Source organism: Brevibacterium sp. CT2-23B (genome assembly GCF_013168765.1).
In the GTDB taxonomy this organism is placed as follows: domain Bacteria; phylum Actinomycetota; class Actinomycetes; order Actinomycetales; family Brevibacteriaceae; genus Brevibacterium; species Brevibacterium sediminis.
In genome coordinates, this window is sequence record NZ_JABBYK010000003.1 from 172,766 (window position 1) to 230,436 (window position 57,671).

A 57,671-nucleotide genomic window follows, 5' to 3' on the forward strand; every position below is an offset into this window, starting at 1 on the left:
CCTCGGCGCGGACATCAGCGATGAGTTCGGCTGCCCGGCGGGGAACGGTGGCCAATCCGGTGAGATCGATATGGGAGCGGTCTGTGGGTCGTCCGACCCGGCCGTCGAACCATTGGCTGAGCGCATCGGCGTCGAGGTTGTCGATCGTCAGAGCGTCGACCGCTCCGGCTGCGGCGAGGGCGAATGCCCTCCTGGGCTGTTCGGCCCGGTGTCCCTTGCGGGGGACGACGAGAGCGGGGGTATCGGTGGCCATGAGTTCGGCCAGAGTGTTGTACCCGCCCATGCACACGACAGCGTCGGCGGCGGCGACGAGTCCTGGGATGTCGTCGCAGTGACGGATGACTGTGGTGGCCGCACCGGCACGGGCACGCAGTCGTTCGAACTCCTCGGTGTCCATCTGCGGACCGGTGACGACGAGGTGACGGTGGCCATCGGGCGGTTCGGCGTCCACTGCGATCGAGGCGAGGCTGCCGCCGTCGGATCCCCCGCCGAGGCAGGTGAGGACGAAGGGCCGGGTTCTGCCCCCTGCCGTCTCGACGTCTGCCGTCACGACACCCGCAGCCACGGTGCCTGCCGGCAGAACACCGCCGTCATCGGGGCGGTCCTGTGACAGGTAGCCGGTGGTCACGGCCTTGGCCGCAAGCGGAGCTGGCACTTCCCCGGTGGACCGGGGATCGTAGACGTCCGGGTCACCGTAGATCCAGACTTCGTCGAAGGATTCGGCCACACGTGCGGGCCCTCCGACCTTCTCCCATTCGGCAGCGATGACGGACGGGGTGTCGAGGACTTCGCGCAGCCCGAGGACCGTACGGCAGCCGTAATCGCGGACCTGGTCGATGGCGTCGGCGAGCTCGCCGCCGATGCCGAAGGGGTGCCGGTCGACGATGAAGAGCTCAGGTCGCTGCTGGTCGAGGATCGCCGAGATCGCCGCCGCTCGCAGTGCCCGCAGGCCCTGCATCGAGGAGGCGAGTGCCCGTGGGACGTAACCGCCGGGGGCGGGGGTGACTCCGGGCAGGATCACCCAGTCCCACCCATCCGGCAGGCCGAATCGCGTGGCCTCAGGACTGCTGGCGATGAGCAGACCGGAGACCTCCCGGCCGGTCAGTGCCGGCAGGTCTCGGGCCAGAGCGAAGGCCAGCGCCCTGTTGCGGCGGATGTGGCCCAGTCCCAGCGAGTCGTGGGAGAACAGTGCGATTCTCAATCGTCGTCTCATACATCTCAGCTTGTCGGCTGTGATTAAGATGAGATTAAGACGCGGATGAGAAAGATCTTAGGTTCAGTCCACGCGGTATCCGAAGCCGCGCACCGTGGTGACGAAATCAGAGCCGAGCTTCTTGCGCAGGTACCCTATGTAGACGTCGACGACGTTCGAGCCGGGGTCGAAGTCGAATCCCCACACGTGGGAGAGCAGCTGTTCGCGGGAGAGGACGTTGCCTCTGTTGCGCAGCAGGATCTCGGCCAGGGACAGTTCCCGAGCCGAGAGGTCGACGAGACGGTCTCTGACCCACACCTGCCTCTTGAGCAGGTCGATGCGCACCTCATCGCGGATGAGCTCCGTGGCTTCCTGCTCCTGCGGGCTCTCCTTGAGCCGCAGACGAACGCGAGCCAGCAGCTCCGCGAACCGGAAGGGCTTGATCATATAGTCGACCGCCCCGGACTCGAGAGCGTAGATCGTGTCGTCCGGGTTGTCCCGGGCGGTGAGCACGAGCACCGGCAGTTCGGGTCGCCGTTCACGCAGCTGCCCGAGCACGGTGAAACCGTCGAGGACTGGCAGACCGATGTCGAGGATGACGAGCGCGAAGTCGCCCGTCAATGCCAGATCTCGCCCGGTGAGTCCGTCTGCGGCGGTCTGCGGACTGAACCCGGCGGCGGTCAGGCCCTTCGAGATGAAGGCGGAGATCCGCGCCTCGTCCTCGATCACGAGAATGCTCTTCACTTCTGTCCTTTCGGCAGGATCATGCGGAACTGTGCACCGACGGTGGTCCGGTCGAGCACGACCGTGCCTCCGTGCGCCTCGGCGATGGCGGAGATGATCGACAGTCCCAACCCGAACCCGGCCCCTTCGGTCGACCCGCGGCAGAATCGGTCGAAGATGTCCTCGGCGATCTCGTCGGGCACCCCCTTGCCTTCGTCGCGGACCCAAATGTGCACGGATTCGGCGTCGTCCCGGGCACCGAAGACGATCTTCTGACCGTCCTCGGTGTGCTCGACGGCATTGGACGCCAGCTGCAGAAGCGCCTGCGTCAGGCGCTGTCGATCCCCGCGGAAACTCAGCGATTCGGGCGCCTCGAGGCCCCATTCCCGGTGGCCCAGTCCTTTGGCCTTCGCCAGGGAATCGGACACGACCCCGCTGAGGTCCACCTCGGCGAAACGCACGAAATCAGGGCGGCGGGCACGAGCCAGCAGGAGCAGCTCCTCGACGAGGCGACCCATCCGATCCGTCTCATCGAGCAGCATCGCCCGGGTCTCCTCGACATCGCCGACGTCCTCTGCATTCATCGTCTCGAGGTGACCGCCGAGGATGGTCAGTGGCGTGCGCAGCTCGTGCCCGACGTCGTCGAGGAAGCGCCGCTGAGCTTCGAAAGCCGCCTCGAGGCGATCGAGCATCTCGTTGAAGGTGTGCCCGAGTTCGGCAATGTCGTCATGGCCCTTCGTCTCCAGACGACTGCTGAGATCACCGCCGGAGATCGACTGCGCGGTCTGCCTCAGCTCGGTCACCGGTGACAGCAGCCGGCGCGCCAGAAGTGAGGAGAGTCCGGCGATGAGCAGAGTGGCGGCGAGCGCGACGACGACATAGATCTGCATGATCTGCACGAGGTCGGCATGGCTGGCCGAGACGTTGTGGACGACGACGAAGGCTCCCGCCCCGTTCGTCGCGGCCGCTCCGCCCGCCACCTCGCCGACGCCCTTCGTCCGGGACGTCGAATCGGTGGGCGCGGTCTGGGTGTCCGTGGCCGTGCCCGCTCCCGCCTCGGTGCCGGCGATGGGCAGGACGAAGCCTTCGTATTCGACGTCACCGACGGTCAGGCGGATCTCCCCGCCTTTCTCGGCCACCCCGGCTACGGCTTTCTCGAAGTCGCTCGACCTGCCGAGGAGGTCCTTCGGTTCACCCTGATAGAGCACGCGGCCGTCGGTGAGGAACGCGAACAGCACCTCGTCCTCGTCCGGCCTGTTCTGGGCGAGGAAATTGCTGAGGATCTCATCGACGGAGGCGAATGGTCTGCCGGTCTGCGGATCGATCCCGTTCTCGGAGAACGTCCGCATCTCGTCGACCTCTTGGGACATCGAGGCGGTGGTCCGGCTGGAGACGTTGTTCGACTCTACGGTGTAGAGGATGAGGCCGACGATGGAGAGGGTGAGCACGGACAGTGCGGCAACGGTGATGGTCAACCGGTTCTGAACGGTCAGCCCGACGCGCCGTTCAGTCGTCATCGTCGTCCCCGTCATCGTCATCGTCGCCGTCGTCCCGGTCATCATCGTCGCCGTCGTCGTCCCCGTCATCATCGTCGTCGGGGACTTCACGAGGCGGGTTGGGCACCGGTTCGTAGGAGTGCTCGATCTCATCAGGTTCTCGCGAATCCTCGCCTCCGGAGTCCGCGACATCTGAGTCCTCGGCAGCGGAGGTGCCGGTGTCGGAAGCACCAGTCGAGTCTTCGTCGGCAGAGCTGTCAGCGTCTGCATCCGACGTCTTGGAGGTCTCCGTCGGTTCGGGGGTGACTTCCACCGGGCTGAGATCCGGCGGGTCCGCTTGGGTGGTGTTGCGAACGATGAGCACGGTCAGCAGTGCGAGCATGACAACGAGACCGGCCACAATCCAGCCGATGATCTTCGATCGTCCACCCATACCGTCCACATTGCCCAAGGCCTGCCGCAAAGTCGAGCCGGAGGCGATGAGAGTCTTCTTAGGTGGAGTGTTCGGGCGCCTGTGATACCGTAAGCGCCGACCGCCACGACGACCCGCAGGAGCCCACCGATGAGCGACGATCGCGCGGACCGCGACGAGGCTGAGCACGTATCCGCAGACTCCTCATCGCCGATGCCCGAGTCCCCCGAGCCGGACGATGGTTCCGCGCAGGCAGACGGTTCCGCAAACACTGAGCCGGATGCCACCTCCGAGTCCGAGGCCAAGGAGAATCCGTGGGCGGCGATCAAACCCTGGCAGGGCAAGGCTCAAGGCCTCGACAAGCTGCTGCTGTTCATCATCATCGGCGTCCCGCTCATCTACCTCGGCCTCATGCCGCTGCGACCGTGGATGCTCGTCAATGCCCCGGTCGTCCAGGAATTCATCAACGGCGCGAAGACCTCGATCGTCGCTGCCGCCGCCTATGCCCGCGTCGGTGAGATCCCGCTGTGGCTGGTCATCGTCGCCGGTTTCGTCGGCATGGCCAAACTCGATTGGGCGTTCTGGCTGGCCGGGCGCCGGTGGGGCGACGGTGTGCTGCGGCTCTTCGCGCAGAACGAACGCCAGCTCAAACGCATCAACCAGCTGAAGAAGATCCCGAACTGGGCGCTGTTCCTCATGACGCTGATCTCGCGCTGCCCGGGAATCCCGGGCACCCTCGTCTACCTCGTCGCCGGGTGGACGCGGATGCGCCTGTCGCTGTTCCTCGTCGCCGACCTCCTCGGCTGCCTCATCTTCACGCTCATCTGGACATTCCTGGGCTACCAGCTCGGAGAGGCCGCGGTCGACATCCTCAAGGTCATCGACAAGTACGCCCTGTGGCTGACCCTGGCCCTGATCGTCGGCATCTTCGCCATCAGCTTCTTCAAGGAATACCGCAAGCAGAAGAAGGCCGAAGCCGCAGGCGGCACCTCCGAGAACTGACCATTCCCGCCGAACCGGGAGCCGCTTCGGATCCTGGTCAGGTGTCTCGGATCAGGAACCGAAGGACAGGAAGGTCTCACGCATGCGCTGCGGGTCGGCCTTCTGGCCGCTGAAGAGTTCGAACGCGTCGATGGCCTGATTGACCGCCATCCCCGATCCGTCGAGCGTGCGGCAGCCCTTCGCTCTGGCTTCGGCGAGCAGCTGCGTCTCGAGTGGGAAGTACACGACGTCGGCCACCCAGGTATCCGACCCGAACACGGAAGTGTCGACCGGAGTTCCCGGGTACGCCTTCATCCCCACCGGGGTGGCGTTGACGATCCCCTGCGCCGAGGCGGCCGCCCCTTCCAGCTCATCGAGCCCGATCGCTCGCGCCCGAGTTCCGACCGATGTCGTTTCTACGATGTCCGTGGCGAGTCCTTCGGCACGTTGCACATCGGTGTCGGCGATGATGAGCTCGCCGATTCCGAGTTCGGCGAGGGCGAACCCGACCGCACGCCCGGCACCGCCCGCACCGATCTGCACGACCTCCTCGGTGGCCGCACCGTCCAGTCCGGCACGGAATCCGGCGGCAAAACCGGTGACATCGGTGTTGTATCCCGTCGTCCGTCCGGCGCTGTCGATGACGACGGTGTTGACCGAATTGATGCGCGCGGCCACGGGATCGACCTCATCGAGGAGGCCGATGACCTGCTGCTTGAACGGATGAGTGATGTTGAGCCCGTCGAAACCGAGGCGGATCGCTGCGGTGAGCAGCTCCGTCAGTGTCGCCTCGGCGAGGTGGGGGCTGCTGATGTCGATGGTGCGGTAGATCGTGGGGATGGAACGTGCGGCACCTTCGTTCTCGTGCATCCGCGGGGTGCGGGAGGCGGAGATGCCATCGCCGATGAGGCCGAGGAGGAGGGATGAGGTCATAGTCTCGCTTTCGCGTTCGTGAGGTGGTCGATGAGGATCTCGACCGCGTGGACGTAGCCCTTCGCACCGGCTCCGGCGATGACGGCCGCGGCCACGGGTGAGAGATAGGAGTGGTGGCGCACGGCTTCCCGCGCATGCGGGTTGCTCAGATGCACCTCGATGATCGGGTGGTCATAGGATTTCAGCGCATCGTGCAGGGCCAGGGAGGTGTGCGTGTACGCTCCGGCGTTGATGATCGCACCGACCGTGGAGCGCCGGGCCGCATGGACGGCATCGATGAGCCCACCCTCATGGTTGCTCTGGATGCAGCGAACGCTCAGCCCCGCCTCGGCGGCGGTGTCGGCACACATGGCCTCGATATCGGCCAGCGCAGTGCGGCCGTAGATCTCCGGTTCGCGCTCCCCGAGGAGGTTGAGGTTGGGTCCGTTGAGGACAAGGATCTCGGGCCGGGGAGTCATTGGGCCAGATGCAGCTTCGGCAGTGGTTGCGGGCATGGTCACCTCGGGAATCGGGCGGCGATCAATGCCGCGGTTTCGTTCAGTCGGGGGACGAATTCGATGAGCTCGTCGAGGCTGCGGCGGAAGACCGGAGCGGCGAGCGCGAGCGAGGCCAGCAAGGTGCCGTCGAGGTCGAAGACGGGCACGGCCAGGGCATTCATGCCGATGTCGTTCTCTTCGGACTGTCCCGCCCAGCCGTCGGCGCGTATCTGTTCGAGACGTGTGCGCATCTTCGCCGTATCGGTGATCGAGTTCGGGGTGCGAGCGACGAGGTCGAGCGCGTCGACGGTGGCGTCGGCCTGTGGATCATGGGCGAGCAGAGCCTGACCGATCGCCGAGGTATGCAGCGGAGATTCGTCGCCGGGGTCGGTGGTCGTGCGGAACTGCGGGCCGTCGACGGTGAGCACAGTCAGTGCGGCATTGCCGCGACGGACGGCGAGGATACTCGATTCGCCGGTGGACTTCGTCAGTTCCTGCAGCAGATCCTTCGTCGCTCCGGACAGCCCCTGCCGGTGCGCGACCTTCTGCGCGAGGCGGAAGACCTCCATCCCGAGGGTGTAGATCTTCGTGCGCGCATCAAAGCTGGCATACCCGGATTCGACGAGCCCGCCGAGGAGGCGGTAGGCGGTCGAGAAGGGATAGCCGGTCGTCTCGGCGGCCTGGGCGGCGCTGATCCCCTCGGGTGATTCGCCGAGGAGTTCGAGCATCTCGAAGGTCTTCGTCACCGAGTTCGAGCCCTTGGGCGGCATGCTTCGCCTCCTTGCGTTGCTGTGGCAGTTCGGTGGTGCTGGGGCAGTATGTGCAGGTGGTTCGTGAGTCCGGAAAGCAGAATTCCCTCGTTCCACGTTGACAGGCTATGTCATCTCAATCACACTGTAAACCACAATGTAACAATTATTGCCACACTATGGCAATGCAGTGTCGGTCCGATGAACGCGCGACAGCGCCGAGGCCGTTGATAAGTCCTGAGAGTGAGAAATGCGAGGAAGCATGAGCAACGCGATCGAGGAAGCTCGCCCCACGAAGAAGACACCGCTGCGCGCGGCCCTGTCGAGTTGGACGGGTTCGGCCCTGGAGTACTACGACTTCGCGGTCTACGGGACCGCGGCAGCGCTGGTGCTCAACACTCTGTTCTTCCCCGAGACCACCGCACCGGGGATCGCCATTCTGCTGGCGATGGGTACGGTCGGGGTCGCCTATGTCGTGCGTCCGCTGGGTGCGCTCATCATGGGACCGCTCGGTGACCGCTTCGGTCGCAAGTTCGTCCTCATGCTCACTCTGTTCATGATGGGCGTGTCGACCTTCGTCGTCGGCTGCCTGCCGACCTATGACCAGGTCGGAATGCTCGCTCCGACCCTGCTCGTGCTCTGCCGCATCATCCAGGGCCTGTCGGCTTCGGGTGAACAGGCGAGCGCAATCTCAGTCTCCCTCGAACATTCGGACGAGGCGAAGCGGTCGTGGACAACGAGCTGGACCTTGCACGGCACTCAGGCCGGCACCCTGCTGGCCACAGCCGTGTTCATTCCCTTCACTGCCTTCCTCCCTGACGAAGCACTCTTCAGTTGGGGCTGGCGTGTACCGTTCTGGCTGTCGGCACTGGTCGTGCTCACCGCCTGGCTCATCCGTCGCGGGCTCGAGGAGCCGCCGGCATTCAAGGAGTCGCGGGTTGAGAACCCACCGCTCATGCAGGTCTTCCGGTGGCACAAGGCTGCGGTCGTCCGCGTGGCCGTGTGCGCCATGGTCAACACCGTGAATATGGTCTTCACCGTCTGGTCGCTGTCGTTCGCCACGTCGATCGTCGGCCTCGAGCGTTCGACCATGCTGCTCGTCTCGGTCATCGCCAACGGTGTCGCCCTCTTCGCGATCCCGGCGGCCGCACTGCTCTCCGACCGATTCGGCCGGAAGCCGATCTTCATCACCGGCGCCGTCGGATCGGGTCTGATGATGTTCCCGTACCTGGGTGCGGTCTCGGCCGGGAACTGGCCGCTCATCTTCGTCTTCGGCGCCATCATGTCCGGCTGCGCGTACTCGCTGGCCAACTCCATCTGGCCCTCGTTCTACGCCGAGATGTTCCCGACGACGGCACGAGTGACAGGTCTGGCGCTGGGCACACAGGTCGGATTCGCGGTCTCCGGCGGTCTGGCTCCGGTCCTCGTTTCCGCTGTCGCCGGCGCCGGAGGAGAGAATTGGGTCTTGGTCGCCGCGTTCACCGCGGGCGTCTGCGTCGTCGTCGGCCTGGTCGCGATGACGGCGAAGGAGACGAAGGGACTGAGCCTGGAAGAGATCGATGTCGTCCACGAGGAAAGGTCACGATGAAAACCTCGATTGCCACGGTGTGCCTGTCAGGCACGCTCGAGGAGAAGCTGCAGGCTGCCGCAACGGCAGGATTCGACGGGGTCGAGATCTTCGAACAGGATCTCATCGTCTCCCCCAACTCCCCCGAAGCGACCGCTGCACTGGCCGCAGAGCTCGGACTGAGTCTTGACCTCTATCAGCCCTTCCGCGATTTCGAAGGCGTCGATGACGAGCAGTTCGCCGCCAATCTGACCCGGGCCGAGGCGAAGTTCCAGCTGATGAGTCGAATGGGTATGACCACGATCTTGCTGTGCTCGAACGTCGCCACCGCAACCATCGACAACGATGAGGTCGTCGTCGATCAGCTGCGCCGCCTCGGCGATCTGGCAGAGAGATACGGCATCAATGTCGCCTACGAGGCGCTGGCCTGGGGTCGATTCGTCTCCGAATACGATCGCGCCTGGGACCTCGTCAAGGCCGCCGACCATCCGCGCATCGGCACCTGCCTCGACAGCTTCCACATCCTCTCCCGCGGTACGGACCTGTCACGCATCGCCGAGATCCCGGGCGAGAAGATCTTCTTCCTCCAGCTCGCCGACGCTCCGGCCCTGTCGATGGACGTGCTCAGCTGGTCCCGTCACCACCGAGTCTTCCCCGGCGAAGGCTCGTGGGACCTCACCGACTTCCTCGCTCGCGTCGCCGGGACCGGTTATGCTGGACCGGTGTCGCTCGAAGTCTTCAACGACTCCTTCCGACAGGCCGACACCCAGCGCACCGCCGTCGACGGACTGCGTTCCCTGCGGTGGCTCGAGGCGGCGACCGCGGATCAGGTGTCTGAGGACAATGACCCGGGTTCGGCCAGCGGCACTCCTGCAGCCGCCGGTGCGGGACGAGTGCGTCTCGACCTGCAGCGGCTGCCCGAGGTCGCCGAACCTCGCGGCGTCGACTACGTCGAGCTCGGCACCGACGACCTCGGGGCACTGACCCGGCAAATCCACCAGCTCGGATTCCGCTTCGTCGGATTCCACCGCACGAAGCCGCACGTCCAGCTGTGGCGTCGCGGACAGGCACGCATCGTCGTCACCGAATCCGCTGGTGTCGACCCCGTGGAATCCGAGCCCTCTGGCGCACCCACCGGATCGGGAACCCATCTGCACGGCATCGGCTTCGCCGTGGCCGATGCCGACGCCGCGATCAATCGGGCGATTCTGCTCCAGGCGACCGAGGTCCCCCGCGACCAGGCCCATGACGAGGAGATCCTGCGCGGCGTCTTCGCTCCCGACGGGTCCGAGGTATTCTTCGGCAACGGAACCGGCATCGACCCCACGTGGACCGAGGAGTTCGGCAACGTCCCCGACGATCGCCGCTCGGCCATCGACCACGTCAACCTCGCACAGCCGGCCCACCACTATGACGAAGCGGTGCTCTTCTACACCTCTCTTCTCGCGCTCCACGCTCAGGTCTCGAACGATGTGCCCAGCCCCTCAGGTCTCGTCCGGTCGCAGGTGATGGCAAGCTCCGACGGGGCGATCCGCATGCCGCTCAACCTCGCGCCGCGTTCTGCCGAAACTTCGACGACCGGTGGCTACCCCGAGCACGTCGCTCTCGCCTGCGATGACATCTTCACGGCCGCAGAGACCGCGGTCTCACGAGGGTTGGACTTCCTGCCTGTTCCCGAGAACTACTACGAGGATCTCGAGGCTCGTTTCGATCTCGCCCCCGATCTGCTCGAACGGCTGCGGGCGAACAACATCCTCTACGACCGCGACGGCAGCGGCGAGTTCCTCCATTTCTACACCTCGACGATCGGATCGGTGTTCTTCGAGATGGTCGAACGCCGCAATGACTACCAGGGATACGGCGCCCCGAACGCGCCGGTGCGGCTGGCCGCACAGCACCGGCGCAACGCGGGTCGCTGAGCCGAGCGCACTGCTCGACACGGTTCAGAAGGGCCTGCCCGCCACCGGTTCCGGGCTGAACTCCCAGACCGAACTGGACGTCTCAGGACCCTCGATCGGACCGTCAGCCGGCAGAAGGTCCTCGTCCTTGAGCAGTGAGAGGATACGGCCGTGCGAAGCCTGCCAGACGATCCTTCGGACGGCTGACACCTCGGTGTCGAGCACGCGGGCGACTGCGTGGATCTCATCGTGCACGTAGTCGACGGTGAGATCGGCTTCGGGGTCGGCCACCTCGGCGAGGTATCCGACCACCTTGTCGTCGACCTCGAACTGAGGGCACCCGGCGAGCATCAGCAGGTGGAGCCACGTGATGCCCGAGCTCTGGCTGGGCAGAGCTCGCCAGGCCTTCGAGACGTCGTTGTAGAACGCATCGTTGCCGACTCCCTCGCCGACCGCTTCAAGCAGATCACCGACATCATCGATCCCATAGTCGGCCATGACTCGGGTGGCGTCGTCGACGACCTCGGCCTTGAGCACCGCCCCCGGGCGGGTGCTGGCCGGTTTGAGGTTGCACGCCTCGAACTCAGCCCACGGACGTGCCCCACCTGCGGCGGCGATCGAGTAGCGCAGCGACTTCGCTCCATGGGTGTCTCCGTGCTGGGCGATGTACCGGGCGACGACTTTATCCACCGCCGTCGGGTGGGAGCCCGTCGAATAGATTGCGTCGAGGATGCACAGCGCGAGGCTCGCCGGGTAGCTCGGTGTCATCGTCTGGCCGAAGTCGCCGAGGAACTCTCCGCACCTCTGCGCCAAACGAGCGACGCTGTTGGTCGTGATCATCATTGTTCTGACCTTCCGTCGTGCGCCGCACCCTGCGACGCGTCACCTCCGACTCCGATGTCGGATGCGTGGACAGAACATTAGACCGCGGCACTGACATGACTTGCTCGGGAATGAATAGAACACCATTGGTCCGCAGTTTCACCTGCTTCTACACACTGCACCGGGCTGAGATGTGCGCAGCGATCCCAATTCGCCGCCGGCGGCGAATCAGGCCAAGAGGCCGGTCGCCCGTCCTTGGCAGCCATCATGGCCTCTGGCAAAGTGGAGCCATGAGCACAGAAGAGATCATCATCGACGGTCCCCTGGCACGCGCAACGCGGATCCTCTGCCAGGTCTCGGCCAAGCACGTGGCAGACAAAGCTGAGATCGACAAGTCCGAACTCAAGGACTACGAAAAGGGGACAGCGGACCTGACCGCCGAGCAGGAGCGTCGACTCATCCTCGCCCTCGAACAGTACGGCGCGCGGTTCATTCCCGACGGCAAGGAAGGCGGCTACGGCATCCGCCTGAAGTTCAGCCGCGCAAAGGTCCGCGCCATCGAACGCTGGGAAGACGAAGGCGGCACCCCCGGCGCCGACGACGTCTGAGCGCCGCGCGCAGACGCAGGGCCTCCTCGGTGAGGCGAAGCCCTGCCAGGGAGTCCCCTTGTGACTTCCGGGAATTCCGTTGCGACGACTGTGGCCTCGAATCCGCGCGGAGCGGATTCGAGGCCACAGGTGCATCCGTCGGCGCCGAGCAACCACCTCGGCGACGTTCGAAGTCACCGGCGGATATCGCCGATGAAGATCAGGCGAGTATCAGCGGAGAACGTCAGTTCTTGCCGATGAACTCGAGGTTGTCGACGACACGATTGGAGAAGCCCCACTCGTTGTCATACCAGGCAACGACCTTGACGTGGCTGCCGACGACGCGGGTAAGTGCGGAGTCGAAGATCGACGAAGCGGGCTGACCGACGATATCGGAGGAGACGACGGGCTCGGTCTCATAGTCGAGGATGCCCTTGAGCTCACCCTCGGCGGCCCTCTTGTAGGCGTCGAGCACCTCGTCGCGGGTGACCTCACGGGAGACGGTCGTGTTGATCTCGACGATCGATCCGACCGGGACCGGCACGCGGATGGCATCGCCGGACAGCTTGCCGTCGAGCTGCGGGAGGACGAGGCCGATTGCCTTGGCCGCACCCGTCGAGGTGGGGATCATGTTCTCGGCGGCGGCGCGGGCACGGCGGGGATCCTTGTGCGGGCCGTCCTGGACCATCTGGTCACCCGTGTAGGCGTGGACGGTGGTCATGAAGCCCTGCTCGATTCCGGCGAGGTCGTCGAGGACCTTGGCCAGCGGGGCCAGGGCGTTCGTCGTGCAGGAGGCGTTGGAGATGACGGTGTGCTCGGGCTTGTACGCCTCGTTGTTCACTCCGTAGGCGAGGGTGACGTCGGCACCCTTCGAGGGAGCGGATACGAGGACCTTCTTCGCGCCGGCGGTGATGTGGGCGCTGGCCTTTTCGGCCTTGGTGAAGCGGCCGGTCGATTCGAGCGCGATGTCGATGCCGAGCTCACCCCAGGGCAGTTTGGCCGGATCCTTCTCGGCGAAGACCTTGATGGCCTTGCCGTCGATGACGATCTCATCATCCGTGGCCTCGACGTCATGGTTGAAGCGCCCGAGGGTGGTGTCGAACTTCAGCAGCCGAGCGAGATCGTCCACGGGGCCCAGGTCGTTGATGGCCACGACCTCGAGCTCGCTGCCGCGCTCGATCAGCGCGCGCAGGGTGCTGCGTCCGATGCGACCGAAACCATTGATGGCGATGCGAGTCAATGTCACTCCTTGTAGATGTTGAACACGGGATTCGTCTTGATATCTCCATCATGGGCGATTTCCACAAACGTCAACAGTGGCCAGACAGACAATCTACGCAAGGTTCTCGCCAGTCGTATTGCCAAAGGTCGAAAGTTTCTGGCCAGCGTAGTCTTCGTGTGATCTTGGCCCCTGAAATGTGCCGAAAAATGCTCCAGCTCGGCCCGGAAGTGTCAGATCCTCGCCCTGGCGAGCGCCCGCTTTCAGCCCTGGAAGGAGTGACGGTAGTCGTTCGGGGAGGTCGAGAGGATGCGCTGAAAGTGCATCCGCAGATTCGCACCCGTTCCGAGTCCCACCTGGTCAGCGATCTGCTCGATGCCCAGGTCGGAGTTCTCCAAGAGCTCCCGGGCGACATCGACTCGGGCTCTGAGAACCCACTGCATGGGTGTGTAGCCGGTGTCTTCGACGAAACGGCGGGAGAAGGTGCGCACGGAGACTCCGGCATTGGCGGCGAGATCCCGCAGGGTGATCTTCTCGCCGATGTGCTGAAGCGCCCATTCGCGGGTGTCGGCGAAGTCGTCGCCGAGCGGGTCAGGCACGCTGCGCGGCACGTACTGCGCCTGGCCGGCGCTGCGATAGGCGGCGGCGACGAGCCGCCGGGCGACCTGATTGGACAGTCCGACGCCGTGATCGCTGCGGATGAGATGGAGGCACAGATCGATCGCCGAGGCGGCTCCGGCGGAGGTCAGCAGCTGCCCTTCGTCGATGAAGAGGACGTTCTCGTCGACTTTGATCGAGGGGAACCGTCGGGCGAGCTCCTTCGCCGTCGACCAGTGCGTGGTGGCGCGTCGCCCGACGAGCAGACCTGTGCGCGCGAGGACGAAGGTGCCGGTGGAGATGGCAGCGATCCGCGCGCCGCGTTCGAAAGCCGAGAGGAGCGCCCCGACGACCGAGGCCGGTGGTTCTTCTGCCACCGCCGAGGTGGCACCCGGCAGGATGATCGTGTCCGCGGTCTCCAGGGCGTGAAGTCCCTGGTCGACGGAATAGTCGAGCCCGTCCGAACCGGTCACCTTTCCTGCAGCGATGCCGCAGACCTCAACCTCGTAGGGCCAGACCCCTGCAGGGACGGTCGTCGCCCGTCCGCCGGGCACGGCGGAAGCCGCCTCACCGCTCGGATTCGGCTGGGAGCGCGGGGCCGCCTCGGCGCGGGTGCGGTCTGTGGCTGCGTTCGACTCCCGGCCGAAGACCTGGACGGGGACGCCGAGATCCATGGCAGACACCCCGTCCAGTGCCAGCACGAGGATGCGGTGCGGGCGGGAACGGGTTGTTCTGCGCGGAAGGGTGCGGGGCTCGTCACTCATGATCGCCTCTCAGTCTAGGCAATCGGGACTCGACCCGGGGCGAACTCAGTGCTCGTGGACCCCGGTGAGCTTGAAGCCCAAACGACCGTGGGCATAGGCTCCACCGGCACGAAGAGCCGAGGCGGTCCAGGCAGTCTCTGCCAGTTCGGTCTCCGTGGCGCCGGCCTTGACGGCTGCATTCGAATGCGCATCGATGCAGTAGGCACACTGGGTGGTCAAGCCGACGGCGTAGGCGATCAGCTCACGGTACTTCAGCGGGATCTCGCGACCTTCGGAAGCGAAGACGGCGTTGTTGAACTCGCCGAAGGCTTTGAGGATGTCGGGAGTGGTTTCTTTGTAGGCCCTGTCGTACTTGCGGTCGTTCTCGCGGTCGAAGAAGTCGGTCATGGTCATATCTCCTATGATCGGTGTCATTCCGATCCTCACGCTACCGATCTCGCTCTTCGACCGCACGGGTTTCGCCAGAAGATGACGCGCTTGGCCTCAGTACAGAGTGTTGTGCCCGATGAGAGGGGCAGTCGGCGCTCCCGACAGGGGTGGTTCTACGGGAGCCGGCGCTACGGGGGCATCTTCCGCCGGGGCGGGCAAGGTCTGTGCAGGGACTGATCCGACGGATTCCGCAGCCGCCTGCACCGCTTCGGCTGGTGACGCAGCCACCGGAATCGAATCCGCAGCCAGAGCCTCGGCACTCGCCGCCTCGGGGCTGCCGATACTCGGGTCGGCGGGAGCAGCTGCGCTCGGCACTGCAGGCGCGGTGCCCGGTACAGAGTTCCGGGGAGCCGCCTCGGTGAGTGCAGGGCTTGCAGGCGTCTGACCAGCGGTCGGGACCGCCTCGGCGATGGCCTCGAACATTGCCAGAGTGCCGTGCTGGGCCGCGAGGCTCACCGGTTCTGGGTCGCTCGAGAGCTTGATGCCGACGGTCTGAGTGGCGCGGTCGATGTAGAGCATCTGGCCGTGGATGCCGATGCCGATGACGACGTTGCGGTCGGCCGAGGGCATCCAGAACTGGCTGCGGTACATTCCGCCCGGGTAGGAGCGTCCGGACGGAGACGCGGCGAAGACCTCAGCGGAGTCCTCGGCGCCAGTGAAGATGTCTTCGACCCATTCCGCCGAGAGCACGCGTTCGCCGTTGTCAGTGGTGCCGCCTCGGGCGATCATCTCACCGAAGCGGGCGAGGTCGCGCAGGGTGGCGCTGATGGCACCGTCGGCGATCGATCCGCCCCACCGGTCCTGGCAGACCTGGGCGGCGTGGGCGGCGCCGATCCGCGACCACACGTATTCGCTGGCGACGATGGAGAACGGCTGGCCGGTGACCGCCTCGGCGATCCAGGCGAGCACATCGGTTTCGCAGCTGCGGTAGACGAAGGCAGAGCCGTGTTCGCGGTCGCTGGTCAGCCCGGTGAGGAAGTTCTTGATCCCCTTCGCCGAGGCGGCCGATCGAGGCGCGAAATCGACGGCTTCGAACAGGGCTCGGATCTCAGAGCCCTCCTCGAGGTATTCCTCGGAGAACTTGATGCCCGAGCGCATATCGAGCAGATCGCGAATGGTGGCTCCCGCGTAGCCGCTCTTGGCCAATGCGGGCACATGCGTGGTGACAAGGTCGGTGGGGCGCAGCAGTCCGGCGTCGGCGAGCGCACCGATAACGGTGGCGACGATGGACTTGCTCACGGAGAAGAGCATGTGCTGGCGGGCGGGCTTCATCGGCCAGGCGTATTCCTCGGCCAGCGCCACTCCGTTGCGTGTGACGAGCCAGGCGTCGGTGTGGGTGTTGGCCAGCACGTCGCCGACGGTGGTCCAGTCCTCGTCGGCGGCCGGCCATTTCTCGCGGTCGATCGTCAAGGACCGGAAGTCGTTGTCTTCGGTGACGTATTCGCGCACCGGCCCGATGCCGCGCGGGATGCCGCCGGTCGGGAAGATCTCCTGCATTCGGGTGAGCGCGAAGGCGAAGAACTCGGGCCATTTCCAGGTGTCGAGGTCGATGCTCTCGAGCACCGCTTCCGATGGGTCGACGATCGCGTCTTCACTGGCAGAGGTGAGTTCCCCGACGTGCGGCAGGGTGATGTCCAACGCCGAGGCGTCGACATCATCGACTCCGGACTGCACGGTTGCAGGGTCCGCGGAAACCGAGGGCTGCTGGGAGTCCGCGTCCGCAGATCGACCGGGAGCCGCCTCGGTGGCGGTGTCTGTGGATGTGCCGATGCCCTTGGTATTGCCGGACAATGCACCGATTCGTCGGTTCGGCGGGGTCACCGGGCGGGGCGGAAACGTCTCGTCTTCGCCTGCCATGTCACCTCCACTGTCTCGACCTGGACCGCGCTGCGCATGCGCGCGGCTGTCCCGATGTGCAGGGAACAGACTACCGGCACGAGGTGAAACTCCGTAGTCGAGAAGAGCCGATTGGGGCGATGCGGCGTTCTCCGTCCCGATCGCCTGCGTCTCTCACCTGGAGTGACGGTAATGGTGATTACCTATCAGTTATTCATCTGACAGTTGGTCACAGTGCCGATGCGGCGCGCTCGGCTTCCGACTCACTGGCGCCGCCTCGGCCCGCAACGGCGGTTCGGCGTTTCACGTGTCGACCACAGCCCACATCGTCGTCGATTTCTCACCGGCGACGAGAATGGTGCTGTAGCCGGAGGTCAGCTCATCGTATTGGTCGGCCTTGTGCTCTTCGACGAGTCTGCCGGTATCCGAGTCGTAGAAGCTCGTCTTCTTATTGTCAGTGAGCACGACCAGCCCGACGTCGGGCAATACTCCCTCGCCGCCCCACGGAGTCGTCGATCTGTAGTCGCCAGCATTCCACGTCGTCTTCCCGGTCGCTGCATCGATGGCGACGACGCCTCCGTCGGGACCCGGCGCGAGTACCGCAGCCTTCCCTCGGCTGTCGAAAGGCACTGTTCTGGGAGCCCCCGAGTACAGCACGGTATCGAAAGCCATCTCCGGTGCATCCGCGAACCATCCTTCCGGCGACCCGTCCGAGCCCTGATATTTGACCGCCGAAGCGAACAGCTGCAGCTGCAGACACGCGGCCCGGCCTTCCGGCGTAAAGGTGAAGTCGGTCGAACACATCGGATCGGTCGTGTCCTCCATCGTCGCGGCGTTAGGGCCGGAGTCGGCGGCCAATGTCGCGCTGTCGGTCTCTTTGAGTCCAGCAGGAAGGGTCAGCTCAGCTGCTCTGCTGAACGCCTGGCTCATCGGGTCATCGGGGTCCTCGGCTCCGAAGAGGTAGGTCAGCGTGGTCTCATCGCTTGTCGGAAAGACGTCGAAGTGCTCGACTCCGGAGTCGTCGATCGCTCGAGCTTTGGTGATGGGAACAGTGGCATGGCGCCCGGTGTCCAATGAGATCCGTGTGACCATGGAGTCCTCCCCGGACTGCCATGACATGACTGCGTTCTTGCGGTCCGGCGCGAGGTGAATCAGGGAGCCGCCGAAGGTCCGACCGTCATCATCGATCGACAGCGACGGCCAGGCTTCAGCCCCTGTCGATGGGTCAAGGGCGAACAACACCGCATTGCCGGCTTCGGAGGTAGGTGTGCAGTGCCCGTCCATTCGCATGCCGCTGTATTCGAGCAGGAGCAGGTCATCTTCGCCGAGGCGGTTGCCGAGCCCTGTCGACCGGGAGCCGAACGCCATCTGTTCATGACACGCATCGTCGGGGCCGGGAATGTCGAATGACCAGGCTTCCTCGCCGTCTTCCCAGGTGTAGGCAGTGACCGTTCCCGAGTAGTCGTTGACGATCACCAGGTCTCCCGCGGAATAGGCTTCTGAGCCTCCGCCTTCGTCATTGATGTAGGCGTCGATGCTCCACAGCTCTTCTCCGGTGGAATCGATCGCCCGCAGCTTCTCTTCGACCCAGTCGGTGACGAGCGCATGCCCCGCACCATCGTCGACGGTCAGTGTGGCGAAGTAATCGAGCTCGACCGGTTCGGCCAAGGTCGGGGTCGTCGTCGGCGATGGTTTTCCCTCTGGTTCGCCGCCGATGCTGCAGCCGCTCAGCGCCACTAAACCTGCCGCCACAACCGCCGCCCACATCCGCTTCATAATGCGTTTCTCCTGCTCATACCCCTGTGCATAGCTTGATCATATGCGGCGGCATTCACATTGGCACTTCGGGTGTGGTGAGCATAGAACCGCGCACTCGCCGAAAAACGGGCTGCGTGTCGAGAAACGGGGGTGCACATGCGTTTCTCGACGCTCAGCCCGTTTTTCGGCGGAGACTGCGAGAAGCGCGGCCGCTAAACCAGCCCCTGGTCCTCGGCGACTCGGATGGCGCGGGCCCGCGAGTCCACCCCGAGCTTCGTGAATACATTGACGAGGTGGCTCTTCACCGTCGCCTCGGTGACGAAGAGCTCCTGTGCGATCTGCGCATTCGAGGCCCCTGTGGCCAGAAGTTTGACGACGTCGCGTTCACGCCGGGTGAGCTTCGGGCTGGGGTTGCGCATCGCGGCGAAGACCTTCGACGAGATCTCCGGAGGCATATAGGTCTCCCCCTTCGCCGCTTTCTCGATCGCCGTCGAGATGTCCCCCGGGTCGATGTCCTTGAGCAGGTAGCCCGAGGCCCCGGCGTTGATCGCGGCGATGATCTCCGAGTCGAGGTCGAAGGTGGTGAGGATGAGCACCGCCGGCGGATTCGCCTTTGCGCGCAGCCGCTTCGTCACCTCGATGCCGTCGATCCCCTCCCCCAGCCGCAGATCGCAGAGGACGACGTCGGGGTCGAGTTCGTCGACGACAGTCAGCGCCTCCTCACCACTGCCGGCCTCACCGACGACGGCGATGTGGTCCGGAGCGTCGATGACTGACTTCAGGCCCGCCCGCACGACCGGGTGGTCGTCGACGAGGATGACTCGAATGCTCATGCGTTCTCTCCTGTGTCGGTGTTCTCGCGTGTGCCGTCTCCCTCGTCAGCAGTGCTGAGGCCCTCACCCCGGGTGTGCAGCTGGGACTGGCTCGGCAGCGTCGCGGAGATGGCGAAGCCGGATCCCTGACTCGATTCGATGACGAGTTCACCGCCGAGTTCGCGCATCCTGGAGCCGATGAAGTCGAGACCGAATCCCGAATCGGGGTTCCGCTGCCGATTGTGCGGATCGGCCATGCCGACCCCGTCGTCGACGATGTCCATCCTGATCGCCCCGTCGAGGTCCATGAGGCTGACCATCACACGCGTGGCCTGCGAATGCTGCCGAACATTGGCGAGTGCGGACTGAGCGGTCCGCAGCAGCGCCACCTCCACCTCGGCGGACAGGGTCGGCAGGGTCTCATCGACGTCGAGCCGGCCCCTGATAGCACTGTCCTCCTCGAGGCGGGCGAGCAGGCGCCGGATCGCCGCGGTCAGCGCCCCGTCCTCAAGTTCGGCCGGGGCGAGCGCAGCGATGATGCGGCGGACGTCGCGGGAGCTCTGCGCGGCGAGCTCCTCGACCTGGGCGAGCACCTGCCCGGCGTGATCATCGGTGGTGCGCTCCGCCTCGGCGTGGGCGATGAGGCGGATCGACGAGATCGACTGCGCGATCGTGTCGTGGATGTCGCGGGAGACGCGGGTCCGCTCCTGGATCTCGCCTGCGTGGCGCTGGGTGAGAGCGAGCTCGTCCTGGAGGTCGAGCAGGTTCTGGTGGGCGAGCTCAAGCGAGCGCAGCAGTTCCTCGCGGCGGCGGCCCTCGCGCAGGAGTTCGATATAACCGCGGGACAGCCCGAGAGCGAACACGGCACCGATGAGGGAGCCGATGATGCTCGGGGTCGGCACCTGCCCGTAGTGCGCGAGTGGGGCGACGATTGTCGCGATGTAGGTGAGTGCGGTGAAGACGACGGCGATGCGCAGGGAGAAGAGGTGGCCTGCGAGCAGCCAGAGGAGGAAGGCGACCCAGATGAACTCGGCGGAGACGAGCAGGGTGCACAGCCAGGCGGCTGCGAGGACGATGAGCCACCATTTCGCGAGGACCAGTGCGCCGGAGCGCGCTGCGCGGACGGCGCCGAGGGCGTACCAAGCGAGGAAGACGACGCTCACGGCTACGGCAGCGAGCATCGGTGCACCGGCAGAGACCGCGCGGATGCAGGAGATGAGCATGAGGACGAGAGCGATGGCGTGCTGACCGAACTCCATCGTGCGTTCCGTCCATTTGCGTGCGCCCACGCTGCCACCTTCCTGCAGATCGGCCTCGGCGATGAAACTGCCGAAGCGGTGATCCTGTGCTGTCATGTTCTCCCTGCCAACTCAATCACATCCCGACCCCCGGTGGTATGACATCTGAGCCGTCCGGTGCGGAAACCGAGCGGGCCCGGGCGACGATCTGCGTCGTCGCCCGGGCCCACCCAGCGTGACGGTTCAGTGCTTGCCGTGGTGAATCCCGGAACCGGAGTCCGCGAATTCCTTCTCGGCGAGCAGATGGGTGGAGTGTTCGTCACCGTCAGCCGCACCGGATGCCGCACGCTCGTGGAAGTGCGTGATCGCCTTGTTGGGCCACCACATCTTGTCGCCCACGAGTCCGAAGATCGAGGGGACGATGATGGTGCGGACGATGATCGTGTCGACCAGTACGCCGACTCCGACGATGAGGCCGAGCTGGCCGAGCACCATCAGCGGCAGCATGCCCAGCGCCGCGAACACTCCGGCCAGGACGATGCCGGCGCTCGTGATGACGCCGCCGGTGTGGGCGACTGCCTCGACCATGCCCTGGCGTCCGCCGTGGAGGACAGATTCCTTCTTCGCACGGTGGGCGAGGAAGATCGAGTAGTCGATGCCGAGTGCCACGAGGAAGAGGAACGCGAGGATCGGCACCTGCGAATCGAATGCGGACTGACCGAAGATCGTCCGTGACAGGAACGCGCCGAGCCCGATGGCCGCCGCGGAGGAGACCACGTTGACCAGCAGCAGGGTGAACGCCGCGATGGGTGCACGGAGGATGACGAGCAGGATGATGAAGCTGATCGCCAACACCATCGGAACAATGGTCATGAAGTCTTTCTGATTGCCGTCACGGGCGTCGAGCTCCGTGGCCGCTGCACCACCGACCTGAGCGTCGGCTCCGTCGATGGCGTGGACGTCGCCGCGGATGTCCTCAACGAGGTCGAGTCCCTTCGTGCTGTCGGGTGCATACTCGCCGGTCACCATGATCTTCGTGACCGAGGTGCCGTCGATGTTCGTGTCCTCGATCGCCGAGGCGCGCACGACGCCGTTCATATCGTTGACCGAATCGGCGACCTCATCGGCATGGTCGGTATCGGCGACGATCCAGATCGGCTGGGATTCCCCGGGCGGGAAGTGGTCGGCCAGGACATCGAGTCCCTGCGCGGATTCGGACTGGACCCGGAACTTCTCGGTCTGGTCGAGACCGATCGAGGATCCGATGAACCCGGTGGCCATGACACCGAGGATGACGATCCCAGCACCGAGGTGGAGCCCCGGCCTGCGGACCACGCGGGTGGCGATGGTCCGCCAGATCGAGGTCTTGGCCGCACCCGCACGTGCGGTCGCACCCTCAGGTGCGATGGCACGGCCGGCGGCGGCTGCCTCAGCGGGGGTGAGCTCTTCATCCGTGCTCTCCTCGGCCTTCGGGATGAAGGGCCAGAACATCTTCTTGCCGCAGATCGCGAGCACGGGCGGCAGGGCGAAGAGGACGGCGGCTGCGGAGATGAGCAGGCCGACGGCCGCGGTGATGCCCAGGCCGCGGGTGCCGGGGATGATCGCGAAGACGAGGCTGAGCAGGGACAGCACGACGGTGAGGTTCGAGGCGAGGATCGTCGTGGCGGTGTGCGTCCAGGCGTCAGCGAGCGCGCGGCGGTGGTCGGTGAAGCGGCGCAGCTCCTCGCGGTAGCGGGAGATGAACAGCAGCGCGTAGTTCGCTCCGGCGCCGAAGACGAGGACGCTGATGATACCCGCGTCGAACTGCAGGTCGAGCCAGTCGCCGACGGCCGCGGTCACGGTCGAGGCGAGTCCGTCGGCGGTGCCGATGACGATGAGAGGCAGCAGCCACAGGATCGGTGAGCGGTAGGTGATGATGAGCAGGAGGGCGACGATGACGATGGTGACGATGAGCAGCGTGAAGTCCGCGCCGTTGAATGCCGAGGCGATGTCGGCGCCGATCGCGGGACCGCCGGTGACCAGCAGGGACATGCCCTCATCGGTCAGTCCTGAAGCGGTCGGGTCGTCGGCGATGGCGGTGCGCAGGTCGTCGACGGTCTCGGCGGTGTCGGAGTTCGTCAGGCCGACCGTGATGGGCACCATGAGCAGCGCGGCCTGTTTGTCGTCGCTGAGGATCGGTCCGGTGACGGTCTCGGTGGATTCGTCGCCGACGGAGTCACCCAGCGAGGAGCCGAGCTTCTTCAGCTCGGCCTGGTCGTCGGCGGAGAGTTCGGATCCGTCCTCGTTCGAGGCCACGACCATGACGGACTGTTTGTCCGCCTCGGGGAATTTGTCGAGGATCTTCTGTGCCTGAGTCGATTCGGAATCGGCCGGTGCGGTTTCGTTGGGCCGGTCTTCTCCTGCCCCGGACAGGAGTCCGAAGAGCAGGGCGACGAGGACGACGATCCCGCCGAGGACGAGCCACGAACCGCGCTTCGATGTCAGCGTATGTGCGGTTTTCGCCAGTGGTGAGTTCATGACTCCAGTCCATCAATCTATGGAGTCACACACATCGCCTGTGAGTTCGGATTCGATCTGCAACTTTCGATGGAGAAAACGCGCTGAACTGGGGCGATAGGTTTTCTGAGGGTGGAGGTTCCGCGGAGAGTCGGCGACTCAGACGAGCTCAGCGCCCGCCTTCTTGACCTCCGAGAGGGCGGCTCTGCTCGACTCGCCTCCGACGCCCGCGACGAGGTCGGTGAGCACGCGAACGCTCAGCCCCGCGCTCAGCGCGTCGAGTGCGGAGGCGCGTACGCAGTGGTCGGTGGCGATGCCGACGACGTCCACCTCGGTGATGGTGAGATCGCCAAGAAGCTCGCCGAGGCGGCTCCCCGTGTCCGTGATCCCCTGGAAAGCCGAATAGTCGGGTTTACCTCGGCCCTTGCGGACTTCATGGGTGATGGCCGCGGTGTCGAGGAGAGGATCGAAAGCTGCGCCGTCGGTGCCTGCGACGCAGTGGACGGGCCAGGAATCGACGAAGTCCGGGGAGTCACTGAAGTGGCCGCCGTTGTCATTGTCGGCATCGTGCCAGTCACGGGAAGCGATGATGGCATCGTAGTCCCCAGCATGTGCCGTGAGGTGAGCGCTGATGCCTTCGGCGACGGCGTCACCGCCGGTCACGCCGAGCGCGCCGCCTTCGGTGAAGTCATTCTGGACATCGACGATGAGGAGTGCCTTGGCCATGCCTTGAGCATAGGCGTTTCTGCGTGGAATTCCAGAGATGTGGCGAATGGGGACGGAAATCCAGTGCTGTGGCGAATCGGAGGGTCGAGCGATTCGTGTCGGCGCGGCTCAGCCGGTGGGTTTGTCGGCGAACCAGTAGAACTGGGAGAACTGCTGCGAACGCCCCAGCCCCAGATCGCCCTTGGCGAAGCGACGGACCTCTTTGACCATGCTCCTCTCCCCCGCCGCCCAGACGTACAGTCCGGCGCTATCGAGGTCGAGTCCGCGCAGGTGATCGGCCACGGATCGATCCGTGCGATGCTGCGGGGCCGCCTCGGCGCTCACACCCTGACTCACCCAATGCCACGTCGCGTTGGGGTGTGCCGACTGCGGGAGCCCTGGCACCTCGGCCAGGTCGGCAGTGATCGCCACGGTGATGGCAATGTCGGCGGGGACGGCTTCGCACCAGGAATTGATGGCCGGGAGCGCGGTGAGGTCCCCCGCGAGGAGGAGGTGGGAGGTGTCGTCGGGCAGGTCGAGGCGCGCAGGGGTGAGGGCGGCTTCGATGGTGTCACCTGGGCGGACATGCGCCGCCCAGCGGGCCGCGGGACCGATGTCGGACGTGGATTCCGCCTCAATCGGGCTTGTCGAGCCCGCCGGGCCTGACTGACCCGCAGAAACTGCCGGGCCCGCCGGAATTGCCTGGTTTGCCGGGCCGCCCGAATCGGCTTCCCCGAGGTCACCGTGGAGGACGAAGTCGAGGCTGAATGTCCCGGCCTCAAGATCGATGGCCGAGAACGTGTAGCCGCGCTGACTCAGGTGGCCTTCGCCCTTCTCCGGGTGCGGGAACCACAGCCGGGTCCACAGAGTCGGGAAGACCTCATCGAGTTGGGCCAGCAGTTCGGCACCGGAGAAGTGGATCCGACGGTAGGTCGGGGTGAAGTCCGTGACCCCGGTGACGACCACTTCGTGATTCGTGATGCGCATCAGCCGCATCACGCCGCGTTGCCAGTTGACCATTCGCTCCACCCCTCGTTCGCAAGTCTTTGCTTAGCCTACCCTAAGCAAACGGCGACGGGAGTGTGAATCAGCGGATCAGACGCTTCGGGACGGGAGTGTATGTGGAGTGGATCAGATCCATCGGAACTGGTGCATCAGTGGAGTGGGTCAGACCCAGCCTCGGGCTTCGAAGATGCGGTGGTAGATCTCGCGGACGACGGCCTGCTTGCGGGCGTTGTAGCCCATGACCGTCTCCCCGACCGCGTTCGATTCCGCGGCCGATGTCCGCTTCACCGACTCGTAGGCCCCGCGCTCGACCGCATGCTCCCGCAGCCGATCTCGGAAGAGCCGCATCCGTGCCACTTCCGCGCACCGGGGTCCGAAGACGTGCAGATTGCATCCCGGCTGCCCGGGTTCCGGGTCGAGCCGCTTGAACATCCGATGCTCGTACCACGCAGGTTCGCGGAGGGTGAGACCGAATCCCGCTTCGGCGAGCGCGGGGACATAGTCATCTTCGGCCGTGGGGTCGGCTACGACGAGGGCGATGTCGATGATCGGTTTCGCGGGCAATCCCGGCACCGAGGTGGACCCGACGTGGTCGATGCCGACGAACGCACCGCTCGGGCTCAGGGCCCGACGGATCCGGTGGGCTGCCTCGGCGAAATGATCGGTCCAGGCGGGGTCGTGGTCAACGATGGCGATCACGGACGGCGGCGTGGTCGGTCGCGTCCAGAGATCGGGATCCTTGACATCGTTGAAGGTGATGATGTCAGCGATCGCGGCTGACATCGGATCGGCGGACACACCGCCCGCGGCCTCCTGCTCAGAGGAGTCACCAGCGGACGGCTGCGTCATGCCTCAGGCCTGCTTGAGGGCGTGCTTCTCGGCCTTCTTCGCAGCTTTCCTGGCAGCCTTTGCGGCCGCCTTGTCGATGGCCTTCTGGTTCTCACCGGCGCCGATGAGGAGCAGCAGTCCGCCGAGCGCGGCGAGGTTCTTCGAGAACTGGGTCTGGTGAGCCTTCGCCTCTCCGCCTTCCATCTCCCAGAAGGAGTGTCCGGCGAGCGTGGTCGGGATGAGGGACCCGGCGAGTGCGAGTGCCGAGAGGCGCGGCTTGATGCCCAGCAGCAGGGTGGTGCCGGCGAGGATCTGGACGCCGCCGTTGATGCGCACGAGCAGCTCGTTGTCGTCGGGCAGCCCGGGCACGTATTCGCGGATGGCGTCCAGGGTCGACTCGGCCATCGCTGCTTTGCCTGCCGGATCAGTGACGGCCGAGTATCCGCCGCTGATGAAGATCGGTGCGGTGAACACGCGTCCGGCGGTCTGCAGCAGCGAAGGTCCGAAGGTCATATGGGGCTCCTGTGGGTTTGGGATTCCGGTTGATCGGGTTTTGAGCCTAGCCGACGCCGGGGCCGAGCCTCAAGATTCGGCGCCGGCCTTCGCTTTGATGCCCAGTTCCGGCTGCTTGCGGAACTGGCCGGTGACGACGAGCACTGCGATGACGACCGCTGAGACGATCCAGCCTGCGACTCCGAGGAACGCGACAAGCGCCGGATCCGGAGTCGGCGCACCTGCATCGACGAACAGGCCCAACAACATGGCCCCGCAGCCGTTGAGTGCGGCATGGGCGAATACGGCCGGCCAGACGGATCCGGTGCGCAGGCGCAGCCAACCGAAGAGGACGCCGACCATGATGCAGCCGCCGACCATGAAACCCACACCGGCGATGTCGGGGCGGCCGAAGTTGTAGCCGAGCAGGATCAGCGGTGAGTGCCACAGCCCCCAGACGACGCCGATGATGAGCAGTGCAGGCCAGGTGCCCAGGGGACGAAGACTGGTGAGCAGCCATCCTCGCCAGCCGAATTCCTCGCCGATCGTGACACCGACATTGGCCACCGAGCTGACGAACATGAGCAGCAGGTAAATGGCGATGGCGGCGGCAGTCGGCAATGAGTCCGTGCCGGGAATCGTCTCCAGCTGCGCCGTGAACCCGGACAACCCGTCGAGGTCGAGGGCGAGCCATCCGAAGGCCGCGCTGACCAGGTAGCCGAGGACGACGAGCACCATGATCCCGAAGAAGGCGGCGATGGTCATCCCGATGACTCGGCCGAAGCTGCGCAGCGGCCAGAAGCCGAAGTAGCGCGGAGCACTGGCCAGGACCTCTCCCCTGGCACGGGCGCGGCGGCGCTGGACGATGGAGGCAATGATGCTCGCGATGAGCGGAGTGAACATCATGGCGCTGCCGCAGGCCAGAAGCAGAACGGGATCGCCGATCCCCTCCGCGGAGAACCACAGCGGCAGGCAGGCCAGCCAAGCGAGCTCGAATGCGGTGACGGTGAAGATTCCGATCTCGAGCCACGGGACCCGAGCGGGCACGACGGCGAGCGGCCGTCCTTTCGCGTCGACATCCTCGGCGGGGGTGTGCGATCCATCCATCGCCGAGGCGGCAGAACCGGGCATGGAATCCGTCGTTCCGGGCCGGTGGGGTTGGATAGTGGGTTGAGGTGATGGCTCGGTCGGTCCGGTCGCCTCGGCGAATCCGTTGTGACTGTGCGTCTGCGTGTTCACGGTTCCTCCTCGATCCTGCACTGTGCCCACCGATTCGGCGGTGGTCCGTGCCTGTGATTCCACGCTATGACTCGTCGTTGTTCGACACCTCCGCCGCGAGGATGAAATAGCAATCAGCCGCGCGGGCGAGAACGCTTCCGCAGGTGAGAATCGGAGATACGATGCGAACAGCACAGAATCAACGACGATTCGAATGAAGGAACATCACCATGTCCGATCTCCCCTCGAACGCCCACCACCCCGCAGGCGTTCACAACTCCACCGGCAACCGGGCCGGCGACCACCTCTCCGATTCCGACCATCTGGCCGTCCTCGGCTACGAAGATTCCTTCGAACGGTCGATGAGTCCGTGGGCGAACTTCGCCCTCGGCTTCACCTACCTCTCCCCTCTCGTCGGTGTGTATTCGCTGCTGGCAGTGGCGCTCTCAACCGGTGGTCCGCCCTCGATCTGGTGGATCGTCATCGTTGCCTGCGGACAGCTGCTCGTCGCCCTCGTGTTCGGTGAAGTCGTCTCCCAGTTCCCCATCGCCGGCGGAATCTACCCATGGGCCAGGCGGCTGTGGAGCAAGCGATATGCGTGGATGGCCGCATGGATCTACATCTGCGCACTCATCGTCACGATCACCTCGGTGGCGGAGTTCGGTGCCGGGTTCCTCGCGAGCCTCTTCGGCCTCGAACTCAGCCGCAACTCCACACTGTTCCTCGGCCTGGCGCTGCTGGTGCTGGCCTTGGCGATCAACTTCTCGGGCACGAAATGGCTGGCCCGCATCGCGCGCATCGGCCTCTTCGCCGAACTCATCGGCGTCATCGGACTCGGCCTGTTCCTGCTCATCTTCGAACGCAAGCACAGCTTCTCCGTCTTCTTCGACACCATGGGCACCGCCGGCGACGGCAGCTACCTGCCCGTCTTCATGGGAGCCGCAGTCGCCGGGCTCTTCCTCTTCTACGGATTCGAAGCATGCGGTGACGTCGCCGAGGAAGTGTCGAATCCGGCTCGCGGCATCCCGAAGGCGATGCTCATGACGATCCTCGTCGGAGCGGTCTCGGCCCTGTTCTCCTTCGGCGGGTACGTGCTCGCGGCACCGAATCTCGAGGAGATCGTCTCCGGTGAGGTCGCTGACCCGATTCCCGCGATCCTCGAGGGCAGCCTCGGTGCGGTGGGGGCGAAGATCTTCCTCGTCGTCGCTGTCCTCGCATTCATCTCCTGCGTGCTCAGCCTGCAGGCCGCCGCGTCGAGGCTGATCTTCAGCTTCGCCCGCGACGGAATGATGCCCGGACACCGGTGGCTGTCGAAGGTCACCGACGGGACGAAGATCCCGCACAATGCGCTCATCGTCGCCTGCACGGCACCCGCTCTGATCTGCGTGCTCATCTGGTTCAACGACGGAATCCTCGTCGCCGTGACCTCGTTCGCGATCCTCGGCATCTACCTCGCATTCCAGATGGTCGTCCTCGGGGCGCTGCGGCAGCGGCTGCGCGGGTGGAAGCCGGCGGGCCCGTGGTCGCTGGGCGGTTGGGGCATCATCGTCAATTTCGCCGCACTGGCCTACGGCATCTTCGCGATGGTCCTGCTCTCGCTGCCAGGCGACTCCGGATCGTTCTTCGCCGACTGGATCGTGCTCATCGGTCTGGTCGTCGTGCTTGTCGCCGGATTCATCTATCTGTTCACGGCACGTCCGGATCGGAAGTCCGACGCTCCCGAAGGTGACGCCATCGCCGTCGCCGAGGCGATCCGGGCACACCGCGCGAAGCAGTAACTCACGCGGGTGGGGCGCGGCCCCGGATCAGACCCCGAACTCTGGCGCGAAGGCCAGGGCGCCCGCGGGTACCTCGCCTCCCAGCGGCATCGCCATGAGCGCTTCGTCGGGAACGTCGACGTGCAGGGTGATGCCGAAGCCTGAGGCTGGGGTGAACCCGAAGCGCGGATAGTACTCGGGGTGGCCGAGGACGACGGCGAATGCCTCACCACGGCGGGCCGCCTCGGCGAGGAGCGCTTCGATCACCGCAGTGCCTGCGCCGGTGCGCTGGCGCTCGGGCCATACGGAACAGGGCGCCAGGCAGACGCCTGGGGCCTCGCCGACGAAGCAGCGGGAGAGCATCGCGTGGGCGATGACCTCACCTTCGAGCACTCCGACGAACGACAAGCCCTCGACCCCATTGCCGGATCCGCGGAGGGCGTCGACGAGTTCTGCCTCGTCAACCTGGCCGAATGCAGCTGCGGTCAACGCGTGGATCGCGTCGAAGTCGCCGGAAGTCTCAGGGCGGACGGTGAACTGAGGTACGGGAGGATTCGTCACCCGCTCACGATAGCAATCGGCGGGGCCGCCTCGGCGAGATTCCATCGCCTCACCAACTTCCCGCACATAAAAATACGGACCTATGCATAACAATTCGACAGACGGCGCACAATCACGTTACGCTGGTGACATGTCGAAAGTACTGTCTTCGCTCCCAGTCGGTGAGCACGTTGGAATCGCCTTCTCCGGCGGTCTGGACACCTCCTGCGCGGTCGCGTGGATGCGCCACAAGGGCGCCATCCCGTGCACATACACGGCCGATATCGGCCAGTACGACGAGCCCGACCTGGAGTCGGTGACCGATCGCGCCAAGGAATACGGTGCCGAGATCGCTCGCTTCGTCGACGCCAAGCGCCTGCTCGTCGAAGAAGGCTTCGTCGCCCTCCAGTGCGGTGCGTTCAACGTCCGCTCCGGAGGCAAGACCTACTTCAACACCACCCCCCTCGGCCGCGCTGTCACCGGGACCATGCTGGTCCGCGCCATGAAGGAGGACGGCGTCGACATCTGGGGCGACGGCTCGACCTACAAGGGCAACGACATCGAGCGGTTCTACCGGTACGGCCTCATGGCCAACCCGAAGCTGCGCATCTACAAGCCCTGGCTCGACTCGGAGTTCGTCGACGAGCTCGGCGGCCGACAGGAGATGAGCGAATGGCTCGTCGAACACGGCTACCCCTACCGCGATTCGGCCGAGAAGGCCTACTCCACGGATGCGAACATCTGGGGCGCCACCCACGAGGCGAAGACCCTGGAGTTCCTCGACGCCGGACTCGACATCGTCGAACCGATCATGGGCGTCGCCGCCTGGCTCGATGACGTCGAGGTCAAGTCGGAAGAGGTCTCGGTCCGCTTCGAAGCCGGCCGCCCAGTCGCCATCAACGGCGAAGTCTTCGACGATCCCGTTGCCCTGGTCTTCAAGGCCAACGAGATCGGCGGCCGACACGGACTCGGCGTCTCCGACCAGATCGAGAATCGCATCATCGAGGCGAAGTCCCGCGGCATCTACGAGGCCCCGGGCATGGCACTGTTGCACGTGACCTACGAACGCCTGCTCAACGCAATCCACAACGAGGACACCATCGCCCTCTACCACGAAGAGGGCCGCCGCCTCGGCCGCCGGATGTATGAGGGACGCTGGCTCGACCCGCAGTCGCTCATGCTGCGCGAGTCCATGCAGCGGTGGGTCGCCTCGGCGATCACCGGCGAGGTCACCCTGCGTCTGCGTCGCGGTGACGACTACACGATCGTCAACACCGAGGGCCCGAACCTGTCCTACCACCCGGAGAAGCTGTCGATGGAGCGTGTGGGCGACTCCGCCTTCGGCCCCGAGGACCGTATCGGCCAGATGACCATGCGCAATCTCGACATCGCCGATTCGCGTGCCCGCCTCGAGCAGTACGCGGCCATGGGCATCGTGTCCGGTCCGACTTCGGAGCTCGTGGGCTCGCTGGAGGCCGGCGGCGCCGAGGAGATCGCGAACTCCAACGCCGAGGTGGACGAGGCCAGCGACCTCGCCAACCTCTCCTCGGCCTTCGACGCCGGCACGGACTGAGGTCCTGACCCGGCACAGGTCCCGGTGGGGCTGAGCCCCGTCCGAACCGGAGATCCCCAGAACTTCCGGAGACACTGCGCAGCATGAGACTCGCGGCCTCCGGTTGAGAACAGAGAACGGCCGGCAGGCGCGCTCCCCGATCATCGCGATCGACGGAGTCCGCCTGTCGGCCGTTTCGCATTCACTGCGATCTGCAGCGCCTGTACCCACTGGCAGCGGGGCCATGGAAAGATTCACTCCATGAATTCCGATTCCCGGAACAAGGCCCACACCCTCGCCGAGGCGGTCGACCGAGATCTGCGCGCCCGTGGCGGCAGCGAACGGGCCCAGAAGGAAAGGGCCTACCTCAAGAGCGAACTCCTCCATTACGGGGTGAGCGTCCCGGATACCCGAACCGTCGTTCGCGCGGCATTGCGCGGAACAGCGCTTGGCCACAATGAGGTCATCGAACTCGCCCGACTCCTCTGGGCCGTGCCGATGTCGTCGGACGACTCGGCTGCGAGTGCCGGGCCGACAGACACAGGCGAAGGGGCGACAGGCCACCTCACACCCGTCCACGAACGTCGCGCCGCGGCGACGATGGTGCTCATCCAGTCGAAGGACCGCCTCGGCGGCGGGGATGCGGATTTCATCGAGGGCCTGCTCCGCGAGGCGAAGACCTGGGCGCTCGTCGACCCTCTGGCCGGGGACCTCGTCGGGCCGTTGAGCGAACGGGATACTGCCTTCGACCCCGTTCTTGAGCGCTGGGCGAGCGATGGGGATTTCTGGATTCGCCGCTCGGCCCTGCTGGCGCACCTGGTCCCGCTGCGGCACGGCCGCGGCGACTTCGACAGGTTCTCCCGATTCGCCGATGCGATGCTCGAGGAAAAGGAATTCTTCATCCGCAAGGCCATCGGCTGGGTTCTGCGCGACACCTCGCGCAAACGCCCCGACCTCGTCTTCGACTGGATCCTCCCACGCGCCAACCGGGCCTCGGGAGTGACGATCCGAGAGGCCGTCAAACGCCTGTCGACTGAACAGCGAGAAGGTGTGCTTGCCGCCAGGTGATACAAGGCTCGGCCGCGAGCGACCCGAGTCCCCACTATCTGATCCTGCCCCTGCCGACCGGAGGGTGGCCGGGCAGTTGTCGTGCCGCGTCCTCGGGGTTGCCGGTCAGCTCGACGACTGCGCGATCGAGCGCGGCCTTGGCCAGCTGCGAATACCCCGCCGCCGAGGCGGCCCGAGCGATCGCCTCGACCGCCGACCTCGCGGACTGCCGACCGGTCCCTGAGAACCAGATCCAGCGGCCGTCGATCGACCGTGGAATCGGGTCGAGGGCCAGTGTGAAACGTCTGCGTCCGCGCCTGGCATCCTCGGCCGAGCAGGCGACGAAGTGGACACCGTTCTTCGTCCACCACGACGCTCGCAGAGTCGACTGAGCGATCTGTCCCTGGAGTCCGACCTCTTTGAGATATCTGTTCGCACCGGCGACCCCGGCGATGCTGCCGGGCGTGATCTGCTGATAGGGAATGGCGTAGGGACGAATCCCCGGGGCGATGGAGCCGACAAGGATCCCTCGTTCGCAGACGATGAGCCGCTCACCCGAGAGATAGAGAAGGATCAGACCGAACATCACCGCGAAGATGACGCCCGGAGCAATCGCCAGCAGCGGCGTCTCCCCGGGGTTGATGAATGTCAGAGCTGTGAAGAGCATCCACCCGAGGACGAACCCCGACACCGTCTTCGGCCCTGGGCGGTCGGCGAACACCTCGATGACCTCACCAAGTTCTTCACGATGGCGACGGGCTTTCCGCGTCTCAGCACCCAACAGACCCCCAACCTTCGGATCGACGCCCGGATCAGCCTGACTCCAGGCACACGAAAAAGTCCCTCACCAGCAATCCTGCCAGGTGAGGGACTCTCCTTCTGTGCGCCACGAGGGATTCGAACCCCCAACCTTCTGATCCGTAGTCAGATGCTCTATCCGTTGAGCTAGTGGCGCATGTCGCTCGGACTCACGCCCTGCAACTCGAACAACTATACACACCAGTTTCACTGAAGCTCAAATCGCACCCACGTGCGCTTCGCCACATTCGCACTCACGGTCAGAGCCACCTCGGCGAGAGGGGATGAAATCGCAGATTTCAGCCGTCGATCATCGCCGAAACAAACCGTCAATCACTTGAAACGACACGTCATCCGATTGTTGCTTTTACGTCAATGACCCTCTGGCTGTGATCCAATGCACATCTTCGAGTGACCGAAACGCGCGTTTTTCGCTTCCGCTCCCATCCTACGGTGGATATGTACCAACCGCTCGACGGACGCCAGCCGCCGGAGACGAAACCCCACACCCGATTGACCAGGAGACCACTCATGACTGTCCTCGACCATGATGTCGTCGCTGACCAGCTGAAGAACGCACCGACCGAGAACAAGTCGGTGCTCTCGTTCGTCAGCCGGATCGCCGCCCTGACCACCCCGGACGACATCGTCTGGATCGATGGTTCCGAAGCACAGAAGAACGAGATCGCTGAGAAGCTCGTCGAAGCCGGCACCATCCAGCGTGTCAACGGCACCAAGGACTCCTACTACGCGGCCTCCGACCCCGAGGACGTCGCCCGCGTCGAGGGCCGGACCTACATCTGCTCCGAAGACGAGAAGGATGCCGGTCCACTCAACAACTGGGTCGCTCCCGCGGAGATGAAGGAAACGCTCAACGGTCTGTTCGAGGGTTCGATGCGCGGCCGCACCATGTACGTCATCCCCTTCGTCATGGGCCACGCCGAGGCGGACCAGCCGATGTTCGGCATCGAGGTCACCGATTCGGCCTACGTCGTCCTCTCCATGCTCGTCATGGCTCGCTCGGGCAAGTACGCCCTCGATGCGATCGACGCCCAGGACGCGAAGTTCGTCGAGTGCGTCCATTCCGTCGGCGCTCCGCTGGAAGAGGGACAGGAAGACGTCGCCTGGCCCTGCAACACCACCAAGTACATCACCCACTTCCCCGAGGATCGCGCCATCTGGTCCTTTGGCTCCGGCTACGGCGGCAACGCACTGCTGGGCAAGAAGTGCTACGCGCTGCGCATCGCCTCCGCGATCGCCCGCGACGAAGGCTGGCTGGCCGAGCACATGCTCATCCTCAAGCTGACGAACCCCGAAGGAGTCGTCAAGTACGTCGCCGCCGCATTCCCCTCGGCCTGCGGCAAGACGAACCTCGCCATGATCGAACCGACCATCCCCGGCTGGAAGGCCGAGACCCTCGGTGACGACATCGCATGGATGCGCTTCGGCGAAGACGGCCAGCTCTACGCCGTCAACCCCGAATTCGGACTCTTCGGAGTCGCCCCGGGCACCGGCTACACCACGAACCCGACCGCGATGCGCGCCATCGAGGCCGGCGGCAACATCTTCACCAACGTCGCACTGACCGACGACGGTGACGTGTGGTGGGAAGGCAAGACCGACGAGGCACCTGCTCACCTCACCGACTGGAGGGGCAACGACTGGACGCCCGAGTCCGACACCCCCGCCGCTCACCCGAACTCGCGCTTCTGCACCCCGATCGCGAACGTGCCGACCCTGGCTCCCGAGTGGACCAACCCGAACGGTGTGCCGATCTCGGCCATCCTCTTCGGCGGTCGCCGCAAGACCACGATGCCGCTCGTGACCGAGACCAAGGACTGGACCCACGGAGTGTTCATGGGCTCGGTGCTCTCCTCGGAGACCACCGCGGCTGCCACCGGTGCCGTCGGCGTCGTCCGCCGCGATCCCATGGCGATGCGTCCCTTCATCGGCTACAACGTCGGTGACTACCTGCAGCACTGGATCAACATCGGCAACACCGAGGGCGCTCAGCTGCCGAAGATCTTCTACGTCAACTGGTTCCGCCGCGACGACGACAACTCGTTCCTGTGGCCCGGATTCTCCGAGAACTCGCGCGTTCTCAAGTGGGTCTTCGAACGCGTCACCGGCACCGCCGATGCTCAGGAATCCCCGCTCGGCCTCACTCCGGTCGAAGGCGGCCTGGACACCGAGGGCCTCGACTTCACCGACGAGCAGCTGCGCAAGGCTCTCGCCATCAAGCCCGAAGAGTGGGAGACCGAACTCGGGCTCATCGAGGAATGGTACGCCGAGCTCGGCGATTCGGTTCCGGCCGAGCTCCGCGCCGAGGTCGACAACCTCCGCCAGCGCCTCGGCCTCGCCTGAGTCGTTTGGCTGAGTTTCTTAGCTGTGTGGCTAGCCTGAGCCGTTTGGTTTCATCGCTGACAGTCTCTGAGCCGTCCGTTCATCGACAATCCCCCAACCGCCGCCGAGGTGGTTGGGGGATTGACGTGTTCCGGTCCGAGTTCAGCGATGCGCCGTATGCGCCACGTGAACCTCACGGAGAAATACCAACACATCACGCGGTTTCGCTTTGAGCCGCCTTGATACGCGATATGTGACCAACTCCGGCAACCTGACGTTGCCGATCAGCGCATTCCGATGAGCGGTCACACCGCGGGCCGTGATCGTTACGACCAGTGCGTCCGGGAGCATCCCTTTCCTCCACTGGAACTCTCCCCCGATGTCGACGATGCCTGACCACGGCGTTGCGAACTGCCTGACCCGCCCGCCATGCTTCCACCATGAGGACTCCACACCCCATCTCGACACGACGAACTGTGGTCGCACAACGGGAAAGACAAAAGTCCACAACAGCGCTCCGACGCCGATCAGCGCCAAACCGATGGCGAAGACCGCAAGGAGGAAGAAGACCGGCCACCCGCCGAAGCCAGGGGACATCGGGTTCCAGGTCGAAGCGGAGGTGACGGTGAACGTGAGGATGATCGCTCCGACGAACAGCCAGCTGACGAGTGCGAGGGCGAAAATCTTGACTAGATTTGTTCGCAGTACGACGCGTCCATCGCGCCGCATTGCTGCATGCCATTGGTCGATGCGCCGGCGATCGGCTTTGGCGATTTCCTTCTGCAGATCGGCGGATTGCCGAGGATTGTGCGGTGGAGTTCTCACAGATCGAGTCTAAGCCGAGGCACCAGGGTCTCAGGAAAGCCACCCGCAGCTGCTTTCACTGAGCCGCCCCGATTCCAACGCTCGGGTATCCCGCACCGTCAGCGGCATAACTACCCGGCAGTGGCACTTCCTCTCGTGACGCAGGGATGCTTCATGCACATAGTCCGGAGCATCCCTCACCGCTGCTGTCGCTAGGCACCGGTGGGAGCAAAACACCGTCGCAGCGGCACGTTGCACCATTGCAACTGTAGGCACAGCCACTAAGGGCGAGGGATGGTGCGCTAGAGGGTGTACGCGACGCTACCGGTGAGTGATGGTCGTCCAAAAGCAGCTTGCCGACGGCAAGCGATCGCTGCCTGAGCCGTCACGCGGGGATCACCCAGAGAGCTCAGGCGAGCACTTCAGAAACGACACGTGGCCTGCAGCACGGAGGCGTCAGGCGCCGTGGCGAGCACCCCAGAGAGCCCAGGCGAATTACTCCCGAAGCGTCAGACGGTCGGCCTCTGAAGTGTCAGGCGCCGTGGAGGGCCGGGACGATGAGGTAGACGCCGAGCAGCACGACTGCCCCGCAGATGCCGAAGACCGCCCAGTAGCCGACCGGCAGAGCCGAGCTGCTGCGGCCCTCCTCGACACGGTCGAGGTGCGCGGCGCGCATCCGCACTCCGACGGAGAACAGCGTGATGACGATGATGGCCGAGACCCATGTCGCGGCCGCAACGATGGCGAACGAACTCCACTCGATCATTTCGCGTCTCCCTTATCGCTCGCATCTGCCCGGCCCGCATCTGCCCCGGTGTTCGAGGCCCGGCCCGCATCGGCTCCGGAAGCAGATCCGGTCGACGATGAACTCGTCTTCGCAGCCTCGGCGGGAACCGCCCCGTTCTTCTTCGCATCGCGGTGGGCACGGCGCTTCTCTTTCGCCGCCTGCTTCTCCGCCCAGGCCTCGTATCGAGCTTCTCTCTTCTCCTGAGCACGTTTGCGGTTGCGATCCTTACGCAGCTTGCGCTTGCGGCCGCGGATGTTGACGGCCTCGCCGACGGTGTCGAAGTTCGAGATGTCCGTCTCCTCGACCCGGCGGGAACTGAGGTAGATCCACAGCACCACGACCACGGCGACGACCGTGTCGACGACGACGCCGACCGTTCCCAAGTGAGCGATGCCGGCTGCGATCCCGCCGACGATCGCGGCGGCCGGAATCGTCAGCAGCCAACCGGAGGCGATACGTCCGGCCGTCGACCACTGGACATCGGCGCCCTTGCGGCCCAGTCCCGAACCGAGCACGGAACCGGAGGCGACTTGAGTCGTCGACAGAGCGAAGCCGAGGTGCGAAGAGGCGAGGATAGCCGCAGCCGTCGACGTCTCGGCCGACAGTCCCTGAGCGGGCTTGACCGTCGTCAGCTTCGTGCCGAGGGTGTCGATGATGCGCCAACCGCCGACATAGGTGCCCAGCGCGATCGCCAGAGCACACGCGGTGATCACCCAGATATGCGGGCCGGTGCCGTGCTCCTGCAGGTTCGCGGAGACGAGCACGAGGGTGATGACGCCCATCGTCTTCTGCGCATCGTTCGTTCCGTGGGCGAGCGCCACCAGCGAGGACGAGAAGATCTGCCCGTACTTGAACGGTGCACGGCGAGCGGTCTTGCCCTCCTCGTTGCGGCGAGTGATCGCGTAGGCGATCTTCGTGCACAGATAGGCGCTGAACCCGGCGATGAGCGGGGCGGCCAGAGCCGGGATGACGACCTTGGACAGGAACACTCCGTAGTCGACGGAGTTGAGTCCGGCACCGACGATGGCCGCACCGATGAGGCCGCCGAAGAGTGCGTGGGACGAGGATGATGGTAGGCCGAAGCGCCATGTCGCCATGTTCCAGATGATGGCGCCGATGAGGCCGGCGAGGATGAAGTCGGGAGTGATCTGGACTCCCCCGCCGCCTTCCTTGATGATGCCGCCCGAGATGGTCTTGGCCACCTCGGTGGAGAGGAAGGCACCGACGAGGTTGAGGATCGCGGCAAGCGTGACCGCCGTCTTCGGTTTGATGGCCCCGGTCGCGATCGGTGTGGCCATGGCATTGGCCGTATCGTGAAAGCCATTGGTGAAGTCGAAGAACAGTGCCAGTGCGATGACGAGCACGACGACGAAGATGATTTCCACTAATCGACCTTGGGTGTAGACACTATTCGGACCGTGGATGATGCAGCTGACGGCCAGCCATCACTATCCCGCAGAAGTCTACCCACAGATTCAACCGCTCTTCACCCGCAATTCGACCCTACTCCACCTGATTCACCTTTTGTTCACTTTTGACGTGCGCAAACGGGCCCCGCCCGGCTGAGAGTGCAATAGCACTCACATTCCGAACGGGGCCCGAAACCAGCAATCCCTCGCCGAGGCGATGCCCCCTTCTCGCGGGACGAATCTACTCCGTGACGTACCGATCCGCGACGTCGAGTGCCCGATCCAGGGCGGCGAGTCCGAACCTGACGTCCTCATCCGGGGTGTTCAGCGGCGGCACGACGTGGATGCGGTTGAAGTTCGCGAACGGCAGCACGCCGTCGGCTTTGAGCGCTGCGATGATCTCGTTCATCTCCGGTGAGCTGCCGCCGTAGGCCGCCAGCGGCTCCTTCGTCGTCCTGTCCTTCACGAGCTCGATGGCCCAGAAGCAGCCAAGACCCCGGACATCCCCGACCGAGGGGTGGCGCTGCGCCATCTCCTGCAGAGCCGGACCGATGATGTCCTCGCCGAGGCGGTCCGCATTGGCGATCATCCCCTCGTCCTCCATCGCGGTGATCGTCGCGACCGCTGCCGCGCAGGCGAGCGGATGTCCCGAGTAGGTCAGTCCGCCCGGGTAGGCCCGGTCGCGGAAGGTCTCGAAGATCGCATCCGAGATGGCGACCCCGCCGAGCGGGACGTATCCGGAGTTCACGCCTTTGGCGAAGGTGATGAGGTCCGGGGTGACATCCCAGTGGTCGAGGGCGAACCAGCGGCCGGTGCGGCCGAACCCGGCCATCACCTCGTCGGCGATGAAGACGATCCCGTACTTCGCCGTCAGTTCCCGCACGCCTTCGAGATAACCGGCCGGCGGGGCGTAGATCCCCGCGGTGCCCGGCACGGTCTCGAGGATGAGGGCCGCGATATTGCCGGGCCCCTCGAGGGTGATCATGTCCTCGAGGTGGGCGAGCGCCCGCTGCGTCTCCTCGGCCTCGGACGACGAGTTGAAGTACGACCGGTACGGGTAGGCGGGCATGAAGTGGACGATGCCCTCAGCGGAGTAGTCGTTGGCGAACCGGCGCGGGTCGCCGGTGACGTTGACGGCCAGCTGCGTGCCGCCGTGGTAGCTGCGGTAGGCCGAGAGCACCTTCGTCCGACCGGTGTGCAGTCGGGCCATCCGGATCGCGTGCTCGTTCGCGTCGGCTCCCCCGTTGGTGAAGAACACATGATCGAGGTCGCCCGGGGTGCGTTCGGTGATGAGTCGGGCCGCCTCGGAGCGGGCGTCGTTGACGTGCTGCGGCGCGATGGTGCACAGCTTGCCGGCCTGTTCCTGGATCGCCGCGACCACACCCGGGTGCTGATGGCCGATATTGGTGTTCACCAGCTGCGATGACATGTCGAGCAGCTTCCGGCCCTCGCCGTCCCAGACGTAGGGACCTTCGGCGTCGACGATCGTCATCGGCTGGAACGGCCCCTGCGCCTGCCAGGAGTGGAAGACGTGCGCCCGGTCGAGCTCGTGGGCGCGGCGCCCGGCCTCGAGGAGGTCGGGGTCGATCCGGTCGGCGCCGGTGCTTTCAGTATCGAGGTGCGATTCGGTGAGCGGGGAATCCGCGGTGGTGGTCATGTCAGGGCTCCTTCGCCGAGGTGGTTCGTCGTGGTGTGAACGTCCGCCCCGGGTCGGGGCGGACGTCCGTGGTGGTCGGTTCAGTCGTTGGTCGGGAATCCGAGGTTGAGGCCGCCGTGGCTGGGGTCGAGCCAGCGGGAGGTGACGACCTTCGCGCGGGTGAAGAAGTGAACTCCTTCGTCGCCGTAGGCGTGGGTGTCGCCGAACAGCGAGTTCTTCCATCCGCCGAAGGAGTAGTAGCCGACGGGGACGGGGATGGGCACGTTGATGCCGACCATGCCGACCTCGACCTCGTTCTCGTACCGGCGGGCGGCTCCGCCGTCGTTGGTGAAGATCGCGGTGCCGTTGCCGTACGGGTTGGCGTTGATGAGATCGATGCCTTCGTCGTAACCGGGGACGCGGACGACGGCGAGCACGGGCCCGAAGATCTCGTCGGTGTAGATCGACATGTCGGGGGTGACGTTGTCGAAGAGGGTCGGGTTGAGGAAGAATCCCTCGGCCGGGGTGTTCTCTCGGCCGTCGAGGACGACGGTGGCTCCCGCCTCGGCGCCGGCATCGATGTAGCCGGCAACCTTGTCGCGGTGGGCGGCGGTGACCAGTGGTCCCATGTCCGGCTCGGTGGCACCGTCACCCACGCGCAGTGTCTTGGTGCGTTCAGCGATCTTCGCCACGAGCTCATCGGCGATGGAGTCGACAGCGACGACCACGGAGATCGCCATGCAGCGCTCACCTGCGGCGCCGTAGCCGGCGTTGACGGCGGCGTCGGCGGCGAGGTCGAGGTCCGCATCGGGCAGGACGAGCATATGGTTCTTCGCTCCTCCGAGCGCCTGGACGCGCTTGCCGGTGGCGGTGCCGTTCTCGTAGACGTATTGTGCGATCGGGGTCGACCCGACGAAGGACACCGAGGCGACCTCGGGGCTCTCGAGGATCGTGTCGACGGCTTCCTTGTCACCGTGAACGACGTTGAACACGCCATCTGGCAGCCCGGCTTCCTTCCACAGCTCGGCAAGCCAGTTCGCGGCCGACGGATCCTTCTCCGAGGGCTTGAGCACGACGGTGTTTCCGGTGGCGATGGCCACGGGGAAGAACCACATCGGAACCATGGCCGGGAAGTTGAAGGGAGAGATGATCGCGGAGACGCCGATCGGCTGGCGCAGGGAGTGGACGTCGATGTTCGTCGAGGCGTTCTCAGTGTGGCCGCCGCGCAGGTGGCCGGCGATGCCGCACGCGAATTCGACGACTTCCTGGCCGCGGGCGACCTCGCCGAGAGCGTCGGAGACGACCTTGCCGTGTTCGGCGGTGATGATCTCGGCCAGTTCCTGCTTCCGAGCGTTGAGCAGTTCGCGGAAGTTGAAGAGGACAGCGGTCCGCTTGGCCAGGGACGTGTCGCGCCAGGCGGGGAACGCGGCGGATGCTGCAGCGATCGCCGATTCCACGGTGGCCTTCGACCCCAGGACCACCTGGCCGCTGACGACTCCGGTGGCCGGGTTCGTGATATCGCCGAGGCGGGTGTCGGTGTCCGCGGTGACGGTCCGTCCGTTGATCCAGTGGGAGAGCGTTGCCATGAAGAGTCCTTCTGCGTCGTCGGTACGTCGGTTGAGTCCATCCTCTGTCCGCTTTGCCGATCTCGGAAGTGTCAGAATGTCAGAATCTTCGCCCTCGGCTTTACACTATGTCAATGGACACTGCACGGGAGTCGAGCGGGGCATCGTTGAGCATCGCCGGTCTGCTCGAGTTCGAGGAGATCAGGGCTGCAGAGCCTGCGGTACTTGCCGGCGAGGCAAGCCTCGACCGGGCGATCCGCTGGGTCCACATCGCCGATTCCGAGCATGTCGAGCGCTTCCTCGAGGGTGGTGAGCTCGTGTTGACCACCGCCACGGCCTTCCGCCACTCGCCTGCGGCGATGACGGAGTTCCTCGACCAGCTCGAGCGCGCAGGTGCCGCTGGGACGATCATCGAACTCGTCGATGAGAACTCGACCCACGATGAGGAAGCGCGCGAGATCGCGGCCGCGGCCGCCTCGGCGAGGGACCTGCCTGTCATCGTCCTGCCGCGACGGGTGAAGTTCGTCAGGATCACCGAGCTCGCACACCGCAGCCTTCTCGCACAGCAGATCTCGCGGCTCGAACATGCCCGGGAGATCCACGAGACGTACACGCAGCTGAGCCTCGATCGGGCCGAAGCGCAGACGATCGTCGACCGCACTGCAGAGCTGTTGGGCACGGCGGTGGTCCTCGAGGATGTGTCCCATCGAGTTCTCGCGCATTCCGGCCGTGGCTCGCAGGCTCTCGTGCAGAAGTGGGTCGACCTCGTCAGCGGTGCGAGCACGACACCCGGCGGCCACGCGCCGGCGCAGTGGCGGCAGACGCCGGTGGGGCTGCGTTCTCGCCGATGGGGCCGGCTCGTCGTACCCGGCGCCGCCGAGTCCGTCGCCGATCTCGAGCAGGTCATCGAGCGCGCCGGTGAAGCCCTGACGCTGACTCGAATGGCCGATCGCGATGAGCAGGATCTGCTGCTGCAGGCCCAAAGCGGCCTGATCCGAGAGATCACGGACTCAGAGGGCATCGACGAGCGTTCGGCAAGGGAGCGCGCCCGCTCTCTGGGATTCACTCCTGCGGAAGGGGCCGAGCTCACCCCAGTGGTCGTCCGCATTGATCGTGAGGCCGACACCGATCCGACTCGGGTGCAGCTGCAGGAGCGCGGCCTGACGCAGGAGATCACCTCTGCCGCCTCGCGCCTCAATCTGTGTCTGCTCATGACGAGCCTGCAGTCAGGCGTGTTCGGGTTCGTTCTGGGGCCCGGTCGCGGGAGAAACCGACGATCACAGCCGAGTCCGCGCGGTACTGCGGAGGCCGACGACCGCCTCAACCGCCTTCTCGCCGAGCTCGAGGGGCTTGCTGCGAGTTGGGTGGTCGGGGTCGGCCGCGGAAGCACTTCTCTGCTTCGCGCTGTCGCCGGTCTCGAACCCGCTTCTCACGTCGCCGAGGTCGCGTCGACGCTCGATGTGCGTGAGCGTGCGTTCTACCGCTCTTCGGACGTGCGCATCCGCGGGCTGCTGTCTCTGCTGGCCGAGGACTCCCGGCTGCGTGCCTTCGCCGAGGGAGAGCTGGGGCCGCTGCTCGGCGAAGACGGACGCCGGGACGGCGTTCTGCCATTCGCTGCGGACGCCGCAGACGACGGACTGCTCGACTTCCTCGAGCTCTACCTCTCCCATGGCGGCAACAAGTCGGCGATGGCGCGGGCCGGGCATCTGTCCCGGCCCGCGCTCTACGCACGGATCAATCGCCTGCAGGACCGCCTCGGCGTCTCACTTGACGATGCTGAGTCACGCACGGCACTGCACGTAGCGCTGCTGTGGTGGCGGATGTACGGCTGAGGACCGTACTCGACGGAGTCGGCAACTCCCGCCAACGGGGTCCTGTGCTGCCCGGGACAGAGCAGGCTTCGGCCGGTCGACAGAAGTTCAGTCGAATATAGCGCGAATCGTGTCGGTGACGGGGATTCCGCGTTCGGCCGCCTCGGCGCGATTGGCGTAGCGACGGTCACCGGGCTGACGGTCCATGCCCGCATCGCGGAGCATGTCGACGAATTCGCGCACCCGAGCGAGGTAGGCGTCGTTGCCGCCGCGCTCGGGATCAATGACGATGAAGAGCTGACCGGTCCGGAAGGTGTGGGCGCCCTCGGGGGCCTCCGCGTCGACCTCATAGGTGAAGGCACCGCCGGTCAGCCCTGCGGCAAGCGTTTCGATCATGAACGACAGCAGCGCACCCTTGTGCCCGCCGATGGGGCGGATTCCGCCGCCGTCGAGGATAGCGTTCGGATCCGTGGTGTCCGCGCCGGTCGAGTCGACCCCGGTCCCGACCGGAACGTCCTGGCCCTCTGCCCGCAGCAGCTGCAGGTCCCCGTGGGACATCGACGACGTGGAGAAGTCGAAGACGATCGGATCCGCCTCGGCGACGGGTGTGGCGAAACCGAACGGATTGGTACTGAAGACCGGGCGGGTGGCCCCCTCGGGGACAACGGCGAGCTTGCCGCTGGCGATCATCCCCATCGCCACCCGACCGTCGCGTGCAAATGCCTCGAGGTCAGGCCACAGTGCGCTGAAGTGGTGGGTGTTGCGCAGAGCGATGACGGCGACGCCGGTGTCGTCGAGCGCTTGGTCGATCGTCGGCCCAGCCTCGGCGAGTGCAGGTTGGGCGAAACCGTTGTGACCGTCGATGCGGATATAGGAAGGGCCGACGACGTCGATGCTCGCTTCTGCTGCCCCATCTGCCCAGCCTCGATTCAATGAATCGAGATAACCGGCGACCCTGAAGACTCCGTGGCTGAGAGTGCCGTCGCGTTCGCAGGTGGCACAGTTGGTCGCCAGCACTCTCGCAACCGCCGAAGAGGCTCCTGCGGCGGTGAGCTTGGCTTCGATCGCCGAGACAAGATCATCGAGAGAGATGCGGTCGGGTTCGTTCGTCATTGTGCGCTCCTCGTGTGCAGCGAATCGTGTCGGCTTCGACCACTGGCCTTGATCAGCAGACTACCGCTCGAACAGTCATCGATCCTGCCCCGCCATATCCGCGTCCCAGCCGTCGATTCCTGGTTCTGCTGCCCTCGTACCGCCGCTCCAGATGTCTCCGACGGTGAAGCCGACCGGAAACGGATCATCGGCCTCGAGCACGAGCTGTTGGAATCCTGTGATCCACCCGCGCCCGGTGATCGAAGGGATGACGGCTGGACTACCGCCGATCTCGGTCTCTTCCTTCACCACGGCGGTGAAGGTCGTACCCATCATCGATTCGTGGACGAATCGCTGACCGACGCGCAGTTCGCCGCGGGCGTGCTTGGCCGCCACTCGCCCGCTCGTCCCGGTGCCGCACGGCGAGCGGTCGAGAGTCCCAGTCCACGTGCTCGGATCGTCGAGGTCGACTATGCCGTTGGGCAGGACGACGGCGTTGCGTCCGTCGGTGCCCTCAGTTCGGGCGGGTCCGTGGATCAGCGGCAGACCGATCGAATCGATTTCAGGGATGAGGGGATGCCTCACCTCGAAGGTCTCGTTCGCCGCCTGCCGCAACACGCTGGCAGCCCTGATGATCTCCTTGGCATTGCCAGGATCAAGATCCACGCCGAGGTTGTCCGCCGCAGTCTGTACGTAGAACTGACCACCGAAGACGATGTCGACGGGGATCGTCCCGTACCCAGGCACCTCGAGAGGCAGGTCGAGTCCGTGGACGAAAGCCGGGACGTTGTCGAAGGTCACCGACTTCGCGCGGCCGGCCTCCACCTCGGCGCGGACCGTGACGACACCGGCGGCGGTATCGACCCGCAGCTCGGTGACCGGTTCTCTGACATCGACGGACCCGGTCTCGATCAGCGCCGTGACGGTGCAGATGAGGTTCGATCCGGACATCGGCTTGAACCCGCCCTGCTCCATGACGATCATTCCGAAATCGCAGCTCGGATCCGTCGCAGGCACGACGATCGGGGAGCACAGGCCGGGATAGCCGCGGGGTTCGTGGAGGATGAGGTTCCGGAAGTCGTCGAGGTGCTCTTCGCAGTAGCGGAGCTTCTCGGCCATCGTCGCACCTTTGACCCGCAGTCCCGAGCCGATGAGCACTCGGCCGGGTTCGCCGGCCGCGTGGACATCGACGGCCTGGATGAGCTGTCTGTTCTTCACGTTCCCTCGTCTCTGCTCGGGCGGGCCTCAGTCCACGACTTCGCTGCCGGTGACTTGTTGTGTGGTCATGAGCCCATCCTCGTCCGTTCGGGTCCGTGCGGCGTTGACGTGAATCGTTCAGAACCGATTCGGGGACACACGAGCGAGCAGTTCACCGGGCAGGGTCGAGCTTCCATCAGTCATGAGTCCGGATAGCAGTCGGGCAGATCCCGGTGCCAGTGTCAGACCGAGCATCGAATGTCCGGAGTTGATGTAGGCGTTCTTCACGGAGTCCAGTTGCCCGATGACGGGAAGGCCGTCAGGAGTCATGGGGCGCGACCCAGCCCATGGAGCCAGTTCTCCCTGACCGTCGCCCCACTCACGGAATGCTTCCTGAGCCGCGCGGCGGATTGCACCGACGCGGACCTCGTTGACGTCGTCGTCCGTGCTGCCGAACTCCATCGTGCCCGCGAGCCTGAGCATGCCGTTCAGCGGAGTGACGGCGACGCGAGCATCTTCGAGGGTCAGGGATGTGCGCAGCGGGATCGGAGCGGGTGAGTAGTCGATGCTGTAGCCCTTGCCCGAGTAGATGGGGATCTTCTGGCCGAGTTGCCTGGCCAACACGCCGGACGGGACACCGGCGGAGATGACAAAAGCGTCGGCCTTGATGACCTCCGCGTCGGAGGTGACAACTGCGGTCACGGCGTCGCCGGAGCGAACGAAGCGTCCAACGCGAGTGTTTTCTCGCACGACTACGCCGAGATCGGTGAGTTTCGCGAGGAGGCCCGCTGTCAGAGAATCGGGTTCGATCTGTCGGTCAGCGGAGAAAGAGAGACCGTGGCGGATGCGATCGCTGAGAGCCGGTTCGGCCTCGCGGACTTCGTCATCATGCAGTCGCCGCGGCAGGTGGCCAGCGGCCTCGAAAGCGGGCAGGCTCGCACAGTGCTCGTCGAAGCGTTCCCGAGTCTCGAAAGCCAGCAGCACACCGCGGTCGTGCATCTCGAAGTCGATGCCTTGAGCCTGGTACTCATCGAAGAGATCGTTCGCATCCTCGCCGAGGCGCAGGTGGAGGTCGAGTCCGGCTTCGAAGTCATGTGTGTTGCAGTGCCTGGCCATCCGCAACAGGAATCTGAGATAGCCGGGCGCAAGGGACGGCTTGATCGATAGTGGGCTGTCGGGTTTGAGCATCCATCGGATCCCCTGAAGCAGCACGCCTGGGGCAGGCACCGGGGTGCTCTCGGCGATGGCGATCTTTGCGGCATTTCCGTGAGAGGCGCCCGCACCGCAGCGGGCAGCCTCGATGACTGTGACGTCGTGTCCGCTCAGCGCCAGTTCGTAGGCACTGGTCAGCCCGACCACGCCGCCTCCGATGATGACTGTCTTCAATCGGTTGCCCTCCATTGGTCCCCGAATCGGCGGTTTCGCGGTCTGGTCCGGGCCGACGTCACCGAAGCTGACTCTTGTTTGACCATCTATAGAGAGAGACGCTATGCAGTGCCGTCAGGTTCGTCAATGGCCTCAGCCGCTCTTCCCGGACAGCCCAAGATCAGGCTCAGCCTTCGTAGCGGATTTCGACGCGACGGTTCTTCGCCCGGCCCTCAGGGTCGTCTTTGCCGTTCTTCTCATTCGACTCGACGGGCTCGGACTCGCCGAATCCCTTTGCTGTCACCTCAAGGTCCGAGTTCTCCGAGGTGAGCACCTCGGCGACGGCCTTCGCGCGGTCTTCGGAGAGCTTCTTGTTGTAGTCGTCTTCGCCCTTGGAGTCCGTATGCCCGCCGACGGTGATTTCGGAGTCGGTCGGGAGATCCGTGACGAGCTCCTTGATCTTCTTCTTCGCGGCCTCACTCAGTTCGGACGAGTCGAAGTCGAAGAGGATATCGGTGTCGAGCGTGACCACGGTATCGCCGCCACTGGCTTTGGTCGTCTCCACGTCCTCGATGCCTTTGTCCAGGTCATAGATCTCCGGTTCGAGTTCGACGATGCTCTTGTCGATCTGCGACTGGTCGGGATCGGTGAAGTCCTCCGGAGTCGGGGCATCTCGGTTGGCGATGTCCTGCGAAGTCACTGAGTCTGCGAACGCGAGTGCGGGTGGACCGGCGACGACAATGCCGGCAGCAAGAATCACCGCTGCAGGACCGACGGCTGCCGGCTTCACGAGATCTTCACTCCGGTGGCGAGGTTCATACCGTCGACGACGGAGACCTCGACCTCGTCGACATCTGGCGGCGGGGCCGCGAAGACAGCGAAGGCGTAGTGGGTCTGGCCGGGTTTGAACTTCGTCTGTTGGACATTCGTCTGCGCTCGCTGCGGGAACTTATCCAGCACGTTGTGCTTGCGCAGGTTCTGCGAGTCGACAAGGAACGGCGCCCAGCTCCCGCCCAGATAGCCGTAGAGATCGTCGCCGTCGTCGTCCTCGTCGGTCTGATCAGAGTTCACGGTGAACGCGAACTGCGCCACGACAGTTTCGCCCTGACGCTTGAGAGGGAACAGCTCGACAGTCATCGTCGCTTTGTCATCGCCGTCAACGGCGGCGGGGATCTCCTGGGAGGCGACAGGATCGGGAAGATCCTTCGGATCGAGGCCGGCCGCCTCGGCGGATCCGGATTCACCCTTCGAACCTGCGGCCTCACCGGACTCCTGCGCAGCGCCTTGGGTCTCGGCACCCTCGGCGTTCGGCTCCTCTGTGTCGTCTCCGAACGAGCAGGCGGCCAGGGTCAGCGCCAAAGCGGCGGCGGCAGCGGACAGAGCTGTCTTGCGGATCAGGGGCATAGCGATGGGAGTTCTCCTCAGTACTCGCCGGAGTAGCATCTCTGCTGGTGAGCTCCGGTGGCGCGGGGGCGGACGCGGATCAACTTACCCCGGACAGGTGAACTTTCACTACATCGAACGTAAGTCGAGACGAACAAAGGCGTCGGCACTCGCGGGCAAACGCGATTCTGTGGGAACGCAAGAACCCCTGCGCCCGAATTCTCATCGGATCGCAGGGGTTCTGCCTCACGCGGAGCCGGTGGGATTTGAACCCACGGTCCCCCTATTGGAGGACTTCACCTTAGCAGGGTGACGCTTTCGGCCGCTCAGCCACGACTCCATCTGCAATGCTGCGATCCGCTCCGGAGAAATGCATACCGACAGACCCTCCAGCACTACGGGATACAGCCTAAGGGAAAGGAGCCATCCAGGGCAAAGCGCAACCGCGGAGAGTGGGCTTCGTCATAGTCGAACCGACCCGTGACGGGCGCAAATCCGGGCCGAATGTCCCCTTTGTACCGCTCCCCCACACCGGAATTCCAGCATTCATCAATGTCCAGGCGTAAAATCGGCGTGATGTGCTTTGCGGTCTGGTCTCAGATCCTCGCAGAAACACCGGTCGGAAAACCGATGGCCGCGGTGTGCCCTGTGCCGGAAACGAGAACGGCGAGCGGGCCGTATTGCACGAGTAGACAGTTTTTGAGGAGTAGACAACTTGCCAGAGTTTCCCCCTGACAAGCGCGGAACGCATGGGAGCGACCCCGATTCCCAGACAACAGGTCGTCGGCTCCGTGCCTCCTCTCGCCCCCGGTTCCGCGGCGACACCGCCGCCAGTGAAAGCGACTCGACACCGCAGTCGAGCTCGCCGCAGCAGAATTCTCGGCAGTCTGAGCCTCGCCGCTCGGACTCCCAGCGTCGTGACTCCAAGCAGCTGCCGACCTCGGCGGTGAATCCTCGCCGGTCCCGCACGAACTCGGACCACAACCCCGGCCAGAACTCTGGTCAGGACTCCACACGGTCCGCCGACGCCCGATCCGACTATTCGTTCCGCACAAGCTCTCGCGGATCCGGAGAGCAGTCGGACAATCGACTCGGCGACAGCACCCGTGACACAGGATCAGCGACCCGCTCGCCGCATGCACCGCCTCCGCGCCCGGTCGCCCCACGCACTCGCCGCGAAGCCCGCATGCTGCGAGCTGCCGCCGCAAGCGGAGCCTCTGCCGCCGGAGTGGCCGCAGCAGCAAGCTCGAATACACAGGATGATCCGGACGCCGGCTCACGGCGCGGTCCTGCCCACGATGCTCCGCGCACCTTCGCACGGGACGAATCGGCCGCCTCGGCGAGGGATTCCCACGATTTCGACCACACGGACAACGACGCCGATACGGGCTCCGCTCCAACGACTCGCCGCGACGCCCGTGAACGGCACGCGGCCAAATCCCGAGGCCGGGGCCGAAAGAAGTCATCCGCCACACGGGGCGCGCGCAGCGCCGCGGCCGCAGCAGCGGTCGGTGCGGGCGGCACTGCGGCAGCAACCGGCGCATCGTCTGCCGCGAGAGGAGCCGACGAGAACGGCTCCGCCCACGGCGAGAAGTCGACCGGTCACGGACCGGGACGGGCCCGCCGCCATTCCTCCCGCCTCGGCGAATCGTTCCCCAGCCTCGTCGGCTGGACCTCACTGAGCACCCTGCTGCCCGGTGTCGGACTGCTGCGCACACGCTTCCGGCCCGCCGGGCTCATCGTCTTCGGTCTCTTCGTCCTCACTCTGCTCGTCGGGCTCGTCTACCTGCTGGTCAAGGGACCGGTGCGTGCGATCGCCACGATCGTCGCCAGCCCCTCGCTGCTCAACTTCCTCGCCATCGCCGCCGTGCTCGTGGCCGTGATCTGGATCCTCGTGATGGTCGTATCCCACCTCGGGCTGCGCCGCGGACACCGATACCGGCCCTGGCAGAACAAGATGGCCGGCGTCCTCGTCGTCTCCCTCGCCCTCATCATCGGCATCCCGCTCGGCGTCGGCTCGGTCTTCGCCCGCGTGCAGTCCGACACGGTGGCCAGCCTCTTCGGCGACAGCACGGGCAAGGCCCACAGCGCCGAAGACCTCTGGGCGGACAAGCCCTATATCAACGTCTTCCTCATGGGCCGCGACAATGGCGACGATCGTGAGGGCACCCGCCCGGACACGATGCTCGTGGCCTCCATCGACACGAAGACCGGCAACGCCGCGCTCATCTCCGTGCCCCGTAACCTCGCGTTCCCGGTCTTCCCCGAAGGCAGCGAACTCGAAAAGGCGTGGCCCGACGGATTCCGCCCCTCCGGTGACTCGTCCGAGGACCTCATCAACGCCGTATGGCAGTGGGGCGAACAGAACCCCGACAAGATCGGAAACCCGCACGGACTCGAACCGGGCATGTGGGCGACGATGCAGGCCGTCGAAGGCTCGTTGGGTCTCAAGCTCGACTATTGGTCCTCGGTCGACATGGCCGGATTCGAAGACGTCGTCGACGCCATCGGCGGAGTCAAGATCGACGTCGAACGCCCGATCCCGATGGGCGGCGGAAAATCGATGTCGGGTGTGAAGAACGAGATCTACGGCTGGGTCGATCCGGGCCCGCAGACGCTCAAGGGCAAGGACGCACTCTGGTACGTCCGCTCCCGTGAAGGCAGCGACAACTACGACCGCATGTGCCGTCAGCAGCGGATGCTCAAGACCACTCTCGAGCAGATCGACCCGCAGGAGATCGCCACGGCCTATCCGAAGCTCGCGAACTCCGCGACGCGGAACATCGCCACGTCGATCCCACAGAACGAGATCCCGGCCTTCATCGAACTTGCCATGATGATGCAGAAGGGCGACGTCACCACAGTCCAGATCAACAATGACGTCACCCCGACCTACGACCCCGATTACGATGTGCTCCACAAGTGGATCCTCGGCGAAGTCAAGGGTGCGTCCGACGGCGAGGAGACACCGAAGCCGACGAACGACGGCAGCAAGTCCCAGGAATCCGAGGACAGCACCGGCTCGACCGAGGACAGCACCGAAGACACCGCCACCGATGAACCGGCCGATTCCGCGGATGGTTCCACGGACGAGGCCGGCGCCGAGGCGGACGCCACCGAAACGGCAACGCCGGGTGAGCCCAACGCCGAAGGCAAGTGCTACCCGAAGGGCTTCAAGCCCGGTGACGACTTCCCCGGCTACCCCGGGCCCAACGGCGGAACCGGCGAGCAGGGGTGAGTCAGGCTCCACAGACTCCCGCCCCCGCGGTCGCGATCATCGGCGTCGGACCGCGAGGTCTCACCGTTCTGGAGAGGCTCGTGGCTCTGGCTGCGAAACGCTTCGCCGGCACCGTCGGCGCGTCCCGCAGCGCGGCTGACGCCACCGCCGAGACCGCGCTGACCATCCACCTCATCGACCCGTACCCGCCCGGCGCGGGAATCGTGTGGCGCACCGACCAGCCCGAGTCTCTGCTGATGAACACCACCATCGCCGAGCAGACCGTCTTCCCCGATTCCAGCTGCAGCTTCCTCGGCCCCGAAGAAGCACCGACCGGACCGTCCATGGCCGAGTGGTACCTTGCCAACGGCGGCACCGAACCGCTGCACTCGACCTTCCCCAGCCGCAGTCTCTACGGCCGCTACCTCCGCGACGCCTACCGGCGCATCCGCGAGGGCGCACCGGACTTCATCGAGATCGTCGAACACCCGACGAAGGCCGAATCCGTCATCGACCTGCCCGCGATGGACCTCCCCCAATCGGTGGCAGAGAGTTCACGGGCCACTGTCCCCGAGCAGCTCGTGCGCTGCCAGAACGGCACGACGATCGTCGCCAGCGCCGTCGTGCTCGCCGTCGGTCACATCCCCAGCGCCCAGCCGGAGGAGCGCGCCCGCCTCGCCGCTTTCGCCGAACTGGGCGGCGGACTGTACCTGCCGCAGGGTCTGCCCGCGGAAACCCCCGTCACCGAGGTGGCCCCCGGTGAGCGGGTCATCGTCCGTGGCATGGGGCTCAACTACTTCGACCTGCAGACCCTGTTCACTCATGAGCGCGGCGGTCGCTATGAGACGCAGCCCGGCGGACTGCTGCGGTATGTGCCCAGCGGTGACGAACCGCGGCTGGCGCTGGGATCACGACGCGGAATCCCGTACCGCAGCAAACCGATCTGTCATGAACATCCTCGGCGGGACTGGCCCCTGCGGTACTTCACGAAGGACAATATCGCTCTGCTCGCCGGGATCGAGCACCTCGACGGGGAACGCAAGGCCGGTGCCCGATTCAATGATCAGCTGTGGCCGCTCATCCTCGCCGACCTGCGTCTGGCGTACTATCACACGCTCTCCCAGGTCCGTCCCGAAGCGTTCGCCGATGACCCCGGCCAGCTGCGCGAGGCCATCGGCGAAGCCGTCTCACGTCACCTGACCCGGCGCACCTGGCAGGAAACCCACCCGCAGTCGGGCGAAGTCGGTGCCGGCGAGGCTCGGACAACTGCGCCCGCTCGTGCCGCGGCAAGCGGCGACTCGACCACTTCCAGCACTGCACGAACAGCCAGTGCTGCTCGAACAGCGAGCGCCACGACCACCGAGGATGCCGCCCGTCAGGGCCGCGTCACCCGCGAGGCCTTCGCCTGGTCGGAGATCGAAGAGGCACTCGTGCCCGATCCGGCCGACCGCATGTCCCTGCACACCCTGCTCAACCCGCTCGAAGGCGAGCTCTTCACCAGCCGTGAGCCGGGCGAGGCAGGTTCTCTGCACGAGTGGATGCTCGACTTCCTGCGCACCGACCTGCGCAGCTCTCTGGCAGGTCCGACCGGCAGCCCGGAGAAGGCGCTCTTCACCGTGCTATGGCAGTCCCGCCTGCTGCTCAAGGAGCTCATCGTCGCAGGCCACATCGACCGCGTGAGCATCGACATGGAGATCCTCGGCTGGTTCGAGGGCTTCGTCTCCGGCATCTGCGATGGGCCTCCCCCGCAGCGGATCGCGGAACTCATCGCCCTCGCCGAGGCGGGAATCGTGTCCTTCATCGGCCCCGATATGCGCATCGAAGAGAACCCGGACGCACTCCGCGAGGTTCAGGAGGCGCCCGAAGCAGAAGCAGAGACCGCAAGTTCCGGCACCGCCGCACGCCCGGACGGGGTCGATAACCCCACTGCCAAAGCAAAGGGACTCACCAATGAGGCGCAGAAGCCGCGGCCGGAGATTTTCACGGTCACCTCGGCGCAGGCCGCCGGAGCGATCACGGGCAGCGTCGTCATCGATGCCGCGTCCCCGACGAACTCCGTCTCGCGCGCAGCCGATGTCCTGCTGTACGGGATGCTCGAACGGGGTCAGCTCACCGCGGCCCGCCTGACCTTGGACGACGGTCGAGAGAAGTTCCTCAACGGACTCGCACTCACGTCTCGGCCGTACCGCACCGTCGATGTCGAGGGCAACGTCCACCCGCGCCGGTTCGCTCTGTCGATCCAGCTGTCGTCGAAGCAGTGGGGGCTGGCGATCGCAGCGAACCCGGGCACGAACGCAGCCACGCTCAACGACTCGCACGCAGCCGCCGAGGCGATCCTCGACCTCCTCTGAGACCGCGTACTCGTCCTCCTCTAAAGCTCAGCAGGCTCTCCCCGGACGCCAGCCGCCGAGAGCTCTCGGCCCGCCCGCGACTCCGCGGTCGCTGACGGCCCACCCGCGACTCCGCTTCCGCCGCCAGCACACTGTCCACCAGCGGACCACACCACCCACGACAGTTGCCGAACTCCGCGCCGCGCAATGCACGAGGCGAGTTTCGGTACACCCTTCTCTGTAATGCACATGGAGGAAAGTGAGCGGCCGATCACCAAACGCGAACAGCCCAGTCTAGGGTGAATGGCCCAGTTTCAAACATGGGCTATTCAACTCAGACTGGGCTGTTCGCAGAGGCGCCGCCGCGACGCACCGGGCCGGCAGCGTGGCGCCGCGGCCGCCCCGGCGGCTACGCCATTTCGAGGGCGGCTTCGGGCTTCGTGGTCCGGGCCCGGACGATGGCCAGCAGCGACATCACGATGCCGATGACCGCCCAGGCCAGCAGTCCGCCGTATGCGGCTGCCTGCCCGCTGGTGCCCGCGGCGATCGCTGCGAAGCCGTTCATCGACGGAGTCAGCGGCAGGATCGGTGCGACGAAGTCGAAGAACTGCGGCACCGCCCCGATCGTCCGACCCGCCACGGCCAGCACGACGGCGATGACCGAGAGGAACCGGCCCACTCCCCCGAACCACGCCACGAGTGCGAAGTTCAGGATCATGAACACGATCGCTGAGACGAACGTGAGCACTGCGATGTCGAAGCCTTGGATCGCGTCGATGTCCATCACGGTGACCGCGAGGATCGAGAGCACGAGCGCCTGCAGCACGCCGACGACGAGGCCGGGCAGCAGTCCGCGCGCCCACACGGCGAACGAAGACTTCGTCGAGAGGAGAGCCCATGCCGGGATCGGCTTGAGCACCGTATAGGTGACGAGTCCGCCGATCCACAGGGCGAGCATGATGAGCAGCGCGATCGTCGATCCCGCCAGCACATCCGTGACGCTGTCCGTGTCCGGGGATTCGATATTCGCCGAGGCGACCTTGGCCAAGCGGTCACGTTCCGGAGCCGTGTAGGACGGCACTTCGTCCGCACCGTCCTTGACGCCGTCGGCGAACTTGCTCACGCCCTTCGCGTACTTGCCCGTACCCTCATCGAGCTTGTCGAGGCCTGCTGAGAGTTCGGAGGTGCCGGTTGCGGCCTCGGAGACACCGTCGGTGTACTTGCCGACACCGGTGCTGTATTCGCTCAGCCCATCGCTGAGCTGACCGGCACCGTCGGAGAGTTCCGAGGAACCGTCGGCGACCTTGCCGATGCCCTTGGACAGGGCCGGCATTCCGTCGGCGAGCTGCTGGTTGCCGTCGGCGACGCCGGCGGCACCGTCACGCAGTCCCTTCGAGGCCTCGAGGAGCTTCGGAGCGTTCTTCGAGATGTCCTCCATGCCCTTCGTCAGCTCACCGAGGCCGTCCTCGAGTCCCTTGACGAACTTGGTCACGCCGTCGGAGAGCTCCGAAGCACCCTTGGCGAGGTCATCGGACCCGCCGAGGAGGGACGAGCCGTTCTGCTCCTGCTCGAGCCCGTCGACGGCCTGGTTCAGACCACCCGAGGTGCCGTTGAGCAGCCCCTGTGCATAGGCCTGCTCGATGCCCTGGCAGACCTGATCGGGAGTGCCGGTCGGGCACATCTCGGCCCGTGCCTGCTCCGCCTCGTCCTTTGTCATGATGCCGGCAGCCACGAGTACGTCGAGATCAGGTTTCGTCCCGGCCAGCTGATCGGCCTTGTCCGCACCCTCCTTCAGCCCATCGCGGTACTGGTGCAGTCCGTCGGAGAGGCTGGAGGCGCCCTTGGACACACCGTCGGCGCCCTTCTCGAGCTCCTTGCCGCCCTTGGTGATGTCACCGAGGCCGCCTTCGCCCGAGTCGCCGGATCCGGCGAAGCCCTTGATGATCTCGTCGATGGATTTCGTGTATTCGTCGACGCCGTCGGAGAGCTCACCGGAGCCGTCGGCCAGCTTCTGCGTGCTGTCGGGCAGCTTCGAGGTCTTCTTGTCGAGTTCGTTCAGGCCCCCGGACATCTCCGAGGCACCCTTGGACAGTTCGCCGGCGCCCTTCGACAGCTCCGTGGCTCCGGACTTGAGCTCGCCGCCGTTGTCACTGAGCTGCTTCATGCCTTTGGACAGCTCGCCGGCGCCTTCGGCCGATTGTCCGGTGCCTTCCTCGAGGCCTTCGGCACCCTTGTCGAGTTCCCCGGCTGCGTCGCCGAGGTCCTTCATCTGATCGCCCATCTTATTGAAGCCCACGTAGATGTTGTCGAGGTAGTTCTCGGTCATCTGCGTGTTGAAGGTCGTCCGCGCCACCTCGGCGACGGATCGGGAGATCTGCGTATCGAGCGCGGGAGCGGTCCCGGAGACGTCGACGTCGAGCTGCGTCTGCGTCGCCGACTTCGCATCATCGACCGAGGTCACAGCGCGGGAGAAGCCCTCGGGAATCGTCAGCTTCGCGGCGTATGTGCCGTCGGACAGCCCGTTCTGCGCATCCTCTTCATCGGTGATGACCCAGTGGATGTTGTTCTCGTCCTCACCCACCAGACCGCTGGTCAGCTGACGGCCGATCGGCACGGTCTTGCCGTCGACCTTCGCTCCATCGTCGTTGTTGACGATGGCGGCTTCGATGGTCTCGAGACGATCGCCGCTCTTCCACGTGGCGAGGATGAATCCGGCCGCCACGATGATCGGGATGAGGACCAGCCCGAGGAGGGAGAGCCAGTTCACCGGCTTCTTCGAGTTCGCACGTTCGAGTCTCACGACTGCACACCTTCCATGTTGGTGCTGTCGACGGCGTGGGTGTGTTCGCCGTCTGATTCGCTGTCGGTTCCGCCCCGCTCATCGGGTCGAGCCTCGTCGAGGTCGAGGTGGAAGTAGTTCGTTTCGGGATCGAAGATCCCTGTCACATCCCCGTCGGGCAGGCCGAGGATGACGGTGGTGCCTTCGGCGACGAGCTGCGGCAGCAGATCGCGCAGATCCCGTGCCGGTCCGGCCGATTCCCGTGCCCCGGCCGCGAGCTTCTCCGCCCCGTCGATGACGAGCAGATCCGGCGCCGAGGCGGCCATCCGAGAGATGTCGCGCGGACTGATCATCCGGTCGGCTTCGCCCCGGTTGAGGTCGAGGTAGGGAACCTGTCGGCGGACCCGTCCGGCGTGTTCGGGCAGGACGTTCTGGCCGATCTTCATCTCCCCGGCCGTGAGTCCGACGCGGCCGGACACGGCGAGCAGGAGGGCTCGGCGGGAATCGCCGCTGGCGACGAGGATCTGGCCGGGCAGCAGGGAGATGTCGACGCGGGCGAAGCCGCGGTCTCCGGAGTACACGCCGATTCCGCGTCCGTAGACCCGGTAGTCCGAGTTCGGCTCCGGCCAGTCGCGCAGGGCCACTTCGTGGGCGAGGCCCTCTCCTTCGACGTCGAGGCGCGGCAGGATCCGATCGAGCCACTTCGGCAGCCACCAGGCCTTGTCGCCGAGCAGCTGCATGATCGCCGGCACCAGCGACATGCGCACGAGGAAGGCGTCGACGAAGATGCCGGCGGCCAGGGCGAGCGCGATCGACTTGATGATCGGTTCGCCGGCGGGCACGAAGGCCGCGAAGACGGAGAACATGATGATCGCTGCGGCCGAGACGACGCGGGCGGAGGAGGCGAATCCGGCTCTGATGGCGTCCTTGGCCGAGGAGCCGTGGACATAGGCTTCGCGCATGCCCGAGACGAGGAACACCTCGTAGTCCATCGCGAGGCCGAAGAGGATGCCCATGACGATGATC

The 57,671-nt window shown here is 65.4% G+C and carries 46 protein-coding genes and 2 tRNA genes (2 of these 48 running past the window's edge); 11 read left to right on the forward strand and 37 right to left on the reverse strand.

Annotated features, from left to right (window positions below):
* The 4 genes from HIM68_RS09390 to HIM68_RS09405 all read right to left on the reverse strand — a co-directional run.
* Positions 1 to 1,201: the 5' portion of a glycosyltransferase family protein gene (locus HIM68_RS09390; protein WP_253903872.1), read on the reverse strand. The gene continues 155 nt to the left of window position 1, outside the view; the window shows 1,201 of its 1,356 coding nt (coding positions 1-1,201); the start codon lies at positions 1,199 to 1,201; its stop codon lies off the left edge, out of view.
* Positions 1,202 to 1,276: 75 nt separating this feature from the next.
* Positions 1,277 to 1,936 carry a response regulator transcription factor gene (locus HIM68_RS09395; RefSeq protein WP_172171652.1) on the reverse strand — a complete coding sequence of 220 codons (660 nt, stop codon included), beginning with the start codon at positions 1,934 to 1,936 and terminating at the stop codon, positions 1,277 to 1,279.
* Positions 1,933 to 3,522: an ATP-binding protein gene (locus HIM68_RS09400; RefSeq protein ID WP_367647490.1), complete on the reverse strand. Its 1,590-nt coding sequence runs from the start codon at positions 3,520 to 3,522 to the stop codon at positions 1,933 to 1,935. The genes HIM68_RS09395 and HIM68_RS09400 overlap by 4 nt, the downstream gene beginning before the upstream one ends.
* Positions 3,422 to 3,844 (reverse strand): hypothetical protein, encoded by a 423-nt coding sequence (locus HIM68_RS09405; RefSeq protein WP_172171654.1) that lies wholly within the window; start codon positions 3,842 to 3,844, stop codon positions 3,422 to 3,424. The genes HIM68_RS09400 and HIM68_RS09405 overlap by 101 nt, the downstream gene beginning before the upstream one ends.
* 129 nt (positions 3,845 to 3,973) lie before the next feature.
* Between HIM68_RS09405 and HIM68_RS09410 the strand changes: the two genes are divergently transcribed.
* Positions 3,974 to 4,825: a DedA family protein gene (locus HIM68_RS09410; protein WP_172171656.1), complete on the forward strand. Its 852-nt coding sequence runs from the start codon at positions 3,974 to 3,976 to the stop codon at positions 4,823 to 4,825.
* 51 nt (positions 4,826 to 4,876) lie between these two features.
* Here the strand turns inward: HIM68_RS09410 and HIM68_RS09415 are convergent, their stop codons facing one another.
* From HIM68_RS09415 to HIM68_RS09425, 3 genes are read right to left on the reverse strand one after another with little or no spacing between them, the layout of a single operon-like run.
* Complete coding sequence (locus HIM68_RS09415) at positions 4,877 to 5,737, reverse strand: shikimate dehydrogenase (RefSeq protein WP_172171658.1); 861 nt, start codon at positions 5,735 to 5,737, stop codon at positions 4,877 to 4,879.
* Positions 5,734 to 6,231, reverse strand: a complete 498-nt coding sequence (aroQ, locus tag HIM68_RS09420) for a type II 3-dehydroquinate dehydratase (RefSeq protein WP_253903873.1) — start codon at positions 6,229 to 6,231, stop codon at positions 5,734 to 5,736. The genes HIM68_RS09415 and aroQ overlap by 4 nt, the downstream gene beginning before the upstream one ends.
* Before the next feature lie 2 nt (positions 6,232 to 6,233).
* Positions 6,234 to 6,983: an IclR family transcriptional regulator gene (locus HIM68_RS09425; RefSeq protein ID WP_139467997.1), complete on the reverse strand. Its 750-nt coding sequence runs from the start codon at positions 6,981 to 6,983 to the stop codon at positions 6,234 to 6,236.
* Between the two features lie 241 nt (positions 6,984 to 7,224).
* On the opposite strand from HIM68_RS09425, the gene HIM68_RS09430 reads away from it, so the two are divergent.
* Positions 7,225 to 8,550 carry an MFS transporter gene (locus tag HIM68_RS09430; protein WP_172171660.1) on the forward strand — a complete coding sequence of 442 codons (1,326 nt, stop codon included), beginning with the start codon at positions 7,225 to 7,227 and terminating at the stop codon, positions 8,548 to 8,550.
* Positions 8,547 to 10,448, forward strand: coding sequence for a bifunctional sugar phosphate isomerase/epimerase/4-hydroxyphenylpyruvate dioxygenase family protein (locus HIM68_RS09435; RefSeq protein WP_172171662.1), 1,902 nt, complete (start codon positions 8,547 to 8,549; stop codon positions 10,446 to 10,448). The genes HIM68_RS09430 and HIM68_RS09435 overlap by 4 nt, the downstream gene beginning before the upstream one ends.
* Positions 10,449 to 10,472: 24 nt before the next feature.
* Here the strand turns inward: HIM68_RS09435 and HIM68_RS09440 are convergent, their stop codons facing one another.
* Positions 10,473 to 11,270: a hypothetical protein gene (locus HIM68_RS09440; protein WP_172171664.1), complete on the reverse strand. Its 798-nt coding sequence runs from the start codon at positions 11,268 to 11,270 to the stop codon at positions 10,473 to 10,475.
* Positions 11,271 to 11,539: 269 nt separating this feature from the next.
* Between HIM68_RS09440 and HIM68_RS09445 the strand changes: the two genes are divergently transcribed.
* Positions 11,540 to 11,857, forward strand: a complete 318-nt coding sequence (locus tag HIM68_RS09445; protein ID WP_092010600.1) for a transcriptional regulator — start codon at positions 11,540 to 11,542, stop codon at positions 11,855 to 11,857.
* A gap of 223 nt (positions 11,858 to 12,080) precedes the next feature.
* Here the strand turns inward: HIM68_RS09445 and gap are convergent, their stop codons facing one another.
* The 13 genes from gap to HIM68_RS09510 form a co-directional block, all read right to left on the reverse strand.
* Positions 12,081 to 13,076 (reverse strand): type I glyceraldehyde-3-phosphate dehydrogenase, encoded by a 996-nt coding sequence (gene gap / locus HIM68_RS09450; RefSeq protein WP_172171666.1) that lies wholly within the window; start codon positions 13,074 to 13,076, stop codon positions 12,081 to 12,083.
* 242 nt (positions 13,077 to 13,318) lie between these two features.
* A complete protein-coding gene (locus HIM68_RS09455) occupies positions 13,319 to 14,416 on the reverse strand; it encodes a GlxA family transcriptional regulator (RefSeq protein ID WP_172171668.1) in 1,098 nt (365 codons plus the stop codon).
* 45 nt (positions 14,417 to 14,461) lie between these two features.
* On the reverse strand, positions 14,462 to 14,809 hold the full coding sequence (locus HIM68_RS09460) for a carboxymuconolactone decarboxylase family protein (RefSeq protein ID WP_253903874.1): 348 nt from the start codon (positions 14,807 to 14,809) through the stop codon (positions 14,462 to 14,464).
* 90 nt (positions 14,810 to 14,899) lie between these two features.
* Positions 14,900 to 16,702 carry a serine hydrolase gene (locus tag HIM68_RS09465; protein WP_172171670.1) on the reverse strand — a complete coding sequence of 601 codons (1,803 nt, stop codon included), beginning with the start codon at positions 16,700 to 16,702 and terminating at the stop codon, positions 14,900 to 14,902.
* Between the two features lie 282 nt (positions 16,703 to 16,984).
* Positions 16,985 to 18,457 carry a PQQ-binding-like beta-propeller repeat protein gene (locus HIM68_RS09470; RefSeq protein WP_172171672.1) on the reverse strand — a complete coding sequence of 491 codons (1,473 nt, stop codon included), beginning with the start codon at positions 18,455 to 18,457 and terminating at the stop codon, positions 16,985 to 16,987.
* 194 nt (positions 18,458 to 18,651) lie between these two features.
* Complete coding sequence (locus HIM68_RS09475; RefSeq protein ID WP_172171674.1) at positions 18,652 to 19,272, reverse strand: response regulator transcription factor; 621 nt, start codon at positions 19,270 to 19,272, stop codon at positions 18,652 to 18,654.
* Complete coding sequence (locus HIM68_RS09480; protein ID WP_253903875.1) at positions 19,269 to 20,606, reverse strand: sensor histidine kinase; 1,338 nt, start codon at positions 20,604 to 20,606, stop codon at positions 19,269 to 19,271. The genes HIM68_RS09475 and HIM68_RS09480 overlap by 4 nt, the downstream gene beginning before the upstream one ends.
* A gap of 126 nt (positions 20,607 to 20,732) precedes the next feature.
* Positions 20,733 to 23,006, reverse strand: a complete 2,274-nt coding sequence (locus HIM68_RS09485) for an MMPL family transporter (RefSeq protein ID WP_172171676.1) — start codon at positions 23,004 to 23,006, stop codon at positions 20,733 to 20,735.
* Between the two features lie 138 nt (positions 23,007 to 23,144).
* Entirely contained in the window at positions 23,145 to 23,711 is a 567-nt protein-coding gene (locus HIM68_RS09490) for an isochorismatase family protein (protein WP_172171678.1), read from the reverse strand.
* 108 nt (positions 23,712 to 23,819) lie between these two features.
* Positions 23,820 to 24,710, reverse strand: coding sequence for a siderophore-interacting protein (locus HIM68_RS09495; protein WP_172171680.1), 891 nt, complete (start codon positions 24,708 to 24,710; stop codon positions 23,820 to 23,822).
* 147 nt (positions 24,711 to 24,857) lie between these two features.
* The gene (locus HIM68_RS09500) at positions 24,858 to 25,544 is read right to left on the reverse strand and encodes a GrpB family protein (RefSeq protein ID WP_172171682.1); all 687 of its coding nucleotides are present in this window, start codon (positions 25,542 to 25,544) and stop codon (positions 24,858 to 24,860) included.
* A 3-nt stretch (positions 25,545 to 25,547) separates the two neighbouring features.
* The gene (locus tag HIM68_RS09505; protein ID WP_172171684.1) at positions 25,548 to 26,036 is read right to left on the reverse strand and encodes a DoxX family protein; all 489 of its coding nucleotides are present in this window, start codon (positions 26,034 to 26,036) and stop codon (positions 25,548 to 25,550) included.
* Between the two features lie 69 nt (positions 26,037 to 26,105).
* Complete coding sequence (locus tag HIM68_RS09510) at positions 26,106 to 27,254, reverse strand: lysostaphin resistance A-like protein (RefSeq protein ID WP_367647491.1); 1,149 nt, start codon at positions 27,252 to 27,254, stop codon at positions 26,106 to 26,108.
* 209 nt (positions 27,255 to 27,463) lie between these two features.
* On the opposite strand from HIM68_RS09510, the gene HIM68_RS09515 reads away from it, so the two are divergent.
* Entirely contained in the window at positions 27,464 to 29,011 is a 1,548-nt protein-coding gene (locus tag HIM68_RS09515; RefSeq protein WP_253903876.1) for an APC family permease, read from the forward strand.
* Positions 29,012 to 29,038: 27 nt separating this feature from the next.
* On the opposite strand, the gene HIM68_RS09520 is transcribed toward HIM68_RS09515, so the two are convergent.
* Positions 29,039 to 29,551: a GNAT family N-acetyltransferase gene (locus tag HIM68_RS09520; protein ID WP_367647492.1), complete on the reverse strand. Its 513-nt coding sequence runs from the start codon at positions 29,549 to 29,551 to the stop codon at positions 29,039 to 29,041.
* A 130-nt stretch (positions 29,552 to 29,681) separates the two neighbouring features.
* Here HIM68_RS09520 and argG point away from each other — a divergent pair, with 130 nt between their 5' ends.
* Entirely contained in the window at positions 29,682 to 31,103 is a 1,422-nt protein-coding gene (argG, locus tag HIM68_RS09525) for an argininosuccinate synthase (RefSeq protein ID WP_172171688.1), read from the forward strand.
* Positions 31,104 to 31,343: 240 nt separating this feature from the next.
* Complete coding sequence (locus tag HIM68_RS09530; RefSeq protein ID WP_139909151.1) at positions 31,344 to 32,150, forward strand: DNA alkylation repair protein; 807 nt, start codon at positions 31,344 to 31,346, stop codon at positions 32,148 to 32,150.
* 34 nt (positions 32,151 to 32,184) lie between these two features.
* Here the strand turns inward: HIM68_RS09530 and HIM68_RS09535 are convergent, their stop codons facing one another.
* Complete coding sequence (locus HIM68_RS09535; RefSeq protein ID WP_172171690.1) at positions 32,185 to 32,910, reverse strand: hypothetical protein; 726 nt, start codon at positions 32,908 to 32,910, stop codon at positions 32,185 to 32,187.
* Between the two features lie 101 nt (positions 32,911 to 33,011).
* Positions 33,012 to 33,084, reverse strand: a tRNA-Arg gene (locus HIM68_RS09540).
* 374 nt (positions 33,085 to 33,458) lie between these two features.
* Here HIM68_RS09540 and HIM68_RS09545 point away from each other — a divergent pair.
* The gene (locus HIM68_RS09545; RefSeq protein ID WP_172171692.1) at positions 33,459 to 35,291 is read left to right on the forward strand and encodes a phosphoenolpyruvate carboxykinase (GTP); all 1,833 of its coding nucleotides are present in this window, start codon (positions 33,459 to 33,461) and stop codon (positions 35,289 to 35,291) included.
* Positions 35,292 to 35,432: 141 nt separating this feature from the next.
* Here the strand turns inward: HIM68_RS09545 and HIM68_RS09550 are convergent, their stop codons facing one another.
* The 5 genes from HIM68_RS09550 to HIM68_RS09570 all read right to left on the reverse strand — a co-directional run bounded on the left by HIM68_RS09550 (position 35,433) and on the right by HIM68_RS09570 (position 41,492).
* Positions 35,433 to 36,095, reverse strand: a complete 663-nt coding sequence (locus HIM68_RS09550) for a hypothetical protein (protein ID WP_172171694.1) — start codon at positions 36,093 to 36,095, stop codon at positions 35,433 to 35,435.
* Between the two features lie 511 nt (positions 36,096 to 36,606).
* On the reverse strand, positions 36,607 to 36,840 hold the full coding sequence (locus HIM68_RS09555) for a hypothetical protein (protein WP_172171696.1): 234 nt from the start codon (positions 36,838 to 36,840) through the stop codon (positions 36,607 to 36,609).
* Positions 36,837 to 38,246: an inorganic phosphate transporter gene (locus HIM68_RS09560; RefSeq protein ID WP_172171698.1), complete on the reverse strand. Its 1,410-nt coding sequence runs from the start codon at positions 38,244 to 38,246 to the stop codon at positions 36,837 to 36,839. The genes HIM68_RS09555 and HIM68_RS09560 overlap by 4 nt, the downstream gene beginning before the upstream one ends.
* A 265-nt stretch (positions 38,247 to 38,511) precedes the next feature.
* Entirely contained in the window at positions 38,512 to 39,927 is a 1,416-nt protein-coding gene (locus tag HIM68_RS09565) for an aspartate aminotransferase family protein (protein ID WP_172171700.1), read from the reverse strand.
* An 80-nt stretch (positions 39,928 to 40,007) separates the two neighbouring features.
* The gene (locus tag HIM68_RS09570) at positions 40,008 to 41,492 is read right to left on the reverse strand and encodes a CoA-acylating methylmalonate-semialdehyde dehydrogenase (protein ID WP_172171702.1); all 1,485 of its coding nucleotides are present in this window, start codon (positions 41,490 to 41,492) and stop codon (positions 40,008 to 40,010) included.
* Positions 41,493 to 41,605: 113 nt separating this feature from the next.
* On the opposite strand from HIM68_RS09570, the gene HIM68_RS09575 reads away from it, so the two are divergent.
* Positions 41,606 to 43,303: a PucR family transcriptional regulator gene (locus HIM68_RS09575; protein WP_172171704.1), complete on the forward strand. Its 1,698-nt coding sequence runs from the start codon at positions 41,606 to 41,608 to the stop codon at positions 43,301 to 43,303.
* Positions 43,304 to 43,390: 87 nt separating this feature from the next.
* Here HIM68_RS09575 and HIM68_RS09580 read toward each other — a convergent pair whose 3' ends face one another.
* From HIM68_RS09580 to HIM68_RS09605, 6 genes are all read right to left on the reverse strand, one after another.
* A complete protein-coding gene (locus HIM68_RS09580; protein WP_172171706.1) occupies positions 43,391 to 44,395 on the reverse strand; it encodes an Ldh family oxidoreductase in 1,005 nt (334 codons plus the stop codon).
* 75 nt (positions 44,396 to 44,470) lie between these two features.
* A complete protein-coding gene (locus tag HIM68_RS09585) occupies positions 44,471 to 45,592 on the reverse strand; it encodes a proline racemase family protein (protein ID WP_172171708.1) in 1,122 nt (373 codons plus the stop codon).
* A 117-nt stretch (positions 45,593 to 45,709) separates the two neighbouring features.
* The gene (locus HIM68_RS09590; RefSeq protein WP_172171710.1) at positions 45,710 to 46,957 is read right to left on the reverse strand and encodes an FAD-dependent oxidoreductase; all 1,248 of its coding nucleotides are present in this window, start codon (positions 46,955 to 46,957) and stop codon (positions 45,710 to 45,712) included.
* Between the two features lie 166 nt (positions 46,958 to 47,123).
* Positions 47,124 to 47,726 (reverse strand): OmpA family protein, encoded by a 603-nt coding sequence (locus HIM68_RS18990; protein WP_172171712.1) that lies wholly within the window; start codon positions 47,724 to 47,726, stop codon positions 47,124 to 47,126.
* Entirely contained in the window at positions 47,723 to 48,340 is a 618-nt protein-coding gene (locus HIM68_RS09600; protein ID WP_172171714.1) for a hypothetical protein, read from the reverse strand. Before HIM68_RS09600 ends, HIM68_RS18990 begins: the two co-directional genes overlap by 4 nt.
* Positions 48,341 to 48,570: 230 nt before the next feature.
* Positions 48,571 to 48,659: transfer RNA gene (locus tag HIM68_RS09605), tRNA-Ser, on the reverse strand.
* A 375-nt stretch (positions 48,660 to 49,034) separates the two neighbouring features.
* On the opposite strand from HIM68_RS09605, the gene HIM68_RS09610 reads away from it, so the two are divergent.
* Both HIM68_RS09610 and HIM68_RS09615 read left to right on the forward strand, forming a co-directional pair.
* Positions 49,035 to 51,557: an LCP family protein gene (locus HIM68_RS09610; RefSeq protein WP_253903877.1), complete on the forward strand. Its 2,523-nt coding sequence runs from the start codon at positions 49,035 to 49,037 to the stop codon at positions 51,555 to 51,557.
* Positions 51,554 to 53,887, forward strand: coding sequence for an FAD/NAD(P)-binding protein (locus tag HIM68_RS09615; protein ID WP_172171716.1), 2,334 nt, complete (start codon positions 51,554 to 51,556; stop codon positions 53,885 to 53,887). The genes HIM68_RS09610 and HIM68_RS09615 overlap by 4 nt, the downstream gene beginning before the upstream one ends.
* 388 nt (positions 53,888 to 54,275) lie before the next feature.
* Here HIM68_RS09615 and HIM68_RS19335 read toward each other — a convergent pair whose 3' ends face one another.
* Together HIM68_RS19335 and HIM68_RS09625 are read right to left on the reverse strand one after the other, a co-directional pair.
* Positions 54,276 to 56,666 (reverse strand): YhgE/Pip domain-containing protein, encoded by a 2,391-nt coding sequence (locus HIM68_RS19335; protein ID WP_172171718.1) that lies wholly within the window; start codon positions 56,664 to 56,666, stop codon positions 54,276 to 54,278.
* On the reverse strand, positions 56,663 to 57,671 hold the 3' portion of the coding sequence (locus tag HIM68_RS09625; protein WP_172171720.1) for an MMPL family transporter. 1,985 nt of this gene lie beyond the right edge of the window; 1,009 of the gene's 2,994 nt are visible here — the last part of the coding sequence; the start codon falls outside the window, past its right edge — the gene reads right to left on this strand; its stop codon occupies positions 56,663 to 56,665. The genes HIM68_RS19335 and HIM68_RS09625 overlap by 4 nt, the downstream gene beginning before the upstream one ends.

What these genes read in the sequence shown, in the direction of transcription:
- HIM68_RS09405 (WP_172171654.1), bottom strand. Translation starts at nt 3,844, where the DNA reads ATGGGTGGACGATCGAAGATCATCGGCTGGATTGTGGCCGGTCTCGTT.
- HIM68_RS09410 (WP_172171656.1), top strand. Translation starts at nt 3,974, where the DNA reads ATGAGCGACGATCGCGCGGACCGCGACGAGGCTGAGCACGTATCCGCA.
- HIM68_RS09415 (WP_172171658.1), bottom strand. Translation starts at nt 5,737, where the DNA reads ATGACCTCATCCCTCCTCCTCGGCCTCATCGGCGATGGCATCTCCGCC.
- aroQ (WP_253903873.1), bottom strand. Translation starts at nt 6,231, where the DNA reads ATGCCCGCAACCACTGCCGAAGCTGCATCTGGCCCAATGACTCCCCGG.
- HIM68_RS09425 (WP_139467997.1), bottom strand. Translation starts at nt 6,983, where the DNA reads ATGCCGCCCAAGGGCTCGAACTCGGTGACGAAGACCTTCGAGATGCTC.
- HIM68_RS09430 (WP_172171660.1), top strand. Translation starts at nt 7,225, where the DNA reads ATGAGCAACGCGATCGAGGAAGCTCGCCCCACGAAGAAGACACCGCTG.
- HIM68_RS09435 (WP_172171662.1), top strand. Translation starts at nt 8,547, where the DNA reads ATGAAAACCTCGATTGCCACGGTGTGCCTGTCAGGCACGCTCGAGGAG.
- HIM68_RS09440 (WP_172171664.1), bottom strand. Translation starts at nt 11,270, where the DNA reads ATGATGATCACGACCAACAGCGTCGCTCGTTTGGCGCAGAGGTGCGGA.
- HIM68_RS09445 (WP_092010600.1), top strand. Translation starts at nt 11,540, where the DNA reads ATGAGCACAGAAGAGATCATCATCGACGGTCCCCTGGCACGCGCAACG.
- HIM68_RS09455 (WP_172171668.1), bottom strand. Translation starts at nt 14,416, where the DNA reads ATGAGTGACGAGCCCCGCACCCTTCCGCGCAGAACAACCCGTTCCCGC.
- HIM68_RS09460 (WP_253903874.1), bottom strand. Translation starts at nt 14,809, where the DNA reads ATGACCATGACCGACTTCTTCGACCGCGAGAACGACCGCAAGTACGAC.
- HIM68_RS09465 (WP_172171670.1), bottom strand. Translation starts at nt 16,702, where the DNA reads ATGGCAGGCGAAGACGAGACGTTTCCGCCCCGCCCGGTGACCCCGCCG.
- HIM68_RS09470 (WP_172171672.1), bottom strand. Translation starts at nt 18,457, where the DNA reads ATGAAGCGGATGTGGGCGGCGGTTGTGGCGGCAGGTTTAGTGGCGCTG.
- HIM68_RS09475 (WP_172171674.1), bottom strand. Translation starts at nt 19,272, where the DNA reads ATGAGCATTCGAGTCATCCTCGTCGACGACCACCCGGTCGTGCGGGCG.
- HIM68_RS09480 (WP_253903875.1), bottom strand. Translation starts at nt 20,606, where the DNA reads ATGACAGCACAGGATCACCGCTTCGGCAGTTTCATCGCCGAGGCCGAT.
- HIM68_RS09485 (WP_172171676.1), bottom strand. Translation starts at nt 23,006, where the DNA reads ATGAACTCACCACTGGCGAAAACCGCACATACGCTGACATCGAAGCGC.
- HIM68_RS09490 (WP_172171678.1), bottom strand. Translation starts at nt 23,711, where the DNA reads ATGGCCAAGGCACTCCTCATCGTCGATGTCCAGAATGACTTCACCGAA.
- HIM68_RS09495 (WP_172171680.1), bottom strand. Translation starts at nt 24,710, where the DNA reads ATGGTCAACTGGCAACGCGGCGTGATGCGGCTGATGCGCATCACGAAT.
- HIM68_RS09500 (WP_172171682.1), bottom strand. Translation starts at nt 25,544, where the DNA reads ATGACGCAGCCGTCCGCTGGTGACTCCTCTGAGCAGGAGGCCGCGGGC.
- HIM68_RS09505 (WP_172171684.1), bottom strand. Translation starts at nt 26,036, where the DNA reads ATGACCTTCGGACCTTCGCTGCTGCAGACCGCCGGACGCGTGTTCACC.
- HIM68_RS09515 (WP_253903876.1), top strand. Translation starts at nt 27,464, where the DNA reads ATGTCCGATCTCCCCTCGAACGCCCACCACCCCGCAGGCGTTCACAAC.
- argG (WP_172171688.1), top strand. Translation starts at nt 29,682, where the DNA reads ATGTCGAAAGTACTGTCTTCGCTCCCAGTCGGTGAGCACGTTGGAATC.
- HIM68_RS09530 (WP_139909151.1), top strand. Translation starts at nt 31,344, where the DNA reads ATGAATTCCGATTCCCGGAACAAGGCCCACACCCTCGCCGAGGCGGTC.
- HIM68_RS09545 (WP_172171692.1), top strand. Translation starts at nt 33,459, where the DNA reads ATGACTGTCCTCGACCATGATGTCGTCGCTGACCAGCTGAAGAACGCA.
- HIM68_RS09555 (WP_172171696.1), bottom strand. Translation starts at nt 36,840, where the DNA reads ATGATCGAGTGGAGTTCGTTCGCCATCGTTGCGGCCGCGACATGGGTC.
- HIM68_RS09565 (WP_172171700.1), bottom strand. Translation starts at nt 39,927, where the DNA reads ATGACCACCACCGCGGATTCCCCGCTCACCGAATCGCACCTCGATACT.
- HIM68_RS09570 (WP_172171702.1), bottom strand. Translation starts at nt 41,492, where the DNA reads ATGGCAACGCTCTCCCACTGGATCAACGGACGGACCGTCACCGCGGAC.
- HIM68_RS09575 (WP_172171704.1), top strand. Translation starts at nt 41,606, where the DNA reads ATGGACACTGCACGGGAGTCGAGCGGGGCATCGTTGAGCATCGCCGGT.
- HIM68_RS09580 (WP_172171706.1), bottom strand. Translation starts at nt 44,395, where the DNA reads ATGACGAACGAACCCGACCGCATCTCTCTCGATGATCTTGTCTCGGCG.
- HIM68_RS09600 (WP_172171714.1), bottom strand. Translation starts at nt 48,340, where the DNA reads ATGCCCCTGATCCGCAAGACAGCTCTGTCCGCTGCCGCCGCCGCTTTG.